The 57,671-nt window shown below is 45.4% G+C and carries 49 protein-coding genes (1 of these 49 running past the window's edge); 30 read left to right on the top strand and 19 right to left on the bottom strand.

The features are described 5' to 3' along the window. From AC4MRV_RS11785 to AC4MRV_RS11770, 4 genes are all read right to left on the bottom strand, one after another. Nucleotides 1-81 carry the beginning of a HAMP domain-containing methyl-accepting chemotaxis protein gene (locus AC4MRV_RS11785; protein ID WP_491187528.1) on the bottom strand. Its footprint begins 1,860 nt before the window's first position, so the window shows 81 of its 1,941 coding nt (coding positions 1-81); its start codon is at nt 79-81; its stop codon lies beyond the left edge, outside the window. 225 nt (nt 82-306) lie between these two features. Continuing rightward, entirely contained in the window at nt 307-1,230 is a 924-nt protein-coding gene (gene cscK / locus AC4MRV_RS11780; protein WP_491187527.1) for a fructokinase, read from the bottom strand. A gap of 92 nt (nt 1,231-1,322) precedes the next feature. Continuing rightward, complete coding sequence (locus AC4MRV_RS11775; protein ID WP_491187526.1) at nt 1,323-2,696, bottom strand: PTS transporter subunit EIIC; 1,374 nt, start codon at nt 2,694-2,696, stop codon at nt 1,323-1,325. 16 nt (nt 2,697-2,712) lie between these two features. After that, complete coding sequence (locus tag AC4MRV_RS11770) at nt 2,713-4,161, bottom strand: glycoside hydrolase family 32 protein (RefSeq protein ID WP_491187525.1); 1,449 nt, start codon at nt 4,159-4,161, stop codon at nt 2,713-2,715. A 198-nt stretch (nt 4,162-4,359) separates the two neighbouring features. On the opposite strand from AC4MRV_RS11770, the gene AC4MRV_RS11765 reads away from it, so the two are divergent. Then, complete coding sequence (locus tag AC4MRV_RS11765; RefSeq protein WP_491187524.1) at nt 4,360-5,358, top strand: LacI family DNA-binding transcriptional regulator; 999 nt, start codon at nt 4,360-4,362, stop codon at nt 5,356-5,358. Nucleotides 5,359-5,411: 53 nt separating this feature from the next. On the opposite strand, the gene AC4MRV_RS11760 is transcribed toward AC4MRV_RS11765, so the two are convergent. After that, nucleotides 5,412-5,852, bottom strand: a complete 441-nt coding sequence (locus AC4MRV_RS11760; protein ID WP_491187523.1) for a CBS domain-containing protein — start codon at nt 5,850-5,852, stop codon at nt 5,412-5,414. Nucleotides 5,853-6,168: 316 nt separating this feature from the next. Here AC4MRV_RS11760 and queA point away from each other — a divergent pair, with 316 nt between their 5' ends. The 8 genes from queA to mepA all read left to right on the top strand — a co-directional run bounded on the left by queA (nt 6,169) and on the right by mepA (nt 13,746). Next, a complete protein-coding gene (queA, locus tag AC4MRV_RS11755; protein WP_491187522.1) occupies nt 6,169-7,221 on the top strand; it encodes a tRNA preQ1(34) S-adenosylmethionine ribosyltransferase-isomerase QueA in 1,053 nt (350 codons plus the stop codon). A 168-nt stretch (nt 7,222-7,389) separates the two neighbouring features. Next, entirely contained in the window at nt 7,390-8,526 is a 1,137-nt protein-coding gene (tgt, locus tag AC4MRV_RS11750) for a tRNA guanosine(34) transglycosylase Tgt (RefSeq protein ID WP_491187521.1), read from the top strand. Between the two features lie 175 nt (nt 8,527-8,701). Beyond that, complete coding sequence (gene yajC / locus AC4MRV_RS11745; RefSeq protein WP_032551291.1) at nt 8,702-9,031, top strand: preprotein translocase subunit YajC; 330 nt, start codon at nt 8,702-8,704, stop codon at nt 9,029-9,031. Between the two features lie 20 nt (nt 9,032-9,051). Then, entirely contained in the window at nt 9,052-10,908 is a 1,857-nt protein-coding gene (gene secD / locus AC4MRV_RS11740) for a protein translocase subunit SecD (RefSeq protein WP_491187520.1), read from the top strand. Nucleotides 10,909-10,922: 14 nt separating this feature from the next. Beyond that, on the top strand, nt 10,923-11,870 hold the full coding sequence (gene secF, locus AC4MRV_RS11735; RefSeq protein ID WP_491187519.1) for a protein translocase subunit SecF: 948 nt from the start codon (nt 10,923-10,925) through the stop codon (nt 11,868-11,870). A 65-nt stretch (nt 11,871-11,935) separates the two neighbouring features. Next, nucleotides 11,936-12,427, top strand: a complete 492-nt coding sequence (locus AC4MRV_RS11730) for a hypothetical protein (protein WP_491187518.1) — start codon at nt 11,936-11,938, stop codon at nt 12,425-12,427. Between the two features lie 105 nt (nt 12,428-12,532). Further along, on the top strand, nt 12,533-12,865 hold the full coding sequence (locus AC4MRV_RS11725) for a DUF1904 domain-containing protein (protein ID WP_491187517.1): 333 nt from the start codon (nt 12,533-12,535) through the stop codon (nt 12,863-12,865). A gap of 29 nt (nt 12,866-12,894) precedes the next feature. Continuing rightward, entirely contained in the window at nt 12,895-13,746 is an 852-nt protein-coding gene (mepA, locus tag AC4MRV_RS11720) for a penicillin-insensitive murein endopeptidase (RefSeq protein WP_491187516.1), read from the top strand. 55 nt (nt 13,747-13,801) lie between these two features. Here the strand turns inward: mepA and AC4MRV_RS11715 are convergent, their stop codons facing one another. The 3 genes from AC4MRV_RS11715 to rdgC all read right to left on the bottom strand — a co-directional run bounded on the left by AC4MRV_RS11715 (nt 13,802) and on the right by rdgC (nt 16,535). Further along, nucleotides 13,802-14,056: a YfhL family 4Fe-4S dicluster ferredoxin gene (locus AC4MRV_RS11715; RefSeq protein ID WP_004413072.1), complete on the bottom strand. Its 255-nt coding sequence runs from the start codon at nt 14,054-14,056 to the stop codon at nt 13,802-13,804. A 2-nt stretch (nt 14,057-14,058) separates the two neighbouring features. Continuing rightward, nucleotides 14,059-15,456: a prephenate-dependent tRNA uridine(34) hydroxylase TrhP gene (trhP, locus tag AC4MRV_RS11710; RefSeq protein WP_491187515.1), complete on the bottom strand. Its 1,398-nt coding sequence runs from the start codon at nt 15,454-15,456 to the stop codon at nt 14,059-14,061. Between the two features lie 164 nt (nt 15,457-15,620). Beyond that, nucleotides 15,621-16,535 carry a recombination-associated protein RdgC gene (gene rdgC / locus AC4MRV_RS11705; RefSeq protein ID WP_491187514.1) on the bottom strand — a complete coding sequence of 305 codons (915 nt, stop codon included), beginning with the start codon at nt 16,533-16,535 and terminating at the stop codon, nt 15,621-15,623. A gap of 207 nt (nt 16,536-16,742) precedes the next feature. Between rdgC and phoB the strand changes: the two genes are divergently transcribed. From phoB to AC4MRV_RS11690, 3 genes are read left to right on the top strand one after another with little or no spacing between them, the layout of a single operon-like run. Next, on the top strand, nt 16,743-17,432 hold the full coding sequence (gene phoB, locus AC4MRV_RS11700; protein ID WP_004747931.1) for a phosphate regulon transcriptional regulator PhoB: 690 nt from the start codon (nt 16,743-16,745) through the stop codon (nt 17,430-17,432). 32 nt (nt 17,433-17,464) lie between these two features. Continuing rightward, on the top strand, nt 17,465-18,763 hold the full coding sequence (gene phoR / locus AC4MRV_RS11695) for a phosphate regulon sensor histidine kinase PhoR (protein ID WP_491187513.1): 1,299 nt from the start codon (nt 17,465-17,467) through the stop codon (nt 18,761-18,763). Then, nucleotides 18,763-19,722, top strand: a complete 960-nt coding sequence (locus AC4MRV_RS11690) for a PstS family phosphate ABC transporter substrate-binding protein (RefSeq protein ID WP_491187512.1) — start codon at nt 18,763-18,765, stop codon at nt 19,720-19,722. Before phoR ends, AC4MRV_RS11690 begins: the two co-directional genes overlap by 1 nt. A gap of 45 nt (nt 19,723-19,767) precedes the next feature. Here the strand turns inward: AC4MRV_RS11690 and ppx are convergent, their stop codons facing one another. Further along, nucleotides 19,768-21,267 carry an exopolyphosphatase gene (gene ppx / locus AC4MRV_RS11685; RefSeq protein ID WP_491187511.1) on the bottom strand — a complete coding sequence of 500 codons (1,500 nt, stop codon included), beginning with the start codon at nt 21,265-21,267 and terminating at the stop codon, nt 19,768-19,770. Continuing rightward, on the bottom strand, nt 21,242-23,359 hold the full coding sequence (ppk1, locus tag AC4MRV_RS11680; RefSeq protein ID WP_491187510.1) for a polyphosphate kinase 1: 2,118 nt from the start codon (nt 23,357-23,359) through the stop codon (nt 21,242-21,244). Before ppk1 ends, ppx begins: the two co-directional genes overlap by 26 nt. A gap of 198 nt (nt 23,360-23,557) precedes the next feature. Between ppk1 and AC4MRV_RS11675 the strand changes: the two genes are divergently transcribed. The 4 genes from AC4MRV_RS11675 to phoU are packed head-to-tail and all read left to right on the top strand — an operon-like array spanning nt 23,558 to nt 28,959. Next, nucleotides 23,558-25,741, top strand: coding sequence for an ABC transporter permease subunit (locus AC4MRV_RS11675; protein WP_491187509.1), 2,184 nt, complete (start codon nt 23,558-23,560; stop codon nt 25,739-25,741). Between the two features lie 26 nt (nt 25,742-25,767). Next, nucleotides 25,768-27,411, top strand: a complete 1,644-nt coding sequence (pstA, locus tag AC4MRV_RS11670; protein WP_491187508.1) for a phosphate ABC transporter permease PstA — start codon at nt 25,768-25,770, stop codon at nt 27,409-27,411. 3 nt (nt 27,412-27,414) lie between these two features. Beyond that, complete coding sequence (gene pstB, locus AC4MRV_RS11665; protein ID WP_491187507.1) at nt 27,415-28,233, top strand: phosphate ABC transporter ATP-binding protein PstB; 819 nt, start codon at nt 27,415-27,417, stop codon at nt 28,231-28,233. A gap of 27 nt (nt 28,234-28,260) precedes the next feature. Beyond that, nucleotides 28,261-28,959 carry a phosphate signaling complex protein PhoU gene (gene phoU, locus AC4MRV_RS11660; protein WP_390218072.1) on the top strand — a complete coding sequence of 233 codons (699 nt, stop codon included), beginning with the start codon at nt 28,261-28,263 and terminating at the stop codon, nt 28,957-28,959. A 9-nt stretch (nt 28,960-28,968) separates the two neighbouring features. Here the strand turns inward: phoU and AC4MRV_RS11655 are convergent, their stop codons facing one another. From AC4MRV_RS11655 to AC4MRV_RS11630, 6 genes are all read right to left on the bottom strand, one after another. Further along, entirely contained in the window at nt 28,969-29,454 is a 486-nt protein-coding gene (locus AC4MRV_RS11655; protein WP_491187506.1) for a hypothetical protein, read from the bottom strand. Nucleotides 29,455-29,608: 154 nt separating this feature from the next. Next, nucleotides 29,609-30,535, bottom strand: coding sequence for a LysR family transcriptional regulator (locus tag AC4MRV_RS11650; protein WP_491187505.1), 927 nt, complete (start codon nt 30,533-30,535; stop codon nt 29,609-29,611). 9 nt (nt 30,536-30,544) lie between these two features. Further along, nucleotides 30,545-31,327, bottom strand: a complete 783-nt coding sequence (gene ppk2 / locus AC4MRV_RS11645) for a polyphosphate kinase 2 (RefSeq protein WP_491187504.1) — start codon at nt 31,325-31,327, stop codon at nt 30,545-30,547. A gap of 71 nt (nt 31,328-31,398) precedes the next feature. After that, nucleotides 31,399-32,151 (bottom strand): copper homeostasis protein CutC, encoded by a 753-nt coding sequence (locus tag AC4MRV_RS11640; RefSeq protein ID WP_491187503.1) that lies wholly within the window; start codon nt 32,149-32,151, stop codon nt 31,399-31,401. Between the two features lie 141 nt (nt 32,152-32,292). Then, complete coding sequence (locus AC4MRV_RS11635; protein WP_038139926.1) at nt 32,293-32,598, bottom strand: YebG family protein; 306 nt, start codon at nt 32,596-32,598, stop codon at nt 32,293-32,295. A gap of 124 nt (nt 32,599-32,722) precedes the next feature. Further along, a complete protein-coding gene (locus AC4MRV_RS11630; protein ID WP_491187502.1) occupies nt 32,723-33,625 on the bottom strand; it encodes a LysR substrate-binding domain-containing protein in 903 nt (300 codons plus the stop codon). A gap of 105 nt (nt 33,626-33,730) precedes the next feature. Between AC4MRV_RS11630 and AC4MRV_RS11625 the strand changes: the two genes are divergently transcribed. Further along, a complete protein-coding gene (locus AC4MRV_RS11625; protein ID WP_491187501.1) occupies nt 33,731-34,705 on the top strand; it encodes a TDT family transporter in 975 nt (324 codons plus the stop codon). On the opposite strand, the gene AC4MRV_RS11620 is transcribed toward AC4MRV_RS11625, so the two are convergent. Beyond that, complete coding sequence (locus AC4MRV_RS11620) at nt 34,702-36,588, bottom strand: sigma-54-dependent Fis family transcriptional regulator (RefSeq protein WP_491187500.1); 1,887 nt, start codon at nt 36,586-36,588, stop codon at nt 34,702-34,704. The genes AC4MRV_RS11625 and AC4MRV_RS11620 overlap by 4 nt on opposite strands. A gap of 337 nt (nt 36,589-36,925) precedes the next feature. Here AC4MRV_RS11620 and AC4MRV_RS11615 point away from each other — a divergent pair, with 337 nt between their 5' ends. The 9 genes from AC4MRV_RS11615 to recD all read left to right on the top strand — a co-directional run bounded on the left by AC4MRV_RS11615 (nt 36,926) and on the right by recD (nt 52,555). After that, nucleotides 36,926-38,014: an ABC transporter ATP-binding protein gene (locus AC4MRV_RS11615; protein ID WP_491187499.1), complete on the top strand. Its 1,089-nt coding sequence runs from the start codon at nt 36,926-36,928 to the stop codon at nt 38,012-38,014. Between the two features lie 5 nt (nt 38,015-38,019). After that, complete coding sequence (locus AC4MRV_RS11610) at nt 38,020-39,120, top strand: ABC transporter ATP-binding protein (protein WP_491187498.1); 1,101 nt, start codon at nt 38,020-38,022, stop codon at nt 39,118-39,120. Continuing rightward, on the top strand, nt 39,120-39,983 hold the full coding sequence (locus AC4MRV_RS11605; RefSeq protein WP_491187497.1) for a carbohydrate ABC transporter permease: 864 nt from the start codon (nt 39,120-39,122) through the stop codon (nt 39,981-39,983). The genes AC4MRV_RS11610 and AC4MRV_RS11605 overlap by 1 nt, the downstream gene beginning before the upstream one ends. Before the next feature lie 16 nt (nt 39,984-39,999). Beyond that, entirely contained in the window at nt 40,000-40,818 is an 819-nt protein-coding gene (locus tag AC4MRV_RS11600; RefSeq protein WP_491187533.1) for a carbohydrate ABC transporter permease, read from the top strand. 12 nt (nt 40,819-40,830) lie between these two features. Continuing rightward, nucleotides 40,831-41,103, top strand: a complete 273-nt coding sequence (locus tag AC4MRV_RS11595; RefSeq protein WP_491187496.1) for a DUF2160 domain-containing protein — start codon at nt 40,831-40,833, stop codon at nt 41,101-41,103. 123 nt (nt 41,104-41,226) lie between these two features. Continuing rightward, nucleotides 41,227-42,945, top strand: a complete 1,719-nt coding sequence (locus tag AC4MRV_RS11590) for an ABC transporter substrate-binding protein (protein ID WP_491187495.1) — start codon at nt 41,227-41,229, stop codon at nt 42,943-42,945. Between the two features lie 170 nt (nt 42,946-43,115). Continuing rightward, on the top strand, nt 43,116-46,574 hold the full coding sequence (gene recC, locus AC4MRV_RS11585) for an exodeoxyribonuclease V subunit gamma (RefSeq protein WP_491187494.1): 3,459 nt from the start codon (nt 43,116-43,118) through the stop codon (nt 46,572-46,574). 264 nt (nt 46,575-46,838) lie between these two features. Next, nucleotides 46,839-50,459, top strand: a complete 3,621-nt coding sequence (gene recB, locus AC4MRV_RS11580; protein ID WP_491187493.1) for an exodeoxyribonuclease V subunit beta — start codon at nt 46,839-46,841, stop codon at nt 50,457-50,459. After that, nucleotides 50,459-52,555 (top strand): exodeoxyribonuclease V subunit alpha, encoded by a 2,097-nt coding sequence (recD, locus tag AC4MRV_RS11575; protein ID WP_491187492.1) that lies wholly within the window; start codon nt 50,459-50,461, stop codon nt 52,553-52,555. Before recB ends, recD begins: the two co-directional genes overlap by 1 nt. Before the next feature lie 42 nt (nt 52,556-52,597). Here the strand turns inward: recD and AC4MRV_RS11570 are convergent, their stop codons facing one another. Together AC4MRV_RS11570 and argA are read right to left on the bottom strand one after the other, a co-directional pair. Next, a complete protein-coding gene (locus AC4MRV_RS11570) occupies nt 52,598-52,777 on the bottom strand; it encodes a hypothetical protein (RefSeq protein WP_491187491.1) in 180 nt (59 codons plus the stop codon). Nucleotides 52,778-52,977: 200 nt separating this feature from the next. Further along, the gene (gene argA / locus AC4MRV_RS11565; protein ID WP_491187490.1) at nt 52,978-54,315 is read right to left on the bottom strand and encodes an amino-acid N-acetyltransferase; all 1,338 of its coding nucleotides are present in this window, start codon (nt 54,313-54,315) and stop codon (nt 52,978-52,980) included. 239 nt (nt 54,316-54,554) lie between these two features. On the opposite strand from argA, the gene AC4MRV_RS11560 reads away from it, so the two are divergent. From AC4MRV_RS11560 to csdE, 4 genes are all read left to right on the top strand, one after another. Then, entirely contained in the window at nt 54,555-54,959 is a 405-nt protein-coding gene (locus AC4MRV_RS11560) for a DUF2850 domain-containing protein (protein ID WP_491187489.1), read from the top strand. Nucleotides 54,960-55,028: 69 nt separating this feature from the next. Further along, nucleotides 55,029-56,132: a murein transglycosylase A gene (gene mltA, locus AC4MRV_RS11555; RefSeq protein WP_491187488.1), complete on the top strand. Its 1,104-nt coding sequence runs from the start codon at nt 55,029-55,031 to the stop codon at nt 56,130-56,132. Between the two features lie 77 nt (nt 56,133-56,209). Then, the gene (gene tcdA, locus AC4MRV_RS11550) at nt 56,210-57,019 is read left to right on the top strand and encodes a tRNA cyclic N6-threonylcarbamoyladenosine(37) synthase TcdA (protein ID WP_491187487.1); all 810 of its coding nucleotides are present in this window, start codon (nt 56,210-56,212) and stop codon (nt 57,017-57,019) included. An 18-nt stretch (nt 57,020-57,037) separates the two neighbouring features. Continuing rightward, a complete protein-coding gene (gene csdE / locus AC4MRV_RS11545; protein WP_491187486.1) occupies nt 57,038-57,466 on the top strand; it encodes a cysteine desulfurase sulfur acceptor subunit CsdE in 429 nt (142 codons plus the stop codon). The last annotated feature ends 205 nt before the right edge of the window (nt 57,467-57,671 follow it).

Below are 57,671 nucleotides of genomic sequence, written 5' to 3'. Positions count from 1 at the left end.
AAATGAAGCAACAACGGAAATGACCAAAATTAGGCCCAAGATTACCCCAAAACCTAGGGTTAATAGTTTTTTTAGGCTCATACCAATATCCCTGTTTGGCTGACTTAACTGATAGGTTTGAACTGACGTTATATGTAACTTAATTTATAGTTTTGTAACTAAATTATAATGCCAGAATTTGATTCTTGCTGATAAACAAGATGACAGTGTGAGTTTCAGTCCAGATGTGAGCCTAAGTGACTAATAACTAGGAATAAGTAGCAGAAGGCCGAGGTTTGTAAAAAGCATCGGCCGAAGGAGGTTTGATTAGCTAGACAAGTAATCGAGTAGCGCTTGCTGATTGGGTAGTGCGCTCATGGCCCCTTTTTGTGTCGTGGCTAATGCACCGCAGACATTGCCCCAGCGTACCGCTTTTAGAATGGATGACTCATGTTGCCAATCTTCACACTGAGATAAATAGGCGAGTAACCCACTAACAAATGCATCACCAGCGCCGGTAGTATCAACGACATTCACTGAGCGTGATTTAACGTGATGTTGTTGACCGTTAAGGATCGCGAGTGCGCCATCTTCACCTAGGGTGATGAGCACCAGTGGAATAGAGTAGTGAGCTAATTTTGTTAGCCCTTCATCAAGGGAAGAGGTTTCAGTTAAATAGAACAGCTCTTCTTCTGAAAACTTAACTACGTCAGCTATTTTAACGGCACTCATTACCACTGAACGAATCTCTTGCGGTTTCTGCCATACTTCATCACGCAGGTTGGGATCAAAGCTGACAAAGCCGTTTGCCTCTTTCATCGCTTTCATTGCTGCTAAGGTCGTGGAACGGCTCGGTTCGTTGGCAAGGGCAATTGAGCAGCAGTGGAGCCATTGGTTTGCTTCAAAGGAAGGGATGTCTGTGAGTTGAGTAAACTGATCAGCACTTGGCTTAACCATAAAGGTAAATGATCGTTCACCGTGGTCATCAAGGTCAACAATCACGGTTGAGGTTCGTTGGTTATCATCTAGCATGAGGTGGGATATATCGATGTTTTCATTGGCTAATACTTCTGCCATAAAACGGCCCAGAGGATCATCGCCCACACGCCCAAAAAAGCCACACTGGCCAGATAGTCTCGCAATGCCAACCGCGACGTTTGCTGGTGCGCCGCCCGGACATTTTAGGTAGGTATTGTCGCCATCTGGAATCAGGTCTACTACAGCATCACCGGTGAGCCAAACTTTGTTCATGATTCGTTCCTTACAAAGGCGCCCATCGGAGCATAGCAAGATGGGCTAAGTCATTGATGCACCTAGGGGGTGGTGCATCAACGAATTTATTGTTATTGACTATTTTTTACTGGGTTGTAGATATGAGTCAGGACAAAAGCGGTCGCAAATGCACTAGCAATGACCATCAAGTAACCCAAAACTGCCGTGAAAGATTGCGAGTAAAGCAAGATTCCTGGAATGAAGGTAATTCCCATACCGGTCGCACTGATGTTTAGTACGTAAGTAACCAAACCACCTACAGCGCCACCGACCATACCGAACATGAACACTTTACTGTATTGAAGGTTGACGCCAAACAATAACGGTTCAGTGATACCAAACAGTGTCGACATTGACGCGCTGTAAGCATTACCTTTCTTGATCTTATCTTTTAGTAGTGTCGCTACCGCGATAGCAGCGCCAAATTGACCAGCCATTGAAGCCGTACCTAGAGGCTGAAGTGGGTTCACGCCTGTTTCATTTAGTAGGCCAATTTCAATTACGCCTAGTGCGTGGTGCAGGCCGGTGATCACGATCATCTGCTGTACGGCACCATAAAGGATGTAACCTAGGCCAAGCGGTAGGTCGAGTGCCATACGCACCAATGAGGTACAGCCGTGTTCAATGGTTTGTAGGATTGGGCCAAAGCCGAACAGGATGACGAACACAGCAATCGTGATGGTCAAAAATGGCGTAAAAACTAAGTCCATACTGGCCGGAATAAAGCGGCGCAAGTTGCGCTCTAAGTAAGAGACAAACCAACCGGCAAATATGGCAGGCAGCACCGTACCTTGGTAGCCCACCAGAGGGAAGTTGATACCCAGTAGGTTGACCATCATCGGATCTGCGCCACCATTGGCGACCACCCAAGCATTAGGCAGTTGCGGTGCAACCATCATCAAGCCCACAACAATGGCGATAATGGCATTGCCACCAAATTTCTTTGCCGCAGAATAAGCGATTAAAACAGGTAAGAAGGCAAAGGCGGTATCGGTCAGCATGCTAAACAGCGCCAATGTCTCTGGTGAGAAGTCGACACCTGAGTGCAGCATCATGCCACGTAAACCCATTAATAAGCCGGTCGTGACCAGGGCAGGGATCAGCGGGATCAAAATATCAGCAAGCGTACGAACGACTTTTTGGCTTGCGGTCATATCGGCAAACGCATCTTGTTTGAAATCGTTAGTGTCAAACTCGCCACCCAAGGCACGCTTGAGCGAGTCATAGACATGAGAAACTTTGCCTGTACCAATAATGAATTGGTGTTGGCCTGACTGGTAAAAGTAACCGCTGATTTGGTTAATCTCTTTTGCTTTATCAGTGTTTACCTTGTCATTGTCTTTAAGGATGAGGCGCAAGCGCGTAGCACAATGCTCAGCGTTGCGGATGTTGTCTAGGCCCCCGATACTATCCAGTATCTCGGTTACGGTAGCGTCATAATTCATTCTGTTCACCACTTTATTATATTGTAAGGTAGGTTAGGTGGGTATCGAGGTCAGCACCTTTTTCAGTCGATATAGTTAGCTGGTGGTTTTCTTGTTCAGGGAAGAAAAGACAGGTAAATACATCTCTGCCATCATTAATATAAATTTCAATAATGCTCTGATCGCAAATGAAGTGAATATTATTAATGGTGTAATCTGTTTGGTGTTGACGTTTATTTCCAAATTCCCAATCTTGGGTATGATGGTCATATAACGCTCTATCTAAAGTAATGGTGTTATTATTGACAGTCAGCGTTAACTCTTTACCACTTTGTGTGTTCAAAGAAATAGTTATATTTTTCTCTTTTGATAAGTGATTAACTTCTAGAGAAAAAGATAAGCTTTCTAGTTCAACTCCTTGATATATTGATTGATATCCATTGTGTTTTATTAATGAATCGGAATTAATAATACTTGGACGCTGAATTAATCGATTATTTTCAACGGCCAGTTCTCTAGTCAGCGTCAAGCAGTTAATCCAACCCTGTTGCTCGCTAGGCAAGTGGTCATCTGTTCCTGCCCATGCAATCAGTGTTTGTTTCTCTGGTGCATTAGCCATGGTTTGCGGTGCGTAGAAATCAAAGCCGCGGTCGAGTTCATCCCAATGACGAACAGTGAACGTAAGCTGATCGAAATCCACTTGGCCCAAGCAGTAAATGACGTTGAATTTATTGTGGAAGCGAGTGCCATCAGCAGTCACGCCTTGAGGGGAAAAGATCAGCACGTCATGACCATCGACTTCTAGCAGATCAGGGCACTCATACATATAGGCGTCAAGAAAGTCGCCGCTGACTTGAATATCCAGCGTCCCTTTGAGCTCCCAGTCGAGTAAATCAGGCGATTGGTACACGATGATCTCACCGCTTAAATCAGACTCTCGCTGAGCGCCTAGTAACATAAAGTAGTGATTACCACGTTTAACGATTTTTGGATCGCGTACATGGCCAGTGTAGCCTTGTGGTACTGATTCAATCACCGGGTTGAGAGCGTGTTTAATCACTTGATTGTTTTTATCTAAGATTGCTAAACATTGGTTGGCATCGCGTTCATCACCGCGTTTAACATTGCCGGTGTAGAATAGGTAACTACGATCATTTTCAACCATGGCACCACCTGAATAAGCGCCATGGGATTCATAACTTTCTAATGGCGTTATTTTTGAACCATGTTCTGTCCAATTTAATAAATCATCGGAACTCAAATGCATCCAATGTTTCATTCCATGATAAGTATCAAATGGGAACCATTGGTAAAATAAGTGATATTGGTTATTAAAATAACAAAAACCATTCGGGTCATTTAATAACCCATGTGGTGGGTTAATATGAAATAGTGGACGAAATAAAGTGTTTGATTTTATTTCCTCAAACTTTTTATTATCTAATTCCGTTGCCGTGTTGATGGTTTTATATTTTTGTTGTTGCACGTTACTTACCTAATAACCTTGGGTTGAAGAAATCATAGAGAGCTTGATAAAGGGTGAAAATAGCGCCGCACTTTTATTCACTCAATTTGACGGTGTTTTGAACAAATAGAGAACAGGTTGTGATGTAACACAAAGTCTTGTTACATGGTGAGGGTTAATATATGACGTTGATTGATAGAAAAGTCGGATGGAAGTGCAATGACGATTCGTGATGTCGCCAAAAGGGCAGGGGTCTCTATTGCGACCGTATCTAGAGTGCTTAATAGCAGTGAGCGTGTTTCAGTTGAAGCTAAGCAAGCAGTAGAGTTGGCGATGACAGAGCTGAATTATCAAAAGCCTCCGCAGAAGCGCAAGAAGCCAACCAAGTTGTTTGCCGTTATTGTGCGCAATATGTCTAACCCGTTTTTCTCACAATTGGTCGATGTATTGGAAGAAGAAGCGTACAAGCATGGCCGCAGCTTATTGTTGTTTAATAGCCGCAATAACCTTCAGCTAGAAAAGACCTTTTTGTCTGAGTGTATTAATCACAAAGTGGATGGGGTATTTCTTGTCCCGCGCTCACTAAAAGAGGAGCACTTAGCGCCCTTGAAAGCGTTGCCTTTTCCTGTGGTATTGCTGACAGCAACTGCACCCGAAACCATTAGCATTGGTACTCACCATCAGCATGGCGGGGAGCTAGCTGCGAAACACTTTGTTCAGAATGGGTATCGCCGAGTGGGTTATATTGGTGCTAGCGACACTCAATCCGACCGTTTGCTCGGTTTTAAACAAGCATTGCAACAGTTAGGAGTGGAGCTAGCTAAGCCCCAAGTGCTCGCGCCTTATGACTCTAACAGCTTGCATCGCTTTATTGAGGAGCAAATCGTTGACACTAAGCAACCGCTAGAAGCGGTATTTTGCTCTGATGATATCTCAGCCAGTCATTTACACAGTGCGTTGCGAGAAAAACAGGTTGAGCAATCGGTAGATATTATTGGCTTTGATGATACCTTTATCGCTCAGTCATTGGGCTTTTCTAGTATCAAACAACCGATCCGAAAAATCGCCTTATTGGGCTTTGATATGATGATTGAAGTGATCCAGCAGCAAAACGTTGAACAAAGAGTCGTGCTGCTTGAGCCAACACTAACCGTCCGCGATAAACCGTTTTTAAAAGTGATGTCTCGCCAGCCAGAGATTTTGCGCAATGAAGAGTAATAACGCTAAGGCAGGAATACTCCTTAGCGTTGATAACTTTGCGTAGTCAGAGCTTATTCCACCTCTTCTGGCTCTACCTCTTCCTGCAATTCGAGTAAGTTGATTGCAATAGAGACAAAATCGCTATCCGTAATGATGCCCACCAACTGCCCTTTTTCAACCACAGGTAAGCAACCCACTTTGTGCTTTTGCATGTAAATGGCGCTTTCTTTCAAACCTGCTTGCGGTGCCACTGACATAATGCTGGTCTTCATGACTTCATAGAGTGGCGTATTGAGTGTGTAAGATTGACTTTCTGGGAGCTTTTGTAGGCTAGATTCTTGAGCGGCGAGTACATCACGTTGCGAAACGACGCCAAGCAATTTTTTATCCGCATCGATGATCGGAACATGGCGGATGTCGAGCGCTCCCATCATGCTTTTGGCATCGGCGAGATTGTGAGAACGAAGAAGCGTATGCGGGTTACGCGTCATCATGTCTTCTACCTTAATCATGGCTGCCTCCTGAGTTATTATTCTTTGCTCTTTAAATATAGTGATTTTCTTGGTCTGAGTTTGAGAGCTAAACCAGTTTTTACTGCGATAACCACAACTTTTTTGCGGCAAATCAATTGGTGAAGATTTCTACAGATGAAACAGCGAAACTAAGAGTAGATTAACTCAATTGATTACAATAATTCACATCTCTTTTCTTGATATTGCTCCCACGCAGAATATACTAGTCGGCTGCGAAAAACTCGTCGTCTGTTTGTGACAGAATCAGTTCGACTCAGCCACGACAACCAGAAACCACGACAAAAGATTTAGTAACATGCAAGTATCAGATTTTCACTTTGATTTACCCGATGAGCTTATTGCTCGTTACCCTCAGCCTGAGCGTACTGCAAGCCGTTTACTGCAAATGGATGGCAACAGCGGTGAGCTAACCGATGGCACGTTTACCGATGTACTAGACCAAGTACAACCGGGTGACTTAGTGGTATTCAACAATACTCGAGTGATTCCTGCTCGCATGTTCGGTCGTAAAGAGTCGGGCGGTAAGCTTGAAGTTCTTGTAGAGCGAGTGCTTGATGAGAAAAGCATTCTCGCGCACGTTCGCTGCTCTAAATCGCCAAAGCCAGGTTCAACGATTTTTATTGGTGAGAACGACGAATACTCAGCAAAAATGGTGGCTCGTCATGATGCACTATTCGAGCTGAAGTTTAACGCAGAACAAAACGTACTGGCGGTACTTGAAGAGATCGGCCACATGCCACTTCCTCCTTACATTGACCGCCCGGATGAAGATTCAGACAAAGAGCGTTACCAAACGGTTTATAATGAGAAACCAGGCGCGGTAGCTGCGCCAACAGCTGGCCTTCACTTTGATGAACCCTTGCTTGAGAAGATCAAAGCAAAAGGTGCTGAGTTTGCGTATGTTACTTTGCACGTTGGAGCGGGTACGTTCCAGCCAGTGAAAGTAGATAACATTGATGAGCATCACATGCATGCCGAGTACGTTGAAGTTCCTCAGGAAGTCGTCGATGCAATTAATGCGACGAAAGCACGTGGTGGTCGAATCATTGCTGTTGGTACGACATCGGTACGCTCGCTAGAAAGCGCAGCGCAAGATGCGATCAAAAAGGGCACTGAATTAGTTCCTTTCTTCGGTGATACCGAGATCTTCATTTTCCCAGGCTACGAATATCAGTTAGTGGATTGTTTAATCACTAACTTCCACCTGCCAGAATCGACATTGATCATGTTGGTGAGTGCATTCGCAGGTTATGAAAATACGATGAACGCATACAAGCACGCTGTAGAGAATAAATACCGTTTCTTCTCTTATGGCGATTCGATGTTCATCAAGAAAAAAACTGACTAGCCTTTTGCTAGTCAGCTTTTTCACCAATTATGGTTTACGAGTGCTAGCAGCAAGCTAGGAAGCAGAATAATCGGTTATTCTGCATCTCGCATGGAAGGCGACCGCTCCTCATAGAGCTTAAAGCTCTGAACTTAATGTCAGACTGTTTCTCTGACAACCGGAGGCTTCGTGAAGTTAAAATTCGATCTTAAGAAAAAAGACGGTGTTGCACGTCGTGGTCAACTGACCTTCGAACGTGGCACAGTTCAAACGCCAGCATTCATGCCAGTGGGTACTTACGGTACCGTTAAAGGTATGACACCAGAAGAAGTAAAAGGCACTGGTGCTGAAATTCTTCTAGGTAACACATTCCACCTATGGCTACGTCCTGGCCAAGAAATCATGAAAATGCACGGTGACCTGCACGATTTCATGAACTGGCACGGTCCTATTCTTACTGATTCAGGCGGTTTCCAAGTATTCAGCCTAGGTAAAATGCGTACTATCACTGAGGAAGGCGTACATTTCCGTAACCCAGTGAACGGCGACAAGATCTTCATGGACGCTGAAAAGTCGATGGAAATCCAGAAAGATTTGGGTTCAGACATCGTAATGATCTTTGACGAGTGTACGCCATACCCAGCGACGCACGATGAAGCGAAGAAGTCGATGGAAATGTCACTACGTTGGGCACAGCGTTCTCGTGATCATTTCGATAAACTAGAAAACCCGAACAACCTGTTTGGTATTGTTCAAGGTGGTGTTTACGAAGATCTGCGTGATGTATCTGTTAAAGGTCTAACGGAAATTGGTTTTGACGGTTACGCTGTCGGTGGCCTAGCTGTAGGTGAGCCAAAAGAAGACATGCACCGTATTCTTGAGCACACATGTCCTCAGCTACCAGAAGACAAGCCTCGTTACCTAATGGGTGTAGGTAAACCTGAAGATCTCGTTGAAGGTGTTCGCCGTGGTATCGACATGTTTGACTGTGTAATGCCAACGCGTAACGCACGTAATGGTCACCTATTTGTGACTGGCGGTGTGATCAAGATCCGTAATGCGAAACACAAAACAGATACAACTGCATTAGATCCACACTGTGACTGTTACACTTGTCAAAATTACTCGAAGTCGTATCTTCACCACCTAGAGCGTTGTAACGAAATTTTAGGTGCGCGTCTAAATACGATTCACAACCTACGTTACTACCAGCGCCTAATGGAAAGCATCCGTAAAGCGATTGATGAAGACCGTTTTGATGAGTTCGTGCAAGAGTTCTACGAGCGTCGTGGCCGTGAAGTGCCGCCACTATCGAAAGAGCAGTAATTTACACAACATAAAGATTTAAAGCCTTTGGCATCTAGCCAGAGGCTTTTGCTAATAAAGTAGGCAAACGCAAGCTATTTTTGAGAGAGCGATCTCTATTAGTCACTCTCAGACTTGAAACTAAATTGCGAAAGCCCAACTTGGACATTAATAAAAAATAATAGAGGATGTTTTAATGTTTATTTCTCAAGCTCACGCAGCAGCAGAAGGCGCACCAGCAGGCGGCGGTTTCGAAATGCTAATCATGCTAGGTATGTTCGCGGTGATCTTCTACTTCATGATCTACCGTCCACAAGCTAAGCGTGTTAAAGAGCACAAAAACCTAATGGCTTCTATGGGTAAAGGCGACGAAGTTCTAACAAGCGGTGGTCTAATCGGTAAGATTACTAAAATCGCTGAAGACAACGACTACGTTGCAATCGAGCTAAACCCAAACAACGAAGTAGTTATCAAGAAAGACTTCGTTACAGCAGTGCTACCAAAAGGTACTCTGAAATCTCTATAAACAGCTAGAGGATCCTCGCTGTGCTAAACCGTTATCCGTTATGGAAGTACCTGATGGTGATGTTTACCATTGCTATCGCTGCGTTGTACGCACTTCCAAATCTATACGGTGAAGATCCGGCAGTTCAAGTTACAGGGGCGCGTGGCGCCTCTGTAGATATGTCTACGCTGGATACTGTCACCAAAGCTCTTGAAGCCGAGAGCCTTCCTACTAAATCCGTTGCTCTAGAAAACGGTTCTATTCTTGTACGCTTTAACGATACCGATACTCAAATCAGTGCGCGTGATGTGATCACTGAAGCTTTGAATGAAGATGTTATCGTTGCCTTAAACTTAGCGGCTTCAACTCCAGACTGGCTTGAATCAATTGGTGCGGCACCAATGAAGCTTGGCCTTGACCTACGTGGTGGTGTTCACTTCTTGATGGAAGTGGATATGGACGCTGCAATGGAAAAGCTGGTGGGCCAACAAGAAGAAGCGTTCCGTAGCGAACTTCGTGAAGAGAAAATCCGTTACCGTGCAATTCGTCCATCTGGCAAAGATGCGGTTGAAGTATTGCTACGTAACGAGGAGCAACTTGCAGCTGCGAAAACGTTGCTAGAGTCTCTGCACCCAGATATGACTTTCGTTGATTCTGAGTCGAATGGTCGTTTCTCTCTGATTGCTAACTTTACTGAAACGCGTCTTCAAGAGATCCGTAACTACGCTGTAGAGCAGAACATCACCATCCTTCGTAACCGTGTTAACGAATTGGGTGTTGCTGAGCCGCTGGTTCAACGTCAAGGCGCAAGCCGTATCGTAGTTGAGCTACCAGGTGTTCAAGACACTGCTCGTGCAAAAGAGATTCTTGGCGCGACTGCAACGCTTGAATTCCGTGAAGTTGATAGCTCTGCGGATCTGGCTGCAGCTGCGGCAGGTCGTGCACCAGCAGGTAGCGAAATCAAGCAAGACCGTGATGGTCGCCCTGTTGTTCTTAAGAAGCGCGTTATCCTAGGCGGTTCGAGCATTACAGATGCAAGCTCAAGTGTTGATGAATATGGTCGTCCTCAAGTTAACATCTCGCTAGACAGCGAAGGTGGTAGCAAGATGTCTGCGTTCTCTCGTCAAAATATCGGTAAGCTAATGGCAACCGTATTTGCAGAGTACAAAGATAGCGGTCGTAAGACACCTGAAGGTAAAGTGATTCTTACTAAGCATGAAGAAGTTATTAACCAAGCGACGATTCAATCAGCTCTTGGCCGTAACTTCCGTATTACTGGTATTGACTCTACTGCTGAAGCTCATAACTTGGCACTTCTACTTCGTGCAGGTGCTCTGATTGCGCCTATCTCGATTGTTGAAGAACGTACCATTGGTCCATCTATGGGTCAGCAAAACATCGATATGGGTATCCAAGCGATGATTTGGGGTATGGTTGCGGTAATGCTCTTTACGCTGCTTTACTACCGTAAGTTTGGTCTGATTGCTAACGTCGCACTGATGGCGAACCTAGTATTGATCATTGGTGTGATGTCGATGATTCCAGGTGCAACCATGACGCTACCTGGTATTGCTGGTATCGTTCTTACCGTTGGTATGGCCGTCGATGCGAACGTACTGATCTTTGAGCGTATTCGTGAAGAGCTTCGTGACGGCCGCAGCCCTCAACAAGCGATTCATCAGGGTTACGCCAACGCATTCAGTACCATTGCCGATGCGAACATCACCACGCTTATTACTGCGATTATCTTATTTGCAGTGGGTACAGGCGCGATCAAAGGCTTCGCCGTGACACTGTCTATCGGTATTTTAACGTCTATGTTTACAGCCATTGTGGGTACACGTTGTATCGTGAACCTTGCATACGGTGGTAAGCGAATCAACAAACTGTCGATCTAAGGCTAGGAATTAGTATGTTTCAGATTCTAAAAGCAGAAAATACGATCGACTTTATGCGTTGGTCGAAGTTGGCATTTGTGTTTTCAATCCTAATGATTGGTGCGTCAATCTTTACTCTCTCAACTAAGTGGTTGAATTGGGGTCTAGACTTTACTGGCGGTACTTTAATCGAAGTGGGTTTTGAGCAGCCAGCAAACCTTGAAGATATTCGTAGCGCGCTAGATGCAAAAGGCTTTGGTGATGCAACGGTACAGAACTTTGGTAGTGCGCGTGACGTAATGGTGCGCCTACGTCCTCGTGATGATGTTGCAGGTGAGACTCTGGGTAACCAAATCTTAAATGCAATTAAAGATGGCACGGGTGAAAGCGTAGAAATGCGTCGAATCGAGTTCGTGGGTCCAAACGTGGGTGATGAGCTAACAGAAGCTGGTGGTCTTGCGATCCTTGTTTCTCTTATCTGTATCCTAATCTATGTATCGGTACGATTTGAATGGCGCTTAGCGGCAGGTGCGGTACTTGCGCTTGCTCACGACGTTATCATTACGCTCGGTGTATTCTCTTTGATGCAAATCGAAGTGGACTTGACCATTGTCGCAGCACTACTCACGGTTGTTGGTTACTCGCTCAACGATACCATTGTTGTATTTGACCGTATCCGTGAGAACTTCCGTAAGATGCGTAAAGGTGAACCGGCAGATATCATGAACAGCTCAATTACTCAAACATTGAGCCGTACCTTGATTACTTCTGGTACTACCTTGTTCGTAGTTATTGCTCTGTTTACCCAGGGTGGTGCTATGATTCACGGCTTCGCTACCGCACTTCTACTAGGTATTACGGTTGGTACTTACTCATCAATCTACGTAGCATCAGCACTAGCATTGAAACTGGGTATTACTAAAGAACACCTAATGCCACCTCAAGTAGAAAAAGAAGGTGCAGAGTTCGATGAGATGCCATAATCATCTCGAATAAGAGTGTAAAGCCGCTGTTTGTCAGCGGCTTTGTTGTTTTTAGAGGAAAGTAAGTGCGAATACTCGCAGTATTGATTGGTTTACTGTCTTGTCACGCATCGGCCGCGACATTGCTTCTTACAACGCCTTCCGAAGTGCTTATTCAGGAAGTGCAATCTTCATGGCTGCAGTGTGAAGAGCAAGTCTGGTGTGAGGACTCTTTGACCTACTACCGTCACAACTATTATGGACAAGCTGAACGTATCAATGGGCAGATGGTGCTGAAATTGTTTGCTGAATATTCAAGTCACCAACTCTCCGAACTTCAATTGAATCTACGTAGTGATGGGTTTTCGTTAATTCATGTTGATATTGCTGGTGAGCACTTCAATGTCGCGCAACAGTTATCTAACAACTCAGAAAGCAGAGTCGATAAGGCGTTGATAGAGTTTATTAATCAGTTTTCTCCATCACAGGTGAGAGTTATGGTTTGGCAAAATTCCTTTTGGGATGCCAAGCTGCTAAGTGACGGTGAAATCATTACGCTAAGTTACTCACCGCGATAAAAATTGATGGCAAACGCTTCTAGTTATCGCAAACTTCTTCTATATGCTACAAAACTATAGTGATAACTTGCTATGATGATTGAAAATAATAAATAGGAAGCACTCATGCCACATTTACGTTTTCGTGCAGTTGAGCCACAAACGGTTCAGACTCTATCTCAATCGTTGACCGATGAACTCCAACCTCACATGGATTGCCCTCGAGAGGACTTTACCTTCGAATATATTTACACCACATTCTTTCATGAAGGTGAAGTAAGCGCAGCATACCCTTTTGTCGAGGTACTCTGGTTTGACCGTGGGCAAGAGACTCAAGATGCGGTGGCTAAGATCATTACTTCTCAAGTTCGAGGTATTATTGGCGAAGATGTCGATGTTGCGGTGATTTTCACTGCTCTAGATGCCAAAGGTTATTACGATAATGGTGAGCACTACTAGGCCTCTCCATACTTAAGGAGCTCAAGGGAATGAACAGAACATTGGTATTTCTTAAACGCCTTTGGGCTCTCGCTATCCCATTATTCACATTACCCGTACATGCTACGCCTTGGGAGCTGGTTAGTGGGCCTTCACAAGAGCCGCCTCAAGCGATCGGCAGCTACGCAAATGGCTGTTTGGCTGGTGCTGCTTCGCTCTCGTTAAGCGGGGTAGGGTATCAGGTGATCCGCAGCCAGCGAGATCGTTATTATGGACACCCAAACGCCATTAGTTTTATCGAGCGTCTTGGCGTTTTATCTCAACAGCATCTGGATACGAATATTCTGATTGGGGATATTTCCCTGCCGCAAGGTGGACGCTTTTCATCAGGGCATTCTAGCCACCAAACGGGGCTAGATATCGATATTTGGCTGAAACTGGCCGATACTCGGCTCTCTGATTCTCAACTGGCTAAGCCAACACCACACAGTGTCGTGAACCTCGAAGAGTACAGGTTGCTTAAAAGCCAATGGGACCAACGCCATTTTGAGTTAGTGAAGATGGCGGCCAATGATGAGCAAGTTGCACGTATTTTTGTTCATCCGGTGATCAAAGAAAAACTGTGTGTGACCGAGCAGGGCTCGAATAGAGAGTGGCTACGAAAAGTGCGTCCATGGTGGGGGCATCATTACCATATGCACGTACGTTTGAACTGCCCTGAAGGGAGCCTGAATTGTAAGCCTCAAGCTGAGCCACCTAAAGGTGATGGTTGTGGGGCAGAGCTAGCAAGCTGGAAGCCGCAGCCCAAGCCAGCTGCACCAAAGGTGGCTTCAACAAAGCCGAAAAAGAAAAAGGTGAAAGTGATACCAGCTCAGTGCCAGCGGTTGTTAGATAACAGCTAATACGACTTTGAATAAAAAAACGCCGCTCATTGAGCGGCGCTTTCATTAACCTATATTAGGCTAAGCCCTGAATAATAACGAACTTCTCTAGCAGTTCTTCTTCAGTCTCAACATGGTCTGGATCGGTGATGATGCACTTAGTGATCGGGCAGACTGATTGACATGTTGGCTTTTCATAGTGACCTTTACATTCAGTACATAGGTCGGGATCGATCTCAAAGATTGAGTCGCCCATAGTGATCGCGCCATTTGGACACTCAGGGTCACACATGTCACAGTTAATGCACTTATCAGTGATCAGTAAAGCCATGTTTATTTACCTGTTGGGTTACGGGTATCCTGACCATCGTTTAAGTTACGCATTAATAGGCCGTATTCTAAATCCATATCTTGTGGAACTGGAATAAATACGAAGTGGCCGTTTCCTTTTGCGTCATCGATAACTTCTGACTTACGGTTTTCCATCGCTTCAAGCGTGAAGATTACGTTACCTTTTGGCGTCATTAGCTCAAGGCTATCACCCACAACGAATTTGTTCTTCACTTCAACTTCCGCTAGGTCACCACGGCGTTTGCCAGTGAATTCACCAACAAATTGCTGAGCGTCAGATACAGAGTAACCATAGTCGTAGTTTTGGTAAGTATCGTGTGTGTGACGACGTAGGAAGCCTTCCGTGTAACCACGGTGCGCTAGGCTCTCTAGTGTACCCATTAGGCTCTCATCAAATGGTTTGCCTGCAACAGCGTCATCAATCGCTTTACGGTAAACCTGAGCAGTACGAGCACAGTAGTAGAAAGATTTAGTACGACCTTCGATCTTCAGTGAGTGAACACCCATCTTAGTCAGACGCTCAACGTGCTGGATAGCGCGTAGGTCTTTCGAGTTCATGATGTAAGTGCCGTGCTCATCTTCGTAAGCGGCCATCTTCTCTTCTGGGCGGTGCGCTTCAGAAAGCAGAACCACTTCATCTGTTGGTTTGCCACGACCGATAGTCGTTTCAGGGCGTTCATCTTGAACTTCTACTGCTTGAGCTTCTGTTGGATCGAACTTCTCTACGATGTCGCCAGTGTCGTTTTCTTTGCCTTCTTCAACTTTGTATTCCCAACGACATGCGTTAGTACATGTACCTTGGTTAGGGTCACGTTTGTTGATGTAACCAGACAGTAGGCAGCGGCCAGAGTAAGCCATACATAGAGCACCGTGAACGAACACTTCCAGTTCAGTCTCAGGACAGTGCTCACGAATCTCTTCGATCTCTTCTAGAGAAAGCTCACGAGAAACAATCACACGCTCAACGCCGTTTGCCGCCCAGAACTTCACTGTTGCCCAGTTTACTGCGTTCGCTTGAACAGACAGGTGGATTGGCATTTCAGGGAAGGCTTCACGAACCATCATGATAAGACCAGGGTCAGACATGATTAGTGCGTCAGGGCCCATCTCTACAACCGGCTTAAGGTCGCGGATGAAAGTTTTTAGCTTAGAGTTGTGCGGTTGGATGTTACATACCACGTAAAGCTTTTTGCCTAGGGCATGCGCTTCATCGATACCAATTTTTAGGTTCTCGTGGTTGAACTCGTTGTTACGTACGCGAAGGCTGTAACGAGGTTGGCCTGCGTATACCGCGTCTGCGCCATAGGCAAATGCGTAACGCATGTTTTTAAGGCTACCTGCAGGTGACAGTAGCTCAGGTACGAATGCTTTCTCAGTCATGTGTAATTCTCTTAATCTGATCTCAAGTCAGGCCGAACCCACCAAATGGGATCGGGGGCGCAAATTTTACGCCAAAATGTGACTTGTGACTAGGAAAAAGTCCATGAGTAAGGTGAGGGAATTGGAAAGCAGGTGCCCGACTGGTCGAGCACCTTAAAGGTAGGTTACGCGTTAGGGTGAGGTAAACCGCCTAAGCACTCGTAAAGGTTTGGTAAGAACGCACTGAACTCACCGCACATTAGAGAAAAGTCGGCATCAAAGCGAGCCGCTTGATCTTCACGAGGAATATCATCGTTTTGATCTTTTAGTTCATCTGAGAATTTTAGGCGCTTAATACTGCCATCTTCCGCCAAAACAAACTCGATGCGCTCTTGCCACCAAACGGCGAGTTTAGTCACCATCTTGTCAGCTTCAATATGGCTGCGAATTTCATCCGCTGTCAGTTCTTGTTTCTTACAACGGATCACGCCGCCTTCTTCGAGCACTGATTTAAGCTCAGCTTCATCAAGCATTTGAATACCAACAGGCGTTTCACCCGTTTTCACCCATTCGGTCAATGTGGTTTCAATTGGCTTTTCAGGAATCGCTGGCACAACGGGTAGGCTACCCATGGTTTTACGCAGCAGTGCTAACACATCTTCTGCTTTCTTAGAGCTACTGGCATCAACCAGAATGAAGCCTTCTTTTGGCAAAATAAGTACGTAAGTATGGCTGCTGCGGCTAAATGCACGTGGCAAAAGATCCATGACGATGTCGTCTTTCAGATTGTCTTTCTCTTTCTTTTTCAGAGGTCGACCTTCTTGCGCTTCCATTGCTTCGATCTTTGCATTCAGTGAGTCTTTAATCACTGATGCAGGGAGCATTTTTTCTTCTTTCTTAGCACAAACTAGAATGCGGTTTTCAGATACGTGAGTCATCATGTCACCATGCTTACCCATCGCTGTAACCCAGCCAAATTTTTGCTTATCTTGGCTACCACATGGCGTAAAACGAAACTCAGCTAATTGTTTTTCTAGTTGGTCAGCGTTGAATTCGATTTCGCGGTTGAAGCGATAAACCAGACAGTTTTTAAACCACATATTCTTTCTCTATACCTTTATCCGATCCGCCAATAATAAAGACTTTTGCTCGTCTTGTCTTACTGCAAACACGCAATAGTGGGATGAAAGTTATATGAAAATTTGTTTTCAAAGGTCACAAAAGTGTCATAATTGCTAGTAATAATGCTTATCGTTGCAAAGGGTTCAAGCCCAATTAAATTCAACTAAAACAAAGGTTATTCAATTATGTCTAGAAGGATTCTGGTTGTTGAAGACGAAGCGCCAATTCGTGAAATGCTATGCTTTGTTCTTGAACAAAAAGGTTACCAAGCAGTAGAAGCTGAAGATTATGACTCTGCGGTAACTAAACTGGCTGAACCCTTCCCAGATCTAGTACTGCTAGATTGGATGCTACCTGGTGGCAGTGGTATCAACTTCATTAAACACATGAAACGTGAAGAGCTGACGCGCAACATTCCAGTTGTGATGCTAACTGCACGCGGCGAAGAGGAAGATAAAGTTCGTGGCTTGGAAGTGGGTGCGGATGATTACATCACTAAGCCATTCTCTCCGAAAGAGTTAGTGGCTCGTCTTAAAGCGGTGATTCGTCGTGTAACACCAACAGCGCTTGAAGATGTGATTGATGTACAAGGTCTTAAGTTAGACCCAGTTTCGCACCGAGTGACAGCAAATGATGAAGCACTCGATATGGGGCCAACTGAATTTAAAATGTTGCACTTCTTTATGACGCACCAAGAACGAGTGTACAGCCGTGAGCAGCTGCTAAACAACGTATGGGGCACTAATGTTTATGTCGAAGACCGCACGGTCGATGTTCATATTCGTCGCCTACGTAAAGCACTTGAAGCCGCTGGACACGATAAGCTGATTCAGACTGTGCGCGGTGCTGGCTATCGTTTCTCTACCAAAGCGTAATTGAGAGACGAATTCTAAACACGGAGTATTAGGTGGTAGAGCGGTTAACTTGGAAAAAGCTAGCCTGGGAGCTGGCTTTTTTTTACGCCCCCTGGGTTGTAGTGGGGTGGATCTTTGGTTACATGCCGTGGTTGCTATTGGCGGCCACGGCTTTACAGCTTGTGTGGCACTTACACAATCAAATGCGCTTATCTGCCTGGTTGTGGGACGAAAAGCGTTTGACGCCACCTTCTGGTACAGGTAACTGGGAGTCACTGTTTAATGGTATCTACCGCTTGCAGCAACGTCAGCGTAAAAAGCGTAAAGAGCTGACGAATTTGATCCGCCGTTTCCGTAACGGTGCAGAATCTTTGCCGGATGCGGTAGTGGTGTTCCGTAGCGAAGGCAATATTGTTTGGTGTAACAAATTGGCTCAACATTTGTTGGGTTTTAAATGGCCTGACGATACAGGGCAACCTATTTCTAACTTGATCCGTACTCCGGACTTTATCAAGTACCTCAACAAGCAAAACTTCTCTGAGCCGTTAGAGATGCGTTCGCCACTCAATGTAGAACGCATGCTTGAATTACGTATTGTGCCTTACACTGAAGGTGAACACCTAATGGTGGTACGTGATGTGACCCAGTTGAAACAGCTAGAAGGTATGCGCCGCAACTTTTTTGCCAACGTTTCCCATGAACTGCGCACACCAATGACGGTGCTGCAAGGCTATCTTGAAATGACCGAAGATCCGGATATGGTCGTTGGTCCTATGTGGCCAAAAGCTCATGGTGTTATGACCGAACAACTTAACCGAATGAATAGCTTGGTTAACCAGTTACTCACTTTATCTAAAATTGAAGCGGCGCCAATGCACGAGCTTGATGAAGTGGTCAACGTGCCTGCTATGTTAGAAGTTCTTGAGAAAGAAGCGGCTAGCCTCAGTGGTGATGAGAACCATCAACTCCATTTTGAGGTTGATACGAGCTTGCGAGTCTTTGCCGACGAAGACCAATTACGCAGCGCAATATCTAATCTAGTGTATAACGCGGTTAAATATACACCTCCTGGAGCAGACGTATACGTACGTTGGTATCAAACCGCTCAAGGAGCATGCCTTGAAGTGGAAGATAAAGGGGATGGCATCGAGCCACAGCATTTGCATCGTTTAACGGAACGCTTCTACCGAGTGGATAAGGCGCGTTCAAGAGACACTGGTGGTAGCGGACTTGGTTTAGCGATAGTTAAGCACGCTTTAACTCACCATGACTCGCACCTAGAAATACAAAGCGAAGTAGGTATCGGCAGTAAGTTTTCCTTTATCTTGCCACCACGCTTGGTGGTGAACTAATGAAGTTAGTACTTACTACATTATTAGCATCTACTTTTCTTAGCTTTGCTGCCCAAGCGGTACAATTAGCTGATTATTCTAAGGTACCAGGCATAACGGGTACTTTAACCAGTGTCGGGTCGGATACATTGGCGGGAATGACCACTCTGTGGGTGGAAGAGTTCAAACAACAGTACCCAAGTGTCAACGGCCAAGTTCAAGCGTCTGGCTCTTCTACTGCACCACCGGCTTTAACTGAGAGAACTGCTCAATTCGGTCCTATGAGTCGACCGATGCGTAATCGTGAAATAGAAGCATTTGAGCGAGTGCACGGCTACAAACCCACTGAGCTTAGAGTTGCAATCGACGCTATTGGGATTTTTGTTCATCGTGATAACCCAATCAAAGGTCTGAACTTCGTACAACTAGACAGTATTTTCTCTTCAACATTACGTTGTGGAGCCAACTATCCAGTTTTAACTTGGGCTGAGTTAGGCATGGATTATCAATGGGCTAAACGTGGTATTCAGCTATTTGGCCGTAACTCGGTTTCGGGCACTTATGGTTATTTTAAAAACAATGCCCTGTGTGGTGGAGATTTTAAAAACAGTGTTAATGAGCAGCCAGGTTCCGCTTCAGTGGTGCAATCTGTTGCCTCTGCGATTAATACCATTGGTTACTCGGGGGTGGGCTATCAAGTTTCGGGAGTGAAACTTTTACCCATTGCAAAAGCAGGCAGTGATTATGTTCAGGCAAGCCAAGAAAACATTTTGTCAGGTGAGTACCCACTATCACGATACCTATATGTTTATGTAAACAAGCACCCTTCTAAACCTCTTTCTCCGATTGAGCGAGAATTCATCCGTTTTATCTTTTCAACTCAGGGACAAGATCTAGTCAAAAAAGATGGCTACATTCCAATTTCCGCTGAGTTAGCGCAACGAGAGCTTGAAAAGGTTGGCATTAAGAGCCTCCACTAACATTTTACAGTCAGTGGTGACTCAAAGCTGACGGGCTACACCAGATTAGAAGTTGAGAGTCCAGCCTGCATTGCGCCAATACTCCTGTTCAGTTAGCAGGTCAGCGTGAAGTAGGCGGTTATGCTCAAGCCATTCCTCCTCTTGAGAAGTGAGGCTCCAGCTGTCATCCTCAACTGTTAACTCAAGCTCCGGTAGAGGGTCGTCATTACGTTGGCCATGAACTAGGATTGCCAAACGTAAGATGCGTATCAAACCAATCACATGCTTTTTCTTAAATAGGGTAAATTCTTCCATTTCATGCAGCTTGAGTGCTTTACGTTGGAAGCGAACTAGCATTGCGAGGACACGTTGCTGCTCTTGATTGAAACCTGGCATATAGGTGTGGCGTAAGATGTAAGCTGAATGGCGATGAAATGCTTGCAAGCTAATACTCAAGCCCACTTCATGTAATAGAGCGCTCCAATCGAGTAGATCAAAGAGTTCAGAGCTGCGCTTGATGCCAAGCTCAGTATGAATTTGACTAAGGAATTCTTGTGCCTGGCCTTTGATGCGAGCAGCATGGTCCAAATCAACCAGATGCTTGCTGGCTAAGTTCTCGGTCGTGCGCATGCGAATGTCTGAGCGTTTAAAACCATCTTCCATCTCAAACAATAAGCCTTCGCGCAGGGCTCCTTGGGAAAAGTGCATTTCACTGATTTTTAGATCTTTGAAGACCGCTGACAATATGGCGACACCGGCGGCAAACACAGGTTTTCGTTCCGGTGTTAAACCATCGAGCTCAATCTCGTCAATGGTGTGCCATTCACACAGTTTTTCGACCAACTTATCAAGTCGTTTACTAGTAATGATGCCATCTTCGTAGCCGATACTAATCAAAACTTCGCGGATCGCTTTAATGGTACCTGAAGAGCCAAAAGCAATATCCCAACCTTTTTTGCGATAGCGAGAGGCGATCGACTCTAAACGCTGTTCAGCAGCTAAAGTTGCTTGTGCGAAGTTTTTTTTCGAAAGTTTACCGTTGGCAAAAAACTGTTTGGTATAACTCACACAACCCATCTGTTTACTGTTGATTAGCTCGGGTTTAAATCCTTTGCCAATAATCATCTCGGTGCTTCCTCCACCGATATCGACGACTAATTTTGAGTCGGATTCTGGTTGAGTGTGAGCAACACCCAGATAGATCAAACGTGCTTCTTCGACGCCAGGAATGATTTCAATGGGGAAGGGCAAGACTTCACGCGCACGCTGCAGGAAAATATGGGCGTTATTGGCTTGGCGCAAAGTGTGAGTGGCCGCAATTCGAACGTTATCGGGTTCGAAGCCCTGTAGCCTTTCAGAGAAGATGGTTAGGCATTCTAACCCGCGCTCGATGGCAGCATTATCTAGGTTCTTTTGAGCATCTAATCCCGATGCAAGACGTACGCGTTGTTTATGGCGGCTAACTAGTTGCAGATCTTGATCAACTACACGTGCAACCACCATATGGAAACTGTTTGAACCAAGGTCGATCGCGGCAACATCACGAATTTCCTGTGCTTGAGTCATAACTCTCCGACTGCTGTTTACGTTTTTGATTTTTCGTTTGTTTCTCTACATGTTTAAGATAGTCGTAAATGGCAATTTGTGAGCGAAGTTTCTTGCGGTTTCCACGAGGAACGTAAGTATTGCTCATTTCCTTGTCTATCCAGCGAGCCTTTACTGTATCGGTAAAGTGAATGTTAATGATATCAATAATGCGCTGTTTAAGACGTTGGTCACGAACTGGGGCGGTGACTTCGATGCGATGATCAATGTTACGTGTCATCCAGTCAGCAGATGAAATGTACACTTGCGGATCGCCATCGTTATGAGTGATCAGTACGCGCGGGTGCTCCAAAAATCGGTCTACAATGCTGATGATTTTTATGTTGTCACTGACGCCCTCAACTCCCGGGACCAGTGAGCACATACCGCGAATAATCATTTTAATCTCTACGCCTAACGCACTCGCTCCATAGAGTTTATTGATTAACCCTTTATCGACGAGGTTATTAACTTTAAGCGTAATAGATGCCTTTTTGCCCACTTTTGCGTTGGCAATTTCATTATCGATTAATCGATACAACTGCTTACGTGAGTTGCGTGGTGAAACAATGAGGTGCTCAAATTTTACGGGACGATAAGGGTTTTCGATGTAACCAAAGACGTTACGTACTTCACTGGTGATCTCAGGATCTGCGGTCAGCAGGGCGAAGTCTGTATAGATACGTGCCGTTTTTTCGTGGAAGTTTCCGGTGCCGATATGAGCGTAACGTACGATCTCGTTATTCTCTCGGCGGCTTATTAGCAGCAGCTTGGAGTGAATTTTAAGACCCGGTGCACCAAAAATTACATGCACACCCGCATCAGTTAGGATGCGAGCCCATTCAATATTCGCTTCTTCATCAAAGCGGGCTTGAAGTTCCACCACAACCGTTACCTGTTTGCCATTATGAACCGCATCAATCAGAGAGTTCATTAGGCGTGAGTTTTTGGCTACACGGTAGATATTGATCTTTACACTGAGTACTTTCGGGTCAAATGAAGCTTGGCGTACCAGTTCCGAGATATGCTCAAAGGTGTGGTACGGGTAGTACAGCAAAATATCTTGGTTGTTAATTGCATCAAACTTGTTGGCATAGCCATCAAAGTCCGCACACTTCATTGGTGGTAGAGGTTTGTTTTCCAAGTAGTCACGGCCGACGTTTGGAAAACCTATAAAGTCCTTAAAGTTGTGGTAACGCCCACCGGGGATCAAGCTATCGTAGTTAGAGATTTGTAGCTTTTCGCATAAGAAACCGAGCATCTCGGTTGGCATATCCCTTTCATACACAAATCGAACCGGCATTGCGGTTAAGCGTTGGCTCAAACCTTCAGACATTTGCTCCAGTAGGCTATGTTCCACCTCGTGGCTAAGATCATATTCCGCATCACGGGTCATTTTTACCGCGTAGCCGTTGAGCTCATCGTAATCGAAAAAACCACTAAACAGTTCATCGAGACAATAGCGGATAATGTTATCGAGCAAGATGATGGTTTTACGACGCTTCCCTTTTTGCTCTGGCACCATGACAAAGCGAGGTAGATGGTCAGTTGGGATTTCTATCAGTGCATAATCACTGCGCTCTTCTTTATGTAAGTCGACGGCAATGTAGGCATATTCGTCCTTAAGAAACTGTAAGACATCAATATCTTCACGTAAAAGTAGCGGCGTAATATGGGGCAATACCTCATTACTGAAATATTTTTTTACCCACTTTTGCTGTGATTCATCAAGCTGCGTCTCATTGACGAGGAAGATTCGTCGCCTTGCCATTTCGCGGATCAGTTCAGCATAAAGTTCATCAAAACGTTCATTAAGGCGCAGTGCTTTGGTCTGCATTTTGGTCAAAAGGTGTTTGGAGTTATCGTTACCACCACGCTCTTGGTTGATCACAATTCGACGTTTTACGTCAGCAAATCTAACTTTGTAGAATTCATCTAAGTTATTGGAAAATATACCCAAAAATCGAATTCTTTCTATGAGGGGAACATTTTTGTCAGCCGCTTCTTGGAGTACTCTCTCGTTAAAAGATAACCAGCTGAGTTCTTTTTCTATGTAGAGTTTTTCTGCGCTCATAACGTTACCTTTTTGACCAGACTGACGAAGGAGAAGGGGAGGAGAATCCCATTAAGCGTAAGCAAATTAAGATCTTTATGTGACACTTTTATGGCAATTTTTTATTGCATTGTTTTCAGCAGTTTAATGCGATCTGTAATATAATTGTCACCTAATTTAAATATTATACGTCTGGGCAAATCTAGTTAAGTGAGACAAATGGCTAAAGCCGAATTTTCATTGCGAGAACGTGATCGAAAGCGACTAATTAAAGATCGCTTAGTTCGGCTTGCTGTATCGACAGGTGGTGTTGGAGTACTGGCGGCACTTGTACTCATTTTCGTTTATTTGGCGATGATGGTTTTACCTTTGTTTGCTGATGCTCAGTTTAACTCGAATGTCACGAGTAAAGACATCAATGCTAATCAAACAGTTGCGCTTGGTATTGATGACTACGGTGAGCATGCTTTCGTCATTTCACAAAATGGCTCAGTTGATTTTTGGAGCTTATCGGCTGAAGCGAAGCAGCCCGAACGTCGTGAGAGCCTGGGCTCCGGTTATTCTCTGTTTACAAAGTCTGTTGCTTCTCAAGGCTGGTACGCGTTTGCCAATCCACAAGGCGAAGTTGAGATTTTCAGACCAGAAATGGATAGTACCTTGGAGGGCCATCAACGCGTCTTTAAACCAAGGGTTCAGACGCTTGATACTTCACTGCGCTTTCAGCAACCATCGTCACTGACACAGTTTAGTTTTGCTGTTGATAGCCAGCCAACCATTGCTGGTTATTTCACCGATAATACTGTCTCTGTCCGTTGGCTCAATGAGTTCGGCCAAATGCAGGGCTATCAGTTTAATGCGACCTTTCCTTCGTTAGACCAAATTCTCCTTACACCAGATGGCTCGACGCTTTACCTACGGACGGGATCTGAGTTAGTCATCGCGAAAAAGGAACAGGAGCAATTTGTTACACGTGAAATTGTCGACTTGAGCCTTGGCCAAGAAAAGCATGCAGTGACAGATATTAAGTTGCTTAGTGGTGCCTATTCTCTGTTGGTTAGCCACGCGGATGGTCTCGTCTCTCAATGGTTTGATGTGCTGGGGGATGGTGAACGACGTTTAACGCATATTCGAGAGTTCAAACTCGCTTCTGAGCTGCAGTTTTTGTTGCCCGACACTTACCGAAAAGGTTTCTATAGTTTTTATATTAATGGCACTGTTCAAAGCCATTACACCACTAGTGAAAAGCTGGTGATGTTTAATCGTGCATATGATAAGGCGCCAGACCTTGCTGCTATGTCAAGGAATGAGAAGTATCTTCTCGCTATTACAGGAACCACGCTGAGCCTTGCGGAAGTGGATAACCCGTTTCCTGAAATCTCGGTTTCCTCGTTATGGCAGAAAGTGTGGTACGAAAGCTATCCAGAGCCTGAATATGTCTGGCAAACCACCTCCGCGAACGATGAGTTCGAAGCAAAGTTTAGCTTAGTTCCGATAGCATTTGGCACATTGAAAGCCGCTGCATTTGCTATGTTGTTTGCCGTGCCGATTGCTGTATTTGGTGCTGTTTATACCGCCTACTTTATGACTCCGAAAATGCGTCGTGTGGTTAAACCCTCAATCGAATTAATGGAAGCATTACCGACAGTAATTATTGGTTTCTTAGCTGGGTTATGGTTTGCACCTATTGTTGAGCGCCATCTAGCTGCTGTTATTGCTTTAATGCTGTTTTTACCACTCTCTACAGTCGTTGTGGGCGCGATCTGGCATAAATTGCCAAGAGCCTGGGTTGGGCGTTTTCCGAATGGTCTACACGCGATGATACTCATGCCAGTCATTGTGCTACTGACAATCGTGATTCTTTCTCAAAGTGGCAATATCGAGCAATGGCTATTTTCTGGAGATGTTCGAGTTTATCTAGCAGAGCAGGGCATTGATTTTGACCAGCGTAACGCGCTGGTGGTCGGTTTTGCTATGGGCTTTGCGGTGATCCCGACCATTTTTACCATAGCGGAAGACGCTATATTTTCAGTACCCAAGCATCTATCTGATGGTTCACTTGCACTTGGTGCAACGCCATGGCAGACCCTGATTCATGTGGTGTTGTTAACGGCAAGCCCAGGTATTTTCTCTGCCGTTATGATGGGGCTTGGGCGCGCAGTTGGTGAGACCATGATTGTTTTAATGGCAACGGGTAATACGCCAATTATGGACTGGAACATTTTAGAAGGTATGCGGACTCTGTCTGCAACGATTGCAGTTGAAATGCCTGAATCAGAGGTTGGAAGTTCCCACTATCGAATCCTGTTTTTAGCCGCATTGATCTTGTTGATTTTTACTTTTGCGGTGAACTCCATTGCAGAATGGGTAAGGCAGAGACTGAGGGAGAAGTATCGTGCTTTGTAACCCAGTAGAATTAGGAAACGTTATTTGTGTTTAAGTGGCTGAAGTCTGGGTCTCCTTGGATATGGTTAACAGGTGGTGCAGTAAGTATCAGCCTGCTTTCTGTATTGGGGCTACTGTTACTGATTGGGTGGAAAGGCTTATCCTATTTTTGGCCAGCACCGCTTTATCAATGGCAGACGCAACAAGGTGAAACGTTAGTTGGCCAGTTGTATGCAGAAGAATACGTTCCAATCAGCCATTTAAAAGAGATGGATATTGAGCTGCCTGCTCAAGTCGAAGAAAAAGGGCTAGTTAAGCGGTTGAGCATTAAGATAGCCAACCGTGATATCAACCCAGCTGACTTTATTTCACTGCTTGAGTTAGATTTATTAGAGCAAACTAAGCCCTCGGGCTGGGCCATTGTTGAACGCACGCGTGGTGGTGATTTTTTTGGCGTACCACAAGGCTATTACCATGGCAACGAAGTCTCGGCAGATCATATTGGCAACATGGCAAATGGATTGGCGTTTGCGAGCACTCTTCGAGATGAAATCGACCGTTTGGTTACTAAGCAGATCCGCGTTCTCAGTGCGCAAGCTGAGCAGTTACGTTTAGAGAAACGTCGCCGTGAGTTAAACAACAACTTAGATCAGAATTTTATCACTCGCTATGACACGCAAACACGTATTATCAGCCAGCAACTGATAGAGATGGAAGCGGAACTTGACCGATTACGAGCTCAATTGATTGAGCAAGGATTGGTCATTGTAGATATGCATGGTGATAGCTACAAGATCCCACTGAGTGACATTTTGGATATCTGGTATCCGAACCAAATGTCACTGCTGGATAAGATAGGTCATTGGGCTACGCAGGCGTGGAAATTCTTATCGGACGATCCAAGAGAATCCAACTCTGAGGGGGGCGTTTTCCCTGCGATGTTTGGTACCGTCTTGATGGTTTTAATCATGTCAGTGATTGTGATGCCACTAGGCGTGATAGCGGCTATCTATCTGCATGAGTACGCCAAAAATAATGCCTTCACGCGGATTATTCGTGTTGCGGTGATCAACTTAGCTGGTGTGCCGTCTATTGTTTATGGTGTTTTTGGGTTAGGCTTTTTCGTCTATACCTTAGGTGGCTCAATTGATTCACTATTTTATGCTGAGCGCTTACCTGCTCCAACCTTTGGAACGCCTGGCTTGCTTTGGTCAGCGTTGACGTTGGCGGTATTGACCTTACCAGTTGTTATTGTGGCGACGGAAGAGGGGTTGACTCGTATACCGAGTTCAGTTCGTCATGGCTCTCTAGCGCTGGGGGCTACACAATTTGAAACCATGTGGCGCATCGTACTGCCAATGGCAAGCCCCGCAATTATCACAGGGTTAATTCTTGCAGTAGCACGGGCGGCGGGTGAGGTGGCTCCTCTAATGCTGGTGGGGGTAGTCAAGTTAGCGTCTACGCTGCCAGTCGATAGCCAATTTCCTTTCCTCCACTTAGAAAGGAAGTTCATGCATTTAGGCTTTCACATCTATGATGTAGGCTTTCAAACAACCAATATCGAAACCGCTAGACCTCTGGTTTATGCCACTTCGTTTTTATTAGTGACTGTGATTATTGGCCTGAATTTAACGGCGATCAGTATTCGTAACAATTTGCGCGAAAAATATCGAACACTAGGACAAGATTAGAGAATGTTTTCAGTCGATCAAACTTTAGGCTACCAGCCACCATTAGATGTGAACAATTTGAGCGATGACCAGACTGCGATTGCGATCGAAGGTTTGAACTTGTTCTATCAGAGCGCTCAAGCATTGTCAGACATCTCGATGCGTATTCCTAAAGGACAAGTGACAGCGTTTATTGGCCCATCAGGCTGCGGTAAATCTACCTTGCTACGCTGTATCAACCGAATGAATGATTTGGTTGAAGGCTGTCAGGTGTCTGGCAAAGTAAAACTGCACAATAAAAACGTCTATGATGCGGATGTCGATGTGGCGACACTACGTCGCCGAGTAGGGATGGTGTTTCAACGTCCCAACCCATTTCCTAAATCAATTTACGAAAACGTGGTTTATGGTTTGCGGTTACAGGGTGTGAAGAACAGTCGGGTACTCGATGATGCTGTAGAGCGATCTTTACGTGCAGCGGCATTGTGGGATGAAGTGAAAGACCGACTGCACGAAAATGCGTTTGGTTTATCTGGGGGGCAACAGCAGCGTTTGGTCATAGCTCGAGCCATTGCCATTGAGCCAGAGGTGCTGTTATTAGACGAGCCGACATCGGCACTAGATCCGATTTCCACCTTAACGATTGAAGAGCTAATTAACGATCTTAAAACCAAGTATACTGTGGTTATAGTGACGCATAACATGCAACAGGCTGCGCGTGTGAGTGATCATACTGCGTTTATTCATATGGGTAAGTTGATTGAGTACTCAGATACGGATTCTATTTTTACTTCGCCATTGAAAAAGCAGACCGAAGACTACATTACAGGTCGATACGGTTAATGCACTTATAGGATATAGGGATAATAAATGAACTTTGGTCGTCATATTTCAGGTCAGTTTAACGTCGAGTTAGAATCGATTCGTACCCATGTATTAACTATGGGTGGATTGGTTGAGCAACAGCTCTCCTTCGCGATGCAAGCTTTGCATAAAGAAGACATTGAACTGGCAAGAAAAGTCGTACGTGATGACCACAAAGTGAATGCGATGGAAGTCTCTATAGACGAAGCTTGTACCCGTATTATTGCTAAGCGTCAGCCGACGGCTAAAGATTTGCGTCTGATTATGGCAATTATTAAAACCATTACCGATCTTGAACGCATTGGTGATGTTGCGACGAAAATTGCGTATGTGGCGATTGAAAGCCCTTCCTCAAAAGAGCGCCAGTTTCATGTTTCACTTGAGCCATTATGTCGCCAGGCGATTGCGATGCTGCATCAAGTTTTGGATGCATTTGCACGAATGGATGTTGATGCGGCGGCAGAAGTGTACAAGCTTGATGATAAAATTGATGCCGAATATGAAGCCGTCATTCGCCAGTTGATGACCTATATGATGGAAGACCCAAAGAACATTCCTAATATCCTTCAAGTTATGTGGTCTGCACGTGCGATAGAGCGTGTTGGGGATCGTTGTCAAAATATTTGCGAGTACATCATCTACTTTGTAAAGGGCAAAGATGTTCGCCACTTGGGCGAACAAAGTATTGATGATGCGCTCCGCTAACCTGCTAGGTTACAGGTTTAGGATAATACCTAGGTTGACTGTTGGTGACATGTCATAAGGGATGTGAGTGTTGCCCCAACGGAACATGTTAAAATCGACACCGGCACGCAAGCCTAATTGTTCCGTTGCTTGAAATACATAAGCCCCACCAAAACTAATGCCATCTGCTTTGTACCTTACTGGTGAAGACCAATCTTTCGTGCCGTCATACTGTGCGAAGCCCATCTCAGCTTGAAAACCATGCATCTTACTTGCACCCAACATCTTTTGCCCACCAATGCGGTATGAATCGATACGTTCGTCATAGACTGAGCTCTCGTATCCTGTCACGTTGTAGCTAAAATATACGGCATCTAAGTCCAACACATCAGTAGCACCAAGCTGAATACCGACACCTTGGTAAGCGCCTATTTTTAGTTCTGGAGAAATATGGAACGTAGAAGCACTTGCCATAAAGCTAGTAAGAGAAAGTGCGATAAGTGAAAGTTTTTTCATGTGCATACCTATAGAAGACTTATGAGTTGCCTTCCGTGGCATGAGCTAATGATGCGAGGATAACGGAGGAGAATAGTTTTAGATAATTCATACTGCTAATATCGATGATAACCTCTGGTTATCAGGCAAGAGTGAGGAGCGCAGTTATCATCACCTATTCATTAAGGTGCTCTTGAAGTACTTCTTTCACCAAAGCTACCGTCCATTTCACCATAGGGCTTTGGCGATGTTTGGCATGGAAGTAGGCAAGGATAGGATATTGAACAGTTTTTCCGTTTACTAAAGCATTCAGCGCTTTTAATTGTGGATAGCGCTCAACAGGGAACAGGTTGGAATGGGGCATATACATATCTGTATGCTGAATAATATCGACCGCAGCTAAGGCAAACTCGCTCCTAAAGCCGACGTTAGCTTCATATCCTGCGCGATGCATAATCTTTTGCGCAAGAGAGAAGTTATCGTTCCATCCTGGAGAAATGATGGAGGCTATATCATAGCCGACCATATCTTCCGCAGATACGGTATCTTTGGTGATTGGATGATCTTTGCGTACGATGATTTGCCCAGTCAGTTCAATGAGTTTGGTTCTGGAGATATTGTTTACAGCATCAATGTCATACCCAATGCCAACTAAGGTTTGCCCTTTCTGAATTTCTTCTAAGGTGGATTCATTCCAGCCAATCAGCTCAAGCGTTGAATTGGGCGCTTGTTGTTTAATACGTTGATAAAGTGCACCCGAGAGGCAGGTTAGCACCATAGGAGAGACCGCAATTCGGATCGGGTAATCTATCTCTAGTGGATCAAAATGATTTGAATGATTTAAGGCGCTGGCCAAACCGTCTAGGTGAGGCGTAATGGCAACGGCAAGCTCCTCAGCAAAAGGGGTTGGCTCTAGACCTTTTGGCACTTTCATAAACAGTTCATCATCAAAATGATTACGCAGTTTTTGTAGAGCTTGACTGATAGCTGGTTGCGAGACAAACAGGCGTTGGGAAGCTTTCCTCATATTGAGTTCTTGCGATAACACTAGGAAGGTACGCAATAAATTGAGGTCTAAGCTGTAAAACAGATCCTTTGCCATGATTGCTCCTTAATACTTCTCTGGAACGAAAGTTTGCTCTTCAATAGGAGCTCGAATATAACCCTCTTTGTTTAATTCTGGTAGCTCTATGGTCGGGTAGTCCACGTCATGATAATCGAGTTGACTTAATAAATGACTGATACAGTTTAAACGGGCGCGTTTTTTGTCATCAGAAGGCACCACCCACCAAGGGCAGTGTTTGGTGTCGGTGTAAGCAAACATCTTATCTTTAGCTTCTGAGTATTCTGCCCAGCGGTTACGAGATTCGAGATCCATAGGGCTAAACTTCCAACGTTTAATTGGTGTGTTAATGCGCTCTAGAAAGCGTTTTTCCTGCTCTTCATCGGATACTGAGAACCAGTATTTAATGAGTATGAGCCCTGAGCGTTGCAGCATACGCTCGAATTCAGGGCAAGAGCGAAGGAATTCATCATATTGATCAGGGGTACAAAACTCCATTACCTTTTCAACGCCAGCTCGGTTGTACCAGCTGCGATCAAATAAGACGATCTCACCAGCGGCAGGTAGGTGAGCCACATAACGTTGAAAATACCACTGAGTCTTTTCTTTTTCCGTCGGAGCAGGAAGCGCAGCAATTCGGCAAATGCGTGGGTTGAGCTTTTCAGTAATGCGTTTGATAACGCCACCTTTACCTGCGGCATCGCGTCCTTCAAAGATAACCACGACTTTCAAGCCTTCTTGCTTTACCCACTGCTGGAGTTTTACTAACTCAATTTGCAGTTGGGCTAGCTCTTTTTCATAGAACTTCTTATCCAGTTTGTTTTTGCCCATGACGCTCTCCCTAGCTGCTGTGTCTTCATCTATTTCAACATGTTAGCACTTGCTAGAGAAGAGGTTAGAGTTTAACGATGAGAACTGAGAGCCTTTACCACCTTTTGGATTTTCTCACTGCTTGTCACTGGAATAATGAAATCATCGAACTCGCTATTCCCCATTTTTGCGTGGCAATCAGCTACTATCATATGGCTAACGCGGGTCGATTTACCCGAAAGGTGGACTTCTCGAACCCCTGTTTTAGTCACTATCTGAGAAACGTTCGCGTCGGTTAATCCTGCCCCAGCCATGATGGAGAATCGGCCATCAGCGCGCTTAACCATATCAGTAAGCACGTCTATGCCTTGCTCGACATTGGCTGCTAACCCAGAAGTCAGAATGCGTTCGCAGCCTAATTGGGCTATTTGTTCAATGGCTTGAGGGTAGTTGCTCGATTGATCGATGGCACGGTGAAACGTTGCTCCTAAGCCATATAGGTTGGCGCGGTTCATGATTTGCTGGGCCAAAGGCATATTAATCGTACCGTCTGCGTTCAATACACCAAACACGATCCCTTGTAGGCCAGCTTCCGCTGCTGCTTCTATGTCGAGAAGCATGGCTTCAATATCATCTTGGTCATAAAGAAAATCACCTTGGCGAGGGCGGATCATCGCGTACACAGGAATCGTCGCGATTTGCGCTGCTTTTTTCATAAAGCCAAAGCTTGGCGTCAGCCCACCTAATGCTAGTGAAGAGCAGAGCTCTATTCGAGTTGCGCCTCCTTGAATGGCTTGATGGAGGGATTCTAAGTTGTCGATACAGACTTCGATATGATGGTTCATCGTGATTCTCTATAGCTGGAAACTTCCTCAATCATAGCTCGGTGAGGTCAGTGGTATTAGGGTAAAGCTAAGAAATTTACTTTCCCTAAAAGCAAAAAGCCCCAGCGCAGTGCTGAGGCTTGAATGCATTTTGGCGGTTGATTAAGCTGCGTCTTCTTGCGGCTCGTCAGCTGTATCTTCAACAGCTTCAACTTTCTTTGCTTTCTTAGGTGCTGGCTTACGCTTAGCGCCCAACGCATACAGCACTTCTTCTTTGTTTTGAGCTAGGAACATCGCCAAGTCTTCTTGCTTGCCTTCGTCTTCTAGCAGGTCACTTTTACCGAGCAGCTCAAACAGCTCATCTGCCATATCGAGCATTTTGTCATATGCGTCAGCTTCCGCTTTAGAGGTAAAAGTCATTTTCTCTTCTCCATTGCGTTCTACCACGTACTTGACGATTACAGCCATGGTTGGTCCTCTAGTCAAAATTTATCAAAATCATTACTGGCTGTTTATACAGTTTTTGACCAATTAAGTCTAGATGGGGCGATGATTCTGAGATCTAAGTGGCTACTCTTTGTCCCTACACCGTCTAACTTGTTGAATCTTTCCGCCACTGATAACAGAACTCAATTAAGGCTTTCAGTAAAGGGCTTTGGTACTTCTCTTTATGTACGAGTAACCAATAGCGACGCTTCATATCGAGGGGCAGCTTAAGCTCTATCACACGACCATCTTGAATGGCTGGCTCGGCGGACAATTTTGACAAGCAGCCCAACCCCAATCCTGCGGAAACACTGTTGATTAATGCTTCTGTAGTGTTGAGCTGAAAGGATTCGTGCCACTGCTCAAGCCTTGGCGCTATCACGCGTAGGAAGAACTCTCGTGAGCCAGAACCGGGCTCTCTGAGTATCCATTCGCTGTTTTCTAAATCACCTACGCTAAAGTGGGCTTGCGTTGCTAGTGGTGAACCTGGTGAGCAGATAACGCACATTTCGTCTTCACTGAACTGTTGTGAGATTAACTGTGGGTGCAGCGTTTTCCCCTCGATTAACGCTAGGTCAAGCTCATAGTCGATGAGCTTTTCGCAGATTAATGCTGAGTTAGAGATAAACAAGCTTTGCGATTTATGTTGTGTCTCTTGGCGAAAATCACTGAGCAAGTAAGGCGCCACTTGGTTACCTATCGTATCACTTGCACCTATCTTGAGTTCTCCGGATAAGGTTTGGTCGTTATCGAAGAGTTGTTCGATATCTTGCGCTCGCTCAATAAGCTCATCAGCTAATGGCAGTAACTTCTGTCCCTCTTGATTGAGAATAAGTCGGTTGTTTACCCGGTCAAATAGAGAGTGTCCGATCTGTTTTTCAAGCTCCGATAGCGCCATGCTGACTGCCGCTTTTGAGAGAAATAGCGCCTCAGACGCAGAGGTTAGGGTCTCATGTTGAGTTATGGTGATAAACACTTTGAGTTGTTTAAGCGAAATATTGGTAGCCATAATTTTCGTTAAGTTTGATTGAACGAGTGTTTTAAATAATTAGATGTTTTCGAACGTTTGGCAAGCGTAAAATGAGTTCCAAAGTAAAGAGGTTGTGAGGCAACAATGATTAAAGCAGCAAAAGCAAAAGTAATGGGTGCGCCAACCCCAATGGCTGGCTTAGCGCTAGGGATTGCCAGTCTAGGTTGGTGTTGGGAAAACGCCGCGCCATTTAATGGCTACGCACAGTGGAGTGGCGCGGCGATTGCTAGCGTTCTTCTGTTAGTGTTAGCGATTAAGTTCCTATTTCACAATCACTTGTTGAGAGAAGACTTAGCTCATCCAGTTGTGGGCAGTGTAGTGCCAACCTTTGCGATGGGAACAATGGTGGTATCCAACTCATTGGGGCACTTTTATCCAATGCTTGGTGACGGACTATGGCTAGTAGCGGTAGGGTTACACATTATCTTTTTGGTCAGTTTTCTTTATCATCGAGCCAAGGATTTCGAATTACATCACATGGTACCAAGTTGGTTCGTACCACCTGTCGGTATTATTGTGGCGGACGTTTCATTTTCGGGTAACCCAGCGCTAAGTGGTATCGCAAGCGGTGCACTATTGTTTGGCATGTTAGCGTATGCAGTAATGCTACCTATGATGATTTATCGTTTTATGTTTACCCACGAAGTGCCAGATGCAGCTAAGCCAACAATGGCGATTCTTGCTGCACCTGCAAGCCTATCTTTAGCGGGGTATTTAACTGTGAGTAGCGAGCCTTCGCCAGTCATTATTGGCTTGTTATTTGGTATTGCAGTATTAATGACGGCGATTATCTATTTAGCTTTCTTTAAACTGTTAAGACTGCCATTTAGCCCTGGTTATGCAGCGTTCACTTTCCCAATGGTGATTGGCTCTACTGCGCTATTTAAATTTGCGGCGTGGATGGAAAGCGTTGGTGTGGCGACAGAATACGTTAGCCAAGTACATTGGTTAGCGGGCTTTGAGCTAGTTATAGCCACCCTTGTGGTCAGCTATGTTGCTCTTCGCTACCTTGCGTTCTATCGCCCAATTAGCCAGGTGTTGGGGGTGACATCGCGCTAACGTAGCCCTTGCTCTCTAAGTTTTTTGTAGAGTGTATTACGGCTTATATTCAAATCTTTCGCGGTCGCAGATACATTGCGGCCGTTTTGTTCATATACATCTAGCCATTCATCATCGCGCTTTATATCAGCTGGCGGGGTTCTTAGCAGTGCAACGTTATCCCGCTGCATTTTTGCGTGTTCATACAAGTTTGTCTCAGTCTGACAATCCTCAATATCTTGCAAGAAGTCGTCAGGCAGGTGCTCGATTGTAATGGTTTCGCTATCGGCCATTGCTATAGCAATTTGAATTACGCTGACCATCTGGCGGATATTGCCAGGCCAAGGATGCGATTTAAATAGAGATAGAACCTCTAAACTGATACGTGGCACCCCATCGTCCAATGCGTATTTAGAAAGCAAAAACTCAACCAACGCTTCTTTGTCTGTCCTTTCTCTTAAGGCTGGCAATGAGAGGTTGAGGCCTGTCACTCGATAGTAGAGATCTTGTCGAAAGGTCCCTTTTTCAACGTCTTGCTTTAAGTTTCGATTGGTCGCTGAAACCAGCTTAAAATCCACAGGATAGGAGGTAGTGGAGCCAAGAGGCGTTACTTTGCGCTCTTGTAACACACGCAGCAATCGTGCCTGTACGTTCATTGGCATATCACCGAGCTCATCTAGAAACAGTGTCCCTTTGTCGGCTTTGCGAATGAGGCCAATATAGCCCTTCTGATTGGCTCCAGTAAACGCGCCTTTCTCGTAGCCAAATAATTCGGATTCTACGAGTTCTGCTGGAATGGCTGCGCAGTTGACGGCGATCATAGGGGCGTGCTTTCTCTCGCTTGAGAGGTGCAGTGCATTGACGAATACTTCTTTACCAACTCCCGTCTCGCCGTGAATTAAAATAGGAATATCCGTATTCAGAAGGCGGCTCGATTGGTTTATCGCTTTCGCCAATCGAGCGTCGCCCATATTGAGGCGCTCTAACGTTAAAGGCGCTTTTGGATCATCATGCTCCTTTCGTTTCGGCGCGCTGAGTCGGTAATCGAGTTGGCGGCCTTGCGGTATTTTGGGCGGAGTGAGCATGGCAAAAAAATTAAATTGAGAATGACTCATTAGTGTCATGGGGGCATAGGGAGGATGAGAAAGCAATTGTTCTAACTTTAGATCAAAAATTTGATCTAAGCGTTGCAGTGCTAAATCTTGGCCAAGCACAACCTCGGCACGACGATTGGCGGAAACGATCATGCCTAGCTCATTGAATACGATCAGTGACGACCATTGACTATCGATGCTTTCAGCAGAGGTGCTAAACCAGAGAAGGTAATGATCTTGTTGGAAGTGAGAAGCAATAAGTTGATTTTCAATGGCTTGTGACATCAGCTTGACCATACCTAAGGTATGGGCGGTGGGCATGTAGGCATCACTGGATATTGATAATACACCTGCCATTTTCCTGTCAGCATCAAACAATGGCGCCGCCGACCCAGTCATAAACCGGTTGGAGGTAAGAAAATGTTCATCATGAAAGACTTGGACAATTGAGCCCGTCTCTAATGCCGTACCAATTGCATTGGTTCCAATCAGGTTCTCCTGCCAGTGAACTCCATTTTGGAATACCTCAGGTTGGTGTTTGGAGAAAAAACGTTGTTCTCCCCAGCTATTTAACACCTGACCACTAGGGCTTGCTAAGGTGATTAAGCAGTTGCTATTGGATAATAGACTGTCATAGAAGGGCAGCACTTTTTGTTGCGTCGTAGCTAAGATCCCTGAGTGTTCGTCAAGGGAATGATGAAACGCTTGCCCAGTTTCTATTTCAATTATGGGATTACTGTTGTGCAGTAGCCCAGCATCCCGGCAACGTTGCCAAGACTTCTCGATCATTGATAGGTGTTTCTTGTCCATAGCATTGGCCAATAGCAGCAAAATTAATATTTAAGTAATTATTCTAATTGTTCGTATGTGAACGTTAATGTTCATAAACGCTCAACTAACATATCACTCAAATGAACACTTTGAACATCTTCTGAACACATTTTGTTAACAAATGTTAGCGCGATCTCATCTATGAAACAGCGGCTAAATGCAGTTAAAAACTCGCATCTTGGCTAGTTTGTGCGGTTTTAAAGGCTTGGGGAGGTGTTTGGTAAATTATTTGTTCACATTTTTGTAACTTGGCACGACTCTCGCTCTAGTGAGCACTATCGAAAAAAATAACAATTCGAATAGTAAGGAGTTTTTAGTGTCATTAACACTTGAGCAGGTAAGTAAGGTTGTTGACGGAGAGATGCATATCTCCGACGTTAACCTCACCTTTGAACCGGGATCGTTCAACGTCTTATTGGGGCGGACCTTAGCGGGCAAAACCTCGTTGATGCGTTTAATTGCGGGATTAGATAAGCCAACGTCAGGAAAGATATTAGTGAATGGGGTTGACGTAACCGGTGTGTCGGTGCGTGAACGTAACATCTCGATGGTGTATCAACAGTTCATTAACTACCCCAATTTGACGGTGTTTGAGAATGTCGCGTCTCCGCTTCGCTTGGCAGGCATGGCGGATAACGAAATCAATGAGCGTGTTCATGCAACCGCTGAAATGCTGCGTATCACTGAGCACCTAAAAAAGCACCCTCTAGAGCTGTCAGGTGGACAGCAGCAGCGTACAGCCATGGCGCGAGCTTTGGTGAAAGATGCGGAAATTATCTTGTTTGATGAGCCATTGGTTAACCTTGATTACAAACTGCGAGAAGAGCTGCGCCAAGAAATGCGTGAGCTATTCGAAAGTCGCCATACGATTGCCATCTACGCGACCACCGAGCCCAATGAAGCGCTTGCTTTAGGCGGAACGACAACCATATTGCACGAGGGGCGTGTGATTCAATCCGGGCCAACAGCTGCGGTGTATCACAACCCTGATAATGTTGAATCGGCAACGTTATTCAGTGAGCCACCAATCAATCTCATTTCTGGTGAGATCAATAGTAATGAAGTGACGTTTGATAAAAGCACGCACTTTCCACTCAATCAATCATTAAGCAAACTCAATAAAGGTGAGTATCAGTTCGGTATTCGCCCTAGTCACCTTAGCTTACTGCCGAAAAATGACGATGATGTAGAGCTAACGGTACAAGTAGAAGTCGCGGAGATCAGTGGCTCTGAAACCTTCCTTCATGTGCGCAATGCTCACTTAGATATGGTGCTACATCTTCCGGGCGTTCATAGCTATGACGTTGATGAGACGATCAAAATCTATATTCCAATCCACAAATTTTATGTTTTCGGTATGGATCATAGCCTCGTCCATGCCCCAATTCGTGATGTAAGGGGATAGTTGCCATGGTTCAAATTACTCTTAACTCTCTTGCTCATACCTACGATAAGAAACCAACGGCTTCATCGACTTACGCTATTAAAGAGATGAATCACGTATGGAAACAAGGTGGGGCTTATGCGCTGCTTGGGCCGTCAGGCTGTGGCAAATCGACTTTGCTCAATATCATCTCAGGCTTAATGAGCCCTTCTCAAGGGGATGTGATGTTTGATGACATGCGCGTTAATGAGTTACGTCCGCAAGATAGAAACATTGCCCAAGTTTTCCAGTTTCCGGTGATCTACGACACCATGACGGTGTATGACAACTTAGCGTTTCCACTGCGCAATATGAAAGTGCATAAAGCCAAGATTCATTCAAAAGTGACTGAAATTGCAGAAATTCTTGAGTTGACCAATGTGCTATCGAAGAAGGCGCAGCATCTGACTGCAGATGAAAAGCAGAAAGTATCAATGGGGCGTGGTCTAGTTCGCGATGATGTTTCGGCAATCTTGTTTGATGAGCCGCTTACGGTGATTGACCCACAATTGAAATGGAAACTGCGCCGCAAGCTAAAGCAGATCCATCAACAGTTCAATATCACTATGGTCTACGTCACTCACGACCAGCTTGAAGCGTCTACTTTTGCCGATGAAATAGCGGTTATGTACAACGGCCAAATTGTTCAATTCGGCACACCGAGAGAATTATTCGAACGTCCGAACCATACCTTTGTCGGCTATTTCATTGGTAGTCCTGGGATGAACTTGATGGAGGTGACGCCGAGTGAAAATGGCGTGATGTTCGATGGTATCGAAGTGCCGCTATCGGAGGCTTACCGACATGCAGTTGCTCAAGCGAGCAGTCACAACATCAAGATCGGAATCCGCCCTGAGTTTGTCCATGTATGGGAAAAAGGCAATGACGCCGCGCTTCAATGTGACGTTTTACACGTCGAAGACTTAGGTACCTACAAGATCGTGACACTTCAGTTAGGCAGCAAGCAAATTAAAGCGCGCTTACAAGAAGACCAACCCGTTCCACAACATCAAGCGTACATCAGCTTCCCTGAGCAATGGACCATGCTGTATGTCGATGAATTTCTAGTCAATGTAGGGGAAGCCTAATGGATAAGGTGACAAACAATAAAGCTTGGTTTCTTGTTTTGCCGGTGTTCCTGCTGGTGGCATTTAGTGCCATCGTTCCGTTAATGACGGTAGTGAACTACTCGCTGCAAGATATTTTTGATGCCAATACAGCCTATTTTGTAGGGACTGAGTGGTATCGAGAAACACTCAATGATGATCGCTTACATGGTGCTTTGCTGCGTCAATTTGGATTCACTTTTACGATTCTACTGATTGAAGTACCACTAGGCATTATCGTCGCGCTTACTATGCCAACAAAAGGAAAGTGGTCAGCATTTTGCCTTATCGTTTTGGCTATCCCACTGCTGATTCCATTAAACGTGGTCGGCACAATTTGGCAGATCTTTGGTCGTGCCGATATCGGCTTATTTGGCTGGGCGTTGAACGGATTAGGTATCGACTATAACTACGCGGGCAACCCGTTAGATGCTTGGTTGACGGTCATTCTTATGGATGTGTGGCATTGGACATCACTCATCGCTCTGCTGTGTTACTCCGGTCTGCGCGCCATTCCGGATGCATATTACCAAGCTGCCAATATCGATCGCGCATCGACGTGGTCGATTATCCGCTACATCCAGCTTCCCAAGCTAAAGAGTGTCTTGCTTATCGGCATTCTAATCCGCTTCATGGACAGCTTTATGATCTATACCGAACCCTTTGTTCTGACAGGTGGCGGTCCGGGTAACTCGACCACTTTCTTAAGCCAAACCTTGACCAAGATGGCGGTTGGTCAGTTTGACATAGGTCCAGCGGCGGCATTCTCAATTATCTACTTCCTCATCATTTTGCTGGTGAGCTGGGCGTTCTACACCGCAATGACGCATGGTGAAAATAAGTAAGGAAACCATCATGGCGATGACTAAATCAAAATACACACGTTACACCCAAATTGTTGGGCTGACGTTCTACATCATCTGTTTGATGTTGCCAATTTACTGGCTGCTCAATATGTCTTTCAAAGAGAACCAAGAGATATTAGGGAGCCTGAGCTTCTTCCCTGAAAATTGGACCTTTAAGAACTACCAAACCATTTTCTCAGACTCGAGTTGGTATATGGGGTATGTCAACTCCATCATCTATGTCGTGATGAACATGGTGATCACCTTAACGGTCGCGTTACCTGCCGCGTATGCGTTTTCACGCTTTAAGTTTGTGGGTGACAAACATCTGTTTTTTTGGCTACTGACTAACCGTATGGCGCCACCGGCGGTATTCCTGCTGCCATTCTTCCAGCTTTACTCTTCTGTTGGTCTGTTCGATACCCATATTGCGGTCGCGCTGGCGCACTGTCTGTTCAACGTGCCATTGGCGGTATGGATCTTAGAAGGTTTCATGTCGAGTGTACCGCGTGAAATTGATGAAACCGCGTACATCGATGGTTATAGCTTTCCAAAATTCTTCGTCAAAATCTTTTTGCCGATGATCCGTTCGGGGATTGGGGTCTCGGCCTTTTTCTGCTTCATGTTCAGTTGGGTCGAGTTACTACTCGCACGCACCCTCACTTCAATCGATGCCAAGCCTATTTCTGCGGTCATGACACGTACCGTTAGTGCCTCGGGCATTGATTGGGGAGTGTTGGCTGCGGCAGGTGTACTAACGATCTTACCGGGCATCCTTGTTATTTGGTTTGTAAGAAATCACGTTGCGAAAGGTTTCGCACTTGGTCGAGTTTAAGGAGACAACATCATGGCTTGGATGGCATGGACCACCCCTTCAGCACTGTTCTTTTTAGGTATTGCGCTGATTTTGATCACCATGACGATTTTAGAGATTCGTTCGCCATGCATTGAGCGTAAAGGGTTTCTACCGATCACCACCACACGAGGCGATCGTCTGTTTATTGGCTTGTTGAGCTCTGCCTTTATTCACCTTGGCTTTGTTGGCTTAACTGAGCTGTCAATTTGGGTGCCTTTCACAGTGTCTGTGATTTGGCTAAGTACGGTTTTGAAATGGGGATAACGATAACTGAATGAGCATGTGCCTCTGCCATTGCAGGTAGCAGCCTTGTTATGCAGCAAGGTCGGCAGCGGCGTAATCAATAACGTAAGAAACGAGAATACTCACAACTGGAGTCACACAATAATGAAAAAGGATATCAAAAAGTCTTTCTTAGCTCGTAGTTTAGCGCTGTCATTTGCGCTTGCTGCGATGTCACCTGCTGCGTTTGCGGATATGGCTGCGGCCAAAAAGTGGATGAGTGACGAGTTCACGCCATCGACTTTATCTGCCGATGAACAGGCTAAAGAGATGCAATGGTTTATTGACGCTGCTAAGCCTTTTAAAGGTATGGAAATTAACGTCGCTTCTGAGACTATCACGACGCACGAATATGAAGCGAAAGTGTTAGCGCAAGCCTTCTACGAAATCACTGGCATTAAGGTGAATCATGACCTTATTCAAGAAGGTGATGTCGTAGAAAAACTGCAAACCCAAATGCAAACGGGTCGTAATATTTATGACGGCTACATCAATGACTCTGATTTGATCGGTACTCACTTTCGTTACGGCAAAGTTGTCCCTATTTCAGATTTCATCGCTGGTGAAGGCAAAAGCGTAACCAACCCTTACCTTGATCTGCCGGACTTTATTGGCTTGGATTTCACGACGGGTCCAGACGGTAAAATCTATCAGCTACCGGATCAGCAATTCGCTAACCTTTATTGGTTCCGTGCTGACTGGTTTGAACGCGAAGATCTCAAAGCCAAATTTAAAAAAGAGTACGGTTATGAACTAGGCGTGCCATTGAACTGGTCAGCTTATGAAGATATTGCGGAGTTCTTTACTGATAAAGTTAAAACCATCGATGGTGAGCCAGTATACGGTCACATGGATTACGGTAAGAAAGATCCTTCACTAGGCTGGCGTTTTACCGACTCTTGGTTCTCAATGGCGGGCGCAGGTGATAAAGGGATCCCGAATGGCCTACCTGTAGATGAGTGGGGCATTCGTATCGAAGGGTGTAAACCTGTTGGTTCTGATGTGACTCGCGGCGGTGCGACCAATGGACCTGCGGCTGTGTACGCGACAACCAAATACGTAGATTGGTTAAAACAGTACGCGCCACCAGAAGCTCAAGGCATGACCTTTGGTGAAGCGGGCCCAGTACCTGCGCAAGGTTCTATCGCACAGCAAATCTTTTGGTATACCGCTTTTACTGCTGATATGACCAAGCCAGGCCTACCAGTTGTTAATGAAGACGGTACGCCAAAATGGCGCATGGCACCATCTCCTCGTGGACCTTATTGGGAAGAGGGAATGAAACTAGGCTATCAAGATGCGGGTTCTTGGACGTTCCTTAACAGTACGCCGCTAGATCGCCGCCAAGCCGCTTGGCTATACGCTCAGTTTGTGGTGTCTAAATCAGTGAGTTTGAAGAAGACCTTGGTTGGTTTAACGCCAATTCGTGAGTCAGACATTAATTCTCAAGCGATGACTGACATGGCGCCTAAACTCGGTGGTCTGGTTGAGTTCTATCGTAGTGATGCCCGCAAACAGTGGACGCCAACAGGAACCAACGTACCGGACTATCCAAAGCTAGCGCAACTATGGTGGCAATATGTGTCTGAAGCAGCCAGTGGTGAGAAGACACCTCAGGAAGCATTGGATGGCTTAGCAAAAGCGCAAGACAGAGTGTTACAACGTCTAGAGCGCAGTGGTGCTCAAGGCGAGTGTGGCCCTCAGTTGAATCCGAAGAAAGATCGTGAATACTGGCTATCTCAACCGGGTGCGCCGAAAGCGAAACTTGCCAATGAAAAGCCGCAAGGTAAAACGATCGCTTACAAAGATCTGATTGCTCAGTAACACTGAGTTATCGACAATGAGTTAACCTTTATCGACAACCCGCTCATGTTTGCTTAAGACATGAGCGGGTATTTTGATTCGAGCCAAATCATACGTTTATTGTGCTCTGCTTACCGTCTCGCTTGTGCTAGTCTCATCTCTAATTAGGGCAAGATCAGCGTGAGTACATTTTGTTTACTGTCTACCATTCCAATCAAGTTGACGTTTTAAAGTCACTCCTCGTCGAGCTAGTTAGACTTACTCCATTAGAAAACCCCTTCGAAGCCGAGCAAATTCTGGTGCAGAGCCCAGGAATGTCGCAATGGTTGAAAATGGAGTTAGCCAAAGAGTTTGGTGTTGCAGCGAACATTGAGTTTCCTCTTCCCGCGACCTTTATTTGGAACATGTTCACAGAGGTCTTGCCTGATGTACCAAAACGCAGTGCGTTCAACAAAGAGGCGATGACGTGGAAACTGATGCGTATCTTGCCAACCATGTTGATGCAGGATGAGTTTGAGCCTCTTCGTCGCTATTTAGAGAATGATGAAGACAGCAGTAAGTTGTACCAATTATCAGAAAAAATTGCTGATATCTTTGATGGCTACTTGGTGTATCGCCCTGAATGGATAGCTAGCTGGGAAGCGGGAGAAGCAGTTAAGGAACTTGAAGACGAGCACCCTTGGCAGCCGATTTTATGGCAAGCGCTTTATGATCACACAGTCGCGTTAGATCAGTCACCTTATCACCGTGCTAATTTGTATGAGCATTTTATCGATACACTTGAAAGCTATCATGGTAACTTTTCCCATCTTCCTAAGCGTTTGTTTGTATTTGGCATTACCTCTTTACCGCCACGTTATATGGATGCGCTTAAAGCGATTGGTGAGCATATAGATGTCCACTTAATGTTTACCAACCCATGTCGTTACTACTGGGGCGAAGTGCGAGACAGAAAATACCTCGCCCGTTTAGCGGCGCAGCATCGTAAACATCTTGTTTGGAAAGATAACCACTCAGAATTAGATGGTGAGTCTCGGCAGCTCAAAGGCAGCGTAGAGGATAATCTAAACGATGAACTGCATACTGACGTAGTCGGTAATAGCTTATTGGCGTCAATGGGTAAGTTAGGTCGTGACAACATGTACTTATTGTCCCAGCTTGAGTCTCATGAAATTGAAGCGTTTGTCGATGTAGAACGAGACTCGTTGCTGCACCACCTGCAAGCTGACATTCTCAACTTAGAAGAGCATCAAGATGATGAGCAGCTTGACAGCAGCCAACACAAGCAATTCGTTGCTAAAGGGGATACCTCATTGTCGCTGCATGCTTGTCACAGCCCAATGCGAGAAGTGGAAGTACTGCACGATCAGCTTCTTTCAATGTTCGATGCTGATTCCAGTTTGAAGCCACGCGACATCATCGTTATGGTGGCAGACATCAATGCTTACAGCCCTGCAATTCAAGCAGTGTTTGGTAATGCGCCGGGTGAGCGCTTTATCCCGTATTCCATCTCTGACCGTACCGCCGACCAAGAGAGCCCAATTCTTAATGCCTTTATGCAGTTGGTGAACTTGCCTAATACGCGCTGCCTAGCGTCAGAGTTATTGGAGCTGCTAGAAACACCGACGATACTGGCGCGTTTTGGCTTGAGCGAAGATGACTTTATTCAAGCCAAACAATGGGTTGAAGAGTCTGGCATTCGCTGGGGGCTAAATAGCGCAACAGGGCAAGAGTTTGGCCTACCAGACACCATACAAAACACTTGGCAATTTGGCATTGAGCGTATGCTGTTAGGCTATGCCATGCCTGAATCTGCAGGTCTGTTTAATAGCGTGAATGGTGCACTCTCTCCTTATAACGAAGTGCAAGGCATGGGCGCCGAGCTAGCCGGTAAGCTGGCACACTTTATCCAACGTATTGAAGAGTACCGTCAAAAGTTGAGTCACACTCAATCTGTCGATATGTGGCGTGAAGTGCTCACTCACCTTCTTGATGATTTTTTCTTGGTAGAGCTAGAGGGCGAAGTTGCCCTTAAGTCGATTCGAGATACTCTGTCGGCTTTGAAAGAACAGTTGATTGACGCCGCGTTTGAACAAGAACTAACGCCATCCATAATTACTCAGTATCTACAGAATAAGCTGTCTGGTACACGTGTAAGTCAGCGTTTCTTGGCGGGTCAAGTTAACTTCTGTACCTTGATGCCGATGCGTTCGATTCCCTTCAGAACCGTTTGTTTGCTAGGCATGAACGATGGGGTATATCCGCGCTCAATGCCGGCGGAAGGATTTGATCTCATGACCGGTCGAACGAAACCCGGTGATCGCTCACGTCGAGATGATGACCGTTATCTGTTCTTAGAAGCTATGCTCTCTGCGCAGCAAAGTTTGTACATCAGTTATGTTGGCCGCTCTATTCAGGACAATACTGAGCGGGTGCCATCGGTACTAGTGTCTGAACTGCTTGAATATTGCCATCAAAACTATTGCCTCGAAGGGGAGCAATCCCTTGCATGTGATGAATCTGGCGAGCATTTACTTAGAGCACTTGTCACTCATCACCCTATGGTACCGTTCAGCCCGAGTGCATTTATTGGCGGTCAACCAAGTTATGCGAAAGAGTGGCTTCCCGCCGCTAACCGTCAAGGCCAACAAAGTGGAGTGTTTAACCGTCAGTTGAACAATTACCTGTTAGATGCCACTTATCCGCTTGAGTTGGACTTGGTTGAACTGCAGCGTTTCTGGCGCTTACCCGTACAGTATTTCTTCAATCGCCGTTTGAAGGTGATGTTTGAACCGCCACTGCCAGTAATGGAAGATGATGAGCCTTTTGTTCTGGGCGGGTTAGAAAGTTATCAAATGCGGGATAGCTTGCTCGATACTCTGTTAGAGCAGCAGCTCGCTGGGGGCAAGAATAATCAAGCGGCAGTTGAGCAATTTGTCGCGAAGCAACGTGCGCAAGGCAAGCTGCCAGTCGGCGCATTTGGCGATATTGAATTTGAAACCAACCGCGTCCAAGCGGAAGAGTTGGTCGAAAAGCTGAGTTTTCTCTGCCAATCTGCCAGTGATGATCTGGAGGTGAAACTCCAATTTGATGTTCTGGGTGAGGGTAAACCTGTCCACATGACGGGTTGGCTGACTCAGTGTTATCAATCGGGTTTAATCCGTTTCCGCAGTGGGCAGATTCGCTCACAGGACTACCTTTCAGGTTGGATTGATCACTTAGCCATGTCTGCAATGGGACACGCCAAGCGAACGCATATGATTGGTTATGATCGTAAAGAAGGTGTGGTGCACTTGGTGTATCCGGTGTTCGAAGATGTTCAACAAGCAAAATCGTTACTTGCTGAACTTGTCGGCCTTTTCTATCAAGGGATGACGGAACCTTTGTGTTATTTCCCGAAAACTGCGTTGGCTTGTATTGAAGCTGGCTTTAGTCGTGGGAACTGGGCGGATGATGAAGAAAAGTCACGTAAAAAAATGGCCGATGTGTTCAATGATAGCTATATGGCGAGTGGCGAGGGTAACAATGCCTACATTTCGCGCATTTGGCCAACTTGGAACGATGAATTAGCCACTGCAGCACGTGACGTCGCAGTGAGAGTAATTCAAGCGCCGAGACTTGCGGTGAAACTTAATGAAGATTTGGAATAGGAAAGTAGGTGGCCGCCAGTAAATCATTATAGTGTAGGGCGTTCGCTGTACGGCCACAGGTCAGAGGGACCATGATTCGTTTGGTCTCTTGCAGCACAGAAGGCTGCTCAACACGTGGGGCGCATACTAACGGTTAGAATAATATTCTGCTGTGAGAAGGATCGCATAAAACTCTCACTTTTAAAGGATATTTATTAATAAGTCGCATTTTTAAGCCGGGATCACATTTGATTGTCGGTATTACATTCAAAGGGCAAATTCTCTATGACTGCATCGTCTATGGTAACTCCGCTAAATACCATGACTTTTCCTCTCCATGGCGCTCGCTTGATAGAGGCGTCAGCGGGTACAGGTAAAACCTTTACTATCGCTGGTCTCTACCTACGTTTGCTATTGGGACACGGTAGTTCTGAAACCAAACACCAAGTCCCGTTAACGGTGGATCAGATCTTAGTTGTGACCTTTACAGAGGCTGCAACGGCTGAGCTCAGAGACCGTATTCGAGCTCGAATTCATGATGCGAGGCTGGCTTTTTCTCGCGGTCATAGTAACGACCCTGTTATTCAGCCTTTGTTGCATGAAGTTGACGATCATAAGCAAGCCGCGGGTATCTTATTGCAAGCAGAAAGGCAGATGGATGAAGCCGCGGTTTATACCATCCACGGTTTTTGTCAGAGAATGCTCACGCAAAATGCGTTTGAATCGGGTAGTCGCTTTAATAATGAATTTGTCACTGATGAAAGCCATCTAAAAGCGCAGATTGTTGCTGACTACTGGCGACGAAATTTTTATCCATTACCCATTCACTTAGCGGGTGAAGTACGCCGAATTTGGAGCTCGCCAGCCGCTTTGTTATCTGAAGTATCTAATTACTTAACTGGTGCCCCTTTAACGTTGTCGGTAGAGGCGATGCAAGGCAGTTTGGCGGACCTTCATACGCAGAACTTAGCAGAGATTGATGCGCTTAAAGCGCACTGGCGTGCTGATCAAGATGAGTATTTAGCATTGATCAGTGATTCAGACATCAACAAACGCAGTTACACGAAGAAGTCGTTACCGCAATGGTTGGAAGTGGTCAACGATTGGGCAAGTACCGAAACCATCAGTTACGACTTTCCCGATAAGCTTGAGAAGTTCGCCCAAAATGTATTGATTGAAAAAACGCCAAAAGGTGACGCACCAACTCATCAAGTTTTTGCTGCTATTGAGCGCTTCTTAGCGAAGCCAATCAGCTTAAAAGCGCCAATTTTAGCTCATGCTATTGAACATTGTCGTGAAATGCTCGCCAACGCCAAGCAGCAAAAACAGTGGCTATCTTTTGACGACCTGCTAACGAATCTGTCTGCATCGATTGATAACGATGAAGCGGAGTTGCTTGCCGAACGAATTCGCACTCTTTATCCCGTAGCGATGATCGATGAATTCCAAGATACCGACCCGCTGCAATACAGCATTTTCAGTCGCATTTATCTCAACAACCCAGAGTGTGGATTGTTTATGATTGGTGACCCGAAACAGGCTATCTATGGTTTTCGCGGAGCGGATATCTTTACTTATATCAAAGCGCGTAATCAGGTTTCTTCGCATTTCACGTTAGGCACTAACTGGCGTTCGAGTGCTGATATGGTTGCCGCGGTAAACCAAGTTTTCTCTTTACCAACCAGCCCATTTATCTATGACCAAGATATTCCATTCCTAGCCGTAAATCACAGCCCGAATGCGGAACAACGCATTTGGACTATGGCAGGCCAAAAGCAACCTGCTTTGACCTATTGGTTGCAAGACAGCGAGGATAAGCCGTTGGCGAAAGGTGAGTACCTGTCAGCAATGGCGAAAGCGACTGCAGATCAAATCCAGACAATTCTTAGCGCGTCTCAAAATGGTGAAGCTCATTTTGAAACTGGCAAAGGTGTTAATGCGATTAACGCAGGTGATATCGCAGTGCTGGTGCGAACTGGTAGTGAAGGTCGAATGGTGAAGGAAGCGTTGGCGAAACAAGGTATTGCCAGCGTGTACCTCTCGAATCGAGATAGTGTCTTTACATCTGTGGTCGCGGCCGATTTACAACGTTTACTTCAAGCGGTACTGACGCCGGAAAATGACCGCGCTTTGCGGGCGAGCTTGGCATCGGAGTTATTCGCTCTTGATGCAGGGGCGTTAGACAAACTCAACAATGATGAGAATGAATGGGAAAGTGCCATCAATGAATTTAAAGAGTATCGAAAACTTTGGGTTCAGCGAGGTGTGTTACCTATGTTACGCAGCGTTATGGCCAAGCGTCACGTCGCTGAACGATTGCTGGAAGAAGACAATGGTGAGCGAGTACTGACCGACCTGATGCACATTGGCGAGTTACTTCAGCAAGCCAGCGCTGAACTCGACAGCGATCATGGGTTGTTACGTTGGTTGGCTCAAGCTATCAGCGATGCGGAGAATGGTTTGGGTGGCAGTGAAGATCAGATTCAGCGCCTGGAGTCTGAACGCAATCTTGTTCAAATTGTGACGATTCACAAATCAAAAGGATTGGAATATGACTTAGTCTTTCTTCCTTTTGTTCTGAGCTACCGGGAAGCGAGTGAAGCCAAATACTATGATGCAGATCTTGATAGAACCATCCTCGATATTACCAAGCATGAAGCATCGCTGGCACAAGCAGACAAAGAGCGCTTAGCGGAAGATTTACGCTTAATCTACGTGGCTCTAACTCGCGCGGTTTATGGTTGTTTTATCGGTGCTGCTCCACTTCGAAATGGGCGTTCGACTAAAGAACCAACAGGAGTGCATCGCAGTGCGATGGGATATTTGTTGCAAGATGGTCAGCAAGGCGGGATTAGCGATTTAGCGCAGTCAATTCAAAATCAGGTGGCAGCGCTGGACGCAGTGGTTTGCGCTGGATTACCAAACGAACACGATGAACCTTTTGTAGTAATTTCAGAAGAGTCCCAAGCGCTTGAGGCTCGCTCTCTTGAGCAAACCATCGATCGTAACTGGCGCATTACCAGCTACTCAGGCTTGATTAAGCAAGGCCATAGCCAGCACAGTGATGATGCGCTGACCGACTTAATGCGTTTAGACGTCGATTCTTCCGGTGAGCAAGATGAAGAGGACTTGGTTGAGCCCGAGCAAACCATTTTTACGTTCCCACGCGGGGCAAGGCCAGGTACTTTCCTACATAGTTTATTTGAAGAGGTTGAGTTTACTCAGCCTGCTAACAGTGAGGAAAATCAACAGGCGATCGAGACCTTAATGGAAAGCGAACAGCTAGATGAAAGTTGGCTACCGGTCCTGCAATCGCTTATCGATACTGTGCTGGCTACGCCACTTGATGGCAAGTCGATGTTACTGAATCAAAAAGGACCGTCGCAGCGCTTAGTCGAGATGGAGTTTTTACTCCCGATTGAGGTGTTGTCTTCACCCTCGTTAAATCGTGTTATTCAGCGTCATGATCCTTTGTCAGCCAAAGCTGGCGATCTCGGTTTTCAAACCGTGCAAGGCATGCTGAAAGGTTTTATCGATTTAGTGTTCGAAGATAATGGTAAATACTATGTTCTTGACTGGAAGTCGAACCATTTGGGCGATGATGTCTCCTATTACCATGGGGAGGCGCTGAAAGCGGCGATGGCAGATCATCGTTATGACCTACAGTATCAAATCTATGCTTTGGCGCTGCATCGCTTCCTGCGCAGCCGGCTGCCAAATTACGATTATCAGCAACATTTTGGTGGCGTCTATTACCTATTTCTGCGTGGCATGGATGGGGAGAGTAGCCATGGTATTTTCTCTGCAAAACCGAGTGTAGAGTTTCTTGATGATATGGATCGCTTAATTGATGGGCTACCGATTGATACCAAATACAACAGTGCTGGCCAAGGGGAGCTAATCTGATGATACCCACGTTAATCTCAACTCTTGCTCAACTGGCTGAAAAAGGCACGCTTCGTCAATTAGATTACCAATTTGCTCGATTCATCTATACGCAGTCACAAGATGATGCACTTGCTTTTATTGCTGGTGTTGTCAGCAGCGAATTGGGTAAAGGACATATTTGTTTGCCATTGTTTGATGGGCAAGGCCAGCCTATAGATTTAGCCGCCAAGTTGGGTTTATTTGGTGATACAGCACTGGCTTTGAATAAGCAGCTGGTGGCAATAGATTGGGTTGCACTGTTGGACCAGTCCTGTTTGGTCGCGAAAAACGAGCAGTCACAACCCTTGATATTTGATGGTGAACGACTTTATTTGCACCGCTATTGGCATTACGAAGTCACGTTAGCCGAGCGTTTAAATAGCTTTGGGTTACCCATGATCCTAAAGCCTGCTGAACAGCAAAGATTGACCGAGTTACTCGATCATTTGTTTGCTAGAAACTATCGCTACTTATATGAAAATATTAAGGATTCTTCTTCTATCTCAGTCGTTCAATTACAGCGTCTTATCTGTGATCATTTAGACGTTGTCAGCGAGGAAAGTCTTGATTGGCCTACCATAGGCCAAAAGCTCTCAACTGTAAGAACAATCGAGCAATTGTCGGTATTGGATGATTTGGTTCCTCAGTCAGCTTGTGTGAATTGGCAAAAGGTAGCAGCGGCAGTGGCATTGACGCGTCGGTTTGCGGTTATTTCTGGTGGGCCGGGGACAGGTAAAACGACAACAGTGACCAAATTGCTGGCCGCATTGATTGAACAAGCGACACAATCAGGAGATGTGCCAGCTATCAAATTAGTCGCGCCAACGGGGAAAGCCGCGGCGCGCTTGACAGAATCGATTGGTAAAGCGGTGTCACAACTTCCTGTCAGTCAAACACTCAAAGAATCTATTCCGACTGACGCGAGTACAATACATCGATTACTTGGGGCCCTGCCCAATAGTGCTGAGTTTAGACATCACCGTGATAACCCTTTGCATCTCGATATTTTAGTTGTCGATGAAGCATCAATGGTCGATCTGCCTATGATGTACAAATTGGTGGAGGCCTTGCCTAAACATGCTCGATTGATCTTATTGGGAGATAAAGACCAGTTAGCTTCAGTGGAAGCTGGAGCGGTGTTAGGGGATATTTGCTCCTTCAATAAGTTTGGTTATAGCACGGCACAAAGTCACGCTGTGGTGCAATTGACGGGCTACCAAACCTTAGCAAATAGCCATAATCCAACATCGACCATTGCTGATAGCTTATGTATGTTGCAAAAGAGCTACCGCTTTGATGCTCGCTCAGGTATTGGTCAGCTGGCAAAAGCAATCAATTCAGGCTCGGCTCAACAAGTTGATCAAGTATGGCAAAAAGAGTTTACCGACATCGTTAAATATCCAATCGATAGCCAGCACTACAGTCAGATGATTCAAACTTTGGTGGGGGAGTATCGCCTTTACTTAGAACGCATTAGTAAAGCCGGGGTCGACCTGATATCGGGTGAGCCTGAAACCATAAAGCAGCGGGCGAAAGCGGCACTGGACGCCTTTGGACGTTGCCGATTGTTATGTGCTATTCGTGAAGGCGATTTTGGCGTGACGGGATTAAATCAACGCGTTGAGCGTGCGCTGGCGAGCCGTAAACTGATTCAGGTTCAAGATGAGCTGTGGTATCACGGAAGGCCTGTGATGGTTACGCGAAACGATCACGCATTGGGCTTGTACAATGGCGATATCGGTCTTTGTATTCGAGATGAGAGTGAAGACAAGCTGAAAGTCTTTTTCGAGCTGCCAGATGGAAGCGTCAAAGCTGTCCTCCCAAGTCGAGTTCCTGAGCATGAAACGGCCTATGCAATGACGATTCATAAATCGCAGGGCAGTGAATTTGATCATACGCTAATGATTTTGCCGCCAGACTTTACGCCAATACTGACTCGAGAACTTATCTACACAGGGATTACGCGTGCGAAGAAACGTTTAAGTTTGTATATCGATGATCGAGTGATGAAGCGAGGAATTAAACTTCGAACAGAACGAGCAAGTGGTTTGGTGAGTCGACTCGGAGGGGAGTGAGGTGCATAACCATCCCTGGTTAGCAAATTAAGCCAGCAGCGCTTAAGAAAGAGCAGTTGTAAAAGAGATACTGCGGATGTGATACTTCTCTTGATAATTCAAGATAAAGGCTTTGAGGCCTTCAGTGACTGGAAATACACAATGTACGTCCAAGCCCTCTAGTAGTTCGTTGTCCGCCATATCCCAGAAGCTCTGAATTGAGTTACAAATAATAGTTTTCATCAAATAGTGCTCTTAGTGACGTTGTTATCAACCTAAAGCAATCCGTGCAACTTAACCGATGATTAAGTAGAGATGAGTCCTATCGGCTCCTTGAATAAGGAGCCGAAATTTTAACCAATCGTAGATATGAAATAAAGAGAATAAAGTAGGATTTTTTGTCAACTTACAGCAACTTTGTCTCGATATTGCGACTTTTCCAGTTAAAGTTCTATCGCCAACACTTTAGACTTTCTTTGATAGTTATATAGGTTTTGCTTGTGGGAAGGTAAGAAGTTCACATCCATCTCATGAAACCCCTGCTCTCTAAACCAATGTAAGCTGTGAGTAGTAAGCACAAAGATATACTTGATACCTTGCGCTTTCGACTGGAGCCGCATGTGGTTAAACAGTAGTAAGCCTCTGTTTCCATCGCGATATTCTGGGTGGATTGCAACGCAGGCCATTTCTGCCATCTTCTCATCAGGATACGGATACAGCGCAGCGCAGCCGATAATCAAGCCATCTTTTTCGATAATCGTGAATTGATGGATCTCCTGCTCAAGCTGCTCACGAGAGCGCCGAACGAGTATGCCTTGTTCTTCCAGTGGGCGAATTAAATCCAAAATACCACCAATGTCATCGATATCAGCTTGGCGAACTTGCTCGGCACTGGCTTGAACGACCTGAGTACCAATACCATCAAGAGAAAATAGCTCTTGTACTAAGGCTCCATCGACTTTGTAGCTAACGAGGTGGCTACGAGGCACACCTGCGTGGCACGCTGAAATAGCCGCGCGTAAAAAGCGTAGAGTGCCTGAAGAGTTATCACTGCTTGAATCAATATCTTGCTCTATCTTGTGCAAGATCTGCTCGGCTTCGCGTGGAAACAGTTCAGCTACTGCGTCACCATTTTCATCGATGATGCCTTGCTCGGAACAAAAGCCAATCAGCTTGTCTGCCTTCAATTTTATCGCGACTTGCGTAGCGACTTCTTCTGAGAGCAAATTGAATGATTCGCCCGTCACTGAGCTAGCTATTGGACCAAGTAAAACAATAGAACCTTGATCAAGCATGCGATTGATGCCTTCAACATCAATACGACGAATACGACCGCTGTGGCAGTAATCAATGCCATCATCGACACCTAGCGGTTGAGAAATGATGAAGTTGCCGCTTACTACGTTTAGTTGGGTACCGGCCATTGGCGTATTACTTAAACTCATTGAAAGCTGAGCGGTAATCGCGAGCTGTAATTGACCGGAAGCTTGCATCACATAGTTGAGCGATTGTTCATCAGTCACTCGAATACCTTTGTGATAGGGTGTTTGATGTTGGTTTTGCTCGAGAATGGCACTGATTTGTGGGCGAGCACCGTGCACAAGAACAATCTTAACGCCTAGGCTGTGAAGTAGCGCTAAGTCACTAATAATATTCGCAAAGTTATGATCAGCTACGGCTTCTCCACCGAGCATGATGACCATGGTTTTACCTCGGTGGGCATTGACGTAAGGAACGGACTGCCTAAAACCCTTAACAAGTGCTGTGTTTCTTATTTTCACGGTACAACTCTAAATGAATTTATATGTAATTATACTGCAATTTTATTCCTGCATGAGCAAGCGGTATTTTGGAACTATTGTCAAAAATAGATTTACAGGGAGTGGTTCTGTTAACGTTTGAGTGGTATAGAAGTGCACAATGGGGTGGCGATAGTAATATTCAGTCTACTTATAATGTGATTTCGTCGTACACTAAATAGATAGGTGAGCGTATTAGTACTGTAACGGCCAAGGCTAACGTGGACAATTTAAGTTCTAACAAAAAGAAAATTATTGAGCGTTCGATTCAATTACTTTTTATTGTTGCATTTGCAGCGGTAGTGGCATTGTCGATCCCACTTTATAACTACTATGTGTCCGTTACTTTCCCCAAATCAAATGTCTATGGGACATGGATAGAAAAAGACGTAGCGCAGTATTCAGCAGAAGAATTTACCTTAGGTCCAAATGGCGTTTCCATCAATGGCGGGATCGTCGATACGGAGTATAGTTTTGATGGCAGCTACGTTGAATATCGTGTTGGTGATTCAGTGCGACGCTTTCAAGTATTGAATGAATCTTTTACTGAGATGAAATTGATCTCTCAATCACATTATCAACCTGTGTTTCGTTTGTCAGAAAAGTTTAAAAATAACATTCGTTAACCTCTCTTTGATTGCGCTAAACGGTTCAGTTTGTCATGCTGAACAGATTGTTGGAGAGGAATCTTACCAGTGTTCAAAAAATATCTTCCTATCGTGGCAGCCTCAGTTCTTTTTGGCTGTGCACAACCTACCGAACGAGCGCAGCAATATGTCGACGGTGAATTCAATTCTATTTTGAATAAAACTGCAGTTGTAGAGTCTGACAAACCTCGAGATTTTACTGAGTTTCATCGTCAGGCCGAGCAGGTGGTTAGCAAGTCACCTTCCATGGCTGCGGTCTATCAGCCTTTGTATGAAAAGCTCAACGAATGGGTATTGCAAAGTGGTGAGCCGAGTGAACTGAGCAATTTTGGTATCCAAACGGCACAATTGGGCGGCGGAGATAAGCAAGGAAACGTGCTGTTTACTGGTTATTTTTCTCCGGTTATGGAGCTAAGACATCAGCCTAATGAAACGTACAAGTATCCGGTCTATCGTAAGCCTGAATGTGATACTAATTGCCCGACTCGTGCAGAAATCTACTCAGGCTCCCTAGCGGGACAGGGGCTGGAATTGGGATACGCTGCGAATATGATTGACCCATTTTTGATGGAAGTGCAAGGCAGTGGCTTTGTTCATTTTGAGGATGATGACACTCTTGAGTACTTTGCCTACGGTGGTAAAAACAATAAAGCGTACGTGAGTATTGGCCGAGTGTTGATTGAGCGTGGTGAAGTGCCGCGTGAAAAAATGTCGATGAAAGCGATCAAAGAATGGGTGCTCGCGAATGATGAAGCCACGGTACGCGAGCTGTTAGAACAAAACCCATCTTATGTGTTCTTCAGTCCTCAAGCTGATGCTCCAGTTACTGGGTCCGCTGGAATACCTTTGTTACCAATGGCATCAGTGGCAGGGGATCGTTCTATTTTCCCAATGGGAACCCCTATTCTGGCGGAGGTGCCGTTACTTAAGCCTGATGGGACTTGGAGTGGGGCGCATCAATTACGCTTGTTAATTGTGCTTGATACTGGCGGTGCAGTTAAGCGAAATCACCTTGATCTCTACCATGGTATGGGACCAAGAGCGGGTACTGAAGCAGGTCATTACAAACACTTTGGTCGTGTTTGGAAACTAGGGTTAGACGGCTCTGCAACACAAGCTCCTTGGGCATTGCCACCAGAGAAGCTACAATAGGCTTTCTCATCTAGACATTTGAATAAAGAGTGCGTATAAATCGCACTCTTTCTTTTTGGACCAAGCGGAAAATCACTATGCGCGAACTCGACACTCCAGCTTCAGATAACTACAACCAACGTTTTGGTGGTACTCGTCGTCTTTACGGGAATAGTGAAGTCGAAATACTACGTGCAGCACACGTATGTGTGATCGGGATTGGTGGTGTTGGGTCTTGGGCGGTTGAAGCGCTGGCACGTACTGGTGTTGGTGAGCTTACGTTGATCGACATGGATGACGTGTGTGTGACCAACATTAACCGTCAGATACATGCTTTGTCAGGTACCGTCGGGCAAAGTAAAATTGAAGTAATGGCTGAGCGCGTTAAGTTGATTAACCCTGAGTGTAAAGTGAATTTAATTGATGACTTTATTACACCTGATAACCAGCATGAGTACTTAACCAAAGAGTATGACTATGTGTTGGACGCAATTGACAGTGTCAAAGCCAAGGCATCTTTACTGGCGTATTGTCGAAGCAATAAAATCAAAGTGATTACGACAGGTGGTGCAGGTGGTCAAATCGATCCAACTCAAATCAAAGTGGCTGATCTAACGAAAACCATTCAAGACCCATTAGCGAAGAAGATCAAAGATACGTTGCGTCGTCATCATAATTTCCCAACTAACCCAGCGCGTAAGTTTGGTATTGATTGTGTCTTTTCAACAGAGCAACTGAAATATCCTCAACCTGATGGCTCTGTCTGTAGTGTAAAATCAACAGCAGAAGGTCCAAAGCGTATGGATTGTGCAAGTGGTTTTGGTGCAGCAACTGTCGTGACCGCAACTTTCGGTTTTGTCGCGGTTTCACGCATCGTTGAAAAACTGATTCAGAAATACAAAAAGTAAAGTAGTCAGGAGAACCTTATGTCACCGTTTCCTCAATCTCCATTCGGCAGTGATATAACAGTCGAAGATATCGTATCTACCATGCAGCAATTTAATGGCTGGGAAGATCGTTACCGACAGGTCATTCAATGGGGGAAGAAACTTCCGAAAATGCCGGAAGAGTTGCAATCCGAACAAGTGACGGTGTCTGGCTGTGAGAGCCTCGTTTGGTTAGTGAGTCAGCAAGTAGATGATAAGTGGTACTTTTGCGCCGATTCAGATGCGCGTATTGTCCGAGGGTTGATTGCACTTGTTATGGCCGCTTTTGATGGTAAGACGTCAGAAGAGATTCGCATGCTTGATGTTGATGATTACTTCGCAAAACTTGGTTTGATAGCTCATCTAAGCCCTTCTCGTGGTAATGGTTTGAAAGCGATAGTTGAACAAATCCAGCAAATTGCTCAATAAAAAATGCAACAACCCGCCAATTTGGCGGGTTGTTTTTACCTGTTTAAAAATTAATCACTGATATATTAACGCCTTAAAAAATACAGGGCTTTACAGCCCTTGTTGTCACTGCATAAAGGCTGTACAATTCGCGCCCTTAATTAATGTTCCGTCGCTTGAGAGGCCACATGACCACTGAAAAAATCAATCTACTCGACTTTGATCG

It is taken from the genome of Vibrio sp. (assembly GCF_984391705.1).
The sequence above is the reverse complement of the archived record's forward strand: the minus strand, read 5'-3'. Positions and strand labels throughout refer to the sequence as shown.

What these genes read in the sequence shown, in the direction of transcription:
- AC4MRV_RS11600 (WP_491187533.1), top strand. Translation starts at nt 40,000, where the DNA reads ATGACTAAATCAAAATACACACGTTACACCCAAATTGTTGGGCTGACG.
- AC4MRV_RS11610 (WP_491187498.1), top strand. Translation starts at nt 38,020, where the DNA reads ATGGTTCAAATTACTCTTAACTCTCTTGCTCATACCTACGATAAGAAA.
- AC4MRV_RS11760 (WP_491187523.1), bottom strand. Translation starts at nt 5,852, where the DNA reads ATGATTAAGGTAGAAGACATGATGACGCGTAACCCGCATACGCTTCTT.
- recB (WP_491187493.1), top strand. Translation starts at nt 46,839, where the DNA reads ATGACTGCATCGTCTATGGTAACTCCGCTAAATACCATGACTTTTCCT.
- AC4MRV_RS11635 (WP_038139926.1), bottom strand. Translation starts at nt 32,598, where the DNA reads ATGGCTGTAATCGTCAAGTACGTGGTAGAACGCAATGGAGAAGAGAAA.
- AC4MRV_RS11595 (WP_491187496.1), top strand. Translation starts at nt 40,831, where the DNA reads ATGGCTTGGATGGCATGGACCACCCCTTCAGCACTGTTCTTTTTAGGT.
- AC4MRV_RS11655 (WP_491187506.1), bottom strand. Translation starts at nt 29,454, where the DNA reads ATGAAAAAACTTTCACTTATCGCACTTTCTCTTACTAGCTTTATGGCA.
- ppk2 (WP_491187504.1), bottom strand. Translation starts at nt 31,327, where the DNA reads ATGGGCAAAAACAAACTGGATAAGAAGTTCTATGAAAAAGAGCTAGCC.
- tcdA (WP_491187487.1), top strand. Translation starts at nt 56,210, where the DNA reads ATGCGCGAACTCGACACTCCAGCTTCAGATAACTACAACCAACGTTTT.
- yajC (WP_032551291.1), top strand. Translation starts at nt 8,702, where the DNA reads ATGTTTATTTCTCAAGCTCACGCAGCAGCAGAAGGCGCACCAGCAGGC.
- AC4MRV_RS11605 (WP_491187497.1), top strand. Translation starts at nt 39,120, where the DNA reads ATGGATAAGGTGACAAACAATAAAGCTTGGTTTCTTGTTTTGCCGGTG.
- AC4MRV_RS11775 (WP_491187526.1), bottom strand. Translation starts at nt 2,696, where the DNA reads ATGAATTATGACGCTACCGTAACCGAGATACTGGATAGTATCGGGGGC.
- trhP (WP_491187515.1), bottom strand. Translation starts at nt 15,456, where the DNA reads ATGACTGAGAAAGCATTCGTACCTGAGCTACTGTCACCTGCAGGTAGC.
- AC4MRV_RS11650 (WP_491187505.1), bottom strand. Translation starts at nt 30,535, where the DNA reads ATGGCAAAGGATCTGTTTTACAGCTTAGACCTCAATTTATTGCGTACC.
- ppk1 (WP_491187510.1), bottom strand. Translation starts at nt 23,359, where the DNA reads ATGAGCGCAGAAAAACTCTACATAGAAAAAGAACTCAGCTGGTTATCT.
- AC4MRV_RS11640 (WP_491187503.1), bottom strand. Translation starts at nt 32,151, where the DNA reads ATGAACCATCATATCGAAGTCTGTATCGACAACTTAGAATCCCTCCAT.
- phoU (WP_390218072.1), top strand. Translation starts at nt 28,261, where the DNA reads ATGAACTTTGGTCGTCATATTTCAGGTCAGTTTAACGTCGAGTTAGAA.
- AC4MRV_RS11590 (WP_491187495.1), top strand. Translation starts at nt 41,227, where the DNA reads ATGAAAAAGGATATCAAAAAGTCTTTCTTAGCTCGTAGTTTAGCGCTG.
- rdgC (WP_491187514.1), bottom strand. Translation starts at nt 16,535, where the DNA reads ATGTGGTTTAAAAACTGTCTGGTTTATCGCTTCAACCGCGAAATCGAA.
- AC4MRV_RS11620 (WP_491187500.1), bottom strand. Translation starts at nt 36,588, where the DNA reads ATGGACAAGAAACACCTATCAATGATCGAGAAGTCTTGGCAACGTTGC.
- mepA (WP_491187516.1), top strand. Translation starts at nt 12,895, where the DNA reads ATGAACAGAACATTGGTATTTCTTAAACGCCTTTGGGCTCTCGCTATC.
- recD (WP_491187492.1), top strand. Translation starts at nt 50,459, where the DNA reads ATGATACCCACGTTAATCTCAACTCTTGCTCAACTGGCTGAAAAAGGC.
- AC4MRV_RS11675 (WP_491187509.1), top strand. Translation starts at nt 23,558, where the DNA reads ATGGCTAAAGCCGAATTTTCATTGCGAGAACGTGATCGAAAGCGACTA.
- AC4MRV_RS11725 (WP_491187517.1), top strand. Translation starts at nt 12,533, where the DNA reads ATGCCACATTTACGTTTTCGTGCAGTTGAGCCACAAACGGTTCAGACT.
- AC4MRV_RS11625 (WP_491187501.1), top strand. Translation starts at nt 33,731, where the DNA reads ATGATTAAAGCAGCAAAAGCAAAAGTAATGGGTGCGCCAACCCCAATG.
- AC4MRV_RS11690 (WP_491187512.1), top strand. Translation starts at nt 18,763, where the DNA reads ATGAAGTTAGTACTTACTACATTATTAGCATCTACTTTTCTTAGCTTT.
- AC4MRV_RS11570 (WP_491187491.1), bottom strand. Translation starts at nt 52,777, where the DNA reads ATGAAAACTATTATTTGTAACTCAATTCAGAGCTTCTGGGATATGGCG.
- AC4MRV_RS11765 (WP_491187524.1), top strand. Translation starts at nt 4,360, where the DNA reads ATGACGATTCGTGATGTCGCCAAAAGGGCAGGGGTCTCTATTGCGACC.
- phoB (WP_004747931.1), top strand. Translation starts at nt 16,743, where the DNA reads ATGTCTAGAAGGATTCTGGTTGTTGAAGACGAAGCGCCAATTCGTGAA.
- AC4MRV_RS11630 (WP_491187502.1), bottom strand. Translation starts at nt 33,625, where the DNA reads ATGGCTACCAATATTTCGCTTAAACAACTCAAAGTGTTTATCACCATA.
- cscK (WP_491187527.1), bottom strand. Translation starts at nt 1,230, where the DNA reads ATGAACAAAGTTTGGCTCACCGGTGATGCTGTAGTAGACCTGATTCCA.
- secF (WP_491187519.1), top strand. Translation starts at nt 10,923, where the DNA reads ATGTTTCAGATTCTAAAAGCAGAAAATACGATCGACTTTATGCGTTGG.
- ppx (WP_491187511.1), bottom strand. Translation starts at nt 21,267, where the DNA reads ATGACTCAAGCACAGGAAATTCGTGATGTTGCCGCGATCGACCTTGGT.
- queA (WP_491187522.1), top strand. Translation starts at nt 6,169, where the DNA reads ATGCAAGTATCAGATTTTCACTTTGATTTACCCGATGAGCTTATTGCT.
- AC4MRV_RS11715 (WP_004413072.1), bottom strand. Translation starts at nt 14,056, where the DNA reads ATGGCTTTACTGATCACTGATAAGTGCATTAACTGTGACATGTGTGAC.
- pstB (WP_491187507.1), top strand. Translation starts at nt 27,415, where the DNA reads ATGTTTTCAGTCGATCAAACTTTAGGCTACCAGCCACCATTAGATGTG.
- csdE (WP_491187486.1), top strand. Translation starts at nt 57,038, where the DNA reads ATGTCACCGTTTCCTCAATCTCCATTCGGCAGTGATATAACAGTCGAA.